This window comes from Idiomarina solivarensis, from assembly GCF_033052755.1.
Classification (GTDB): domain Bacteria; phylum Pseudomonadota; class Gammaproteobacteria; order Enterobacterales; family Alteromonadaceae; genus Idiomarina.
Genome location: NZ_JAVFHZ010000009.1, coordinates 1 through 55,390 on the forward strand (window position 1 = coordinate 1; position 55,390 = coordinate 55,390).

60 protein-coding genes and 1 pseudogene are annotated in these 55,390 nt (G+C 46.7%); 30 read left to right on the forward strand and 31 right to left on the reverse strand.

Annotated elements, in window-relative coordinates; translation table 11 throughout:
- Nucleotides 1-183 precede the first annotated feature (183 nt).
- Nucleotides 184-1,050, forward strand: coding sequence for a M23 family metallopeptidase (locus RBK99_RS12545; RefSeq protein ID WP_317504943.1), 867 nt, complete (start codon nt 184-186; stop codon nt 1,048-1,050).
- Nucleotides 1,051-1,061: 11 nt separating this feature from the next.
- Nucleotides 1,062-2,153 (forward strand): hypothetical protein, encoded by a 1,092-nt coding sequence (locus RBK99_RS12550; protein ID WP_317504944.1) that lies wholly within the window; start codon nt 1,062-1,064, stop codon nt 2,151-2,153.
- Between the two features lie 270 nt (nt 2,154-2,423).
- On the opposite strand, the gene RBK99_RS12555 is transcribed toward RBK99_RS12550, so the two are convergent.
- Both RBK99_RS12555 and RBK99_RS12560 read right to left on the reverse strand, forming a co-directional pair.
- Nucleotides 2,424-2,831, reverse strand: a complete 408-nt coding sequence (locus RBK99_RS12555) for a hypothetical protein (RefSeq protein ID WP_317504945.1) — start codon at nt 2,829-2,831, stop codon at nt 2,424-2,426.
- Nucleotides 2,831-3,748: a zinc dependent phospholipase C family protein gene (locus tag RBK99_RS12560; RefSeq protein WP_317504946.1), complete on the reverse strand. Its 918-nt coding sequence runs from the start codon at nt 3,746-3,748 to the stop codon at nt 2,831-2,833. Before RBK99_RS12560 ends, RBK99_RS12555 begins: the two co-directional genes overlap by 1 nt.
- 607 nt (nt 3,749-4,355) lie before the next feature.
- Between RBK99_RS12560 and RBK99_RS12565 the strand changes: the two genes are divergently transcribed.
- A complete protein-coding gene (locus RBK99_RS12565) occupies nt 4,356-4,619 on the forward strand; it encodes a hypothetical protein (protein WP_317504947.1) in 264 nt (87 codons plus the stop codon).
- Between the two features lie 377 nt (nt 4,620-4,996).
- Here RBK99_RS12565 and RBK99_RS12570 read toward each other — a convergent pair whose 3' ends face one another.
- Together RBK99_RS12570 and RBK99_RS12575 are read right to left on the reverse strand one after the other, a co-directional pair.
- Nucleotides 4,997-5,407 carry a hypothetical protein gene (locus RBK99_RS12570; RefSeq protein ID WP_317504948.1) on the reverse strand — a complete coding sequence of 137 codons (411 nt, stop codon included), beginning with the start codon at nt 5,405-5,407 and terminating at the stop codon, nt 4,997-4,999.
- A gap of 128 nt (nt 5,408-5,535) precedes the next feature.
- A complete protein-coding gene (locus RBK99_RS12575) occupies nt 5,536-5,871 on the reverse strand; it encodes a hypothetical protein (protein ID WP_317504949.1) in 336 nt (111 codons plus the stop codon).
- Nucleotides 5,872-6,110: 239 nt separating this feature from the next.
- Here RBK99_RS12575 and RBK99_RS12580 point away from each other — a divergent pair, with 239 nt between their 5' ends.
- The 5 genes and pseudogenes from RBK99_RS12580 (at nt 6,111) to rpmG (ending at nt 9,031) form a co-directional block, all read left to right on the forward strand.
- Nucleotides 6,111-6,749 carry a hypothetical protein gene (locus tag RBK99_RS12580; RefSeq protein ID WP_317504950.1) on the forward strand — a complete coding sequence of 213 codons (639 nt, stop codon included), beginning with the start codon at nt 6,111-6,113 and terminating at the stop codon, nt 6,747-6,749.
- Nucleotides 6,750-6,793: 44 nt separating this feature from the next.
- Entirely contained in the window at nt 6,794-7,723 is a 930-nt protein-coding gene (locus tag RBK99_RS12585; RefSeq protein ID WP_317504951.1) for a hypothetical protein, read from the forward strand.
- Nucleotides 7,724-8,055: 332 nt separating this feature from the next.
- Nucleotides 8,056-8,445, forward strand: a pseudogene (gene radC / locus RBK99_RS12590) (RadC family protein); the annotation flags it as partial.
- A gap of 182 nt (nt 8,446-8,627) precedes the next feature.
- A complete protein-coding gene (rpmB, locus tag RBK99_RS12595; protein WP_317504952.1) occupies nt 8,628-8,864 on the forward strand; it encodes a 50S ribosomal protein L28 in 237 nt (78 codons plus the stop codon).
- Between the two features lie 11 nt (nt 8,865-8,875).
- On the forward strand, nt 8,876-9,031 hold the full coding sequence (rpmG, locus tag RBK99_RS12600; protein WP_006953863.1) for a 50S ribosomal protein L33: 156 nt from the start codon (nt 8,876-8,878) through the stop codon (nt 9,029-9,031).
- Between the two features lie 64 nt (nt 9,032-9,095).
- On the opposite strand, the gene RBK99_RS12605 is transcribed toward rpmG, so the two are convergent.
- A complete protein-coding gene (locus tag RBK99_RS12605) occupies nt 9,096-9,713 on the reverse strand; it encodes a 2OG-Fe(II) oxygenase (RefSeq protein ID WP_317504953.1) in 618 nt (205 codons plus the stop codon).
- A gap of 106 nt (nt 9,714-9,819) precedes the next feature.
- On the opposite strand from RBK99_RS12605, the gene RBK99_RS12610 reads away from it, so the two are divergent.
- Both RBK99_RS12610 and mutM read left to right on the forward strand, forming a co-directional pair.
- Complete coding sequence (locus tag RBK99_RS12610; protein ID WP_317504954.1) at nt 9,820-10,326, forward strand: hypothetical protein; 507 nt, start codon at nt 9,820-9,822, stop codon at nt 10,324-10,326.
- A gap of 15 nt (nt 10,327-10,341) precedes the next feature.
- Nucleotides 10,342-11,154, forward strand: coding sequence for a bifunctional DNA-formamidopyrimidine glycosylase/DNA-(apurinic or apyrimidinic site) lyase (mutM, locus tag RBK99_RS12615; RefSeq protein WP_317504955.1), 813 nt, complete (start codon nt 10,342-10,344; stop codon nt 11,152-11,154).
- Nucleotide 11,155: 1 nt separating this feature from the next.
- On the opposite strand, the gene bioH is transcribed toward mutM, so the two are convergent.
- On the reverse strand, nt 11,156-11,923 hold the full coding sequence (gene bioH, locus RBK99_RS12620) for a pimeloyl-ACP methyl ester esterase BioH (RefSeq protein WP_317504956.1): 768 nt from the start codon (nt 11,921-11,923) through the stop codon (nt 11,156-11,158).
- A 37-nt stretch (nt 11,924-11,960) separates the two neighbouring features.
- Between bioH and RBK99_RS12625 the strand changes: the two genes are divergently transcribed.
- The 3 genes from RBK99_RS12625 to RBK99_RS12635 all read left to right on the forward strand — a co-directional run bounded on the left by RBK99_RS12625 (nt 11,961) and on the right by RBK99_RS12635 (nt 14,801).
- The gene (locus tag RBK99_RS12625; protein WP_317504957.1) at nt 11,961-12,650 is read left to right on the forward strand and encodes a ComF family protein; all 690 of its coding nucleotides are present in this window, start codon (nt 11,961-11,963) and stop codon (nt 12,648-12,650) included.
- A gap of 71 nt (nt 12,651-12,721) precedes the next feature.
- Nucleotides 12,722-13,300: a Fe-S biogenesis protein NfuA gene (nfuA, locus tag RBK99_RS12630; RefSeq protein ID WP_317504958.1), complete on the forward strand. Its 579-nt coding sequence runs from the start codon at nt 12,722-12,724 to the stop codon at nt 13,298-13,300.
- 115 nt (nt 13,301-13,415) lie between these two features.
- Nucleotides 13,416-14,801: a DUF4397 domain-containing protein gene (locus RBK99_RS12635; RefSeq protein ID WP_317504959.1), complete on the forward strand. Its 1,386-nt coding sequence runs from the start codon at nt 13,416-13,418 to the stop codon at nt 14,799-14,801.
- Here the strand turns inward: RBK99_RS12635 and RBK99_RS12640 are convergent.
- Complete coding sequence (locus RBK99_RS12640; RefSeq protein WP_317504960.1) at nt 14,773-16,095, reverse strand: MATE family efflux transporter; 1,323 nt, start codon at nt 16,093-16,095, stop codon at nt 14,773-14,775. The genes RBK99_RS12635 and RBK99_RS12640 overlap by 29 nt on opposite strands.
- Before the next feature lie 55 nt (nt 16,096-16,150).
- Between RBK99_RS12640 and RBK99_RS12645 the strand changes: the two genes are divergently transcribed.
- Nucleotides 16,151-17,236: a polysaccharide deacetylase family protein gene (locus tag RBK99_RS12645; RefSeq protein WP_317504961.1), complete on the forward strand. Its 1,086-nt coding sequence runs from the start codon at nt 16,151-16,153 to the stop codon at nt 17,234-17,236.
- Here RBK99_RS12645 and RBK99_RS12650 read toward each other — a convergent pair.
- Genes RBK99_RS12650 through RBK99_RS12670 form a run of 5 tightly spaced genes read right to left on the reverse strand, consistent with a single transcriptional unit; the run spans nt 17,233 to nt 21,066 of the window.
- Complete coding sequence (locus tag RBK99_RS12650) at nt 17,233-17,847, reverse strand: SCO family protein (RefSeq protein WP_317504962.1); 615 nt, start codon at nt 17,845-17,847, stop codon at nt 17,233-17,235. The genes RBK99_RS12645 and RBK99_RS12650 overlap by 4 nt on opposite strands.
- A gap of 12 nt (nt 17,848-17,859) precedes the next feature.
- Entirely contained in the window at nt 17,860-18,756 is an 897-nt protein-coding gene (gene cyoE, locus RBK99_RS12655; RefSeq protein WP_317504963.1) for a heme o synthase, read from the reverse strand.
- A 13-nt stretch (nt 18,757-18,769) separates the two neighbouring features.
- Nucleotides 18,770-19,759, reverse strand: a complete 990-nt coding sequence (locus RBK99_RS12660; RefSeq protein ID WP_317504964.1) for a COX15/CtaA family protein — start codon at nt 19,757-19,759, stop codon at nt 18,770-18,772.
- Between the two features lie 9 nt (nt 19,760-19,768).
- The gene (locus RBK99_RS12665) at nt 19,769-20,314 is read right to left on the reverse strand and encodes a redox-active disulfide-containing membrane protein (protein WP_317504965.1); all 546 of its coding nucleotides are present in this window, start codon (nt 20,312-20,314) and stop codon (nt 19,769-19,771) included.
- Entirely contained in the window at nt 20,311-21,066 is a 756-nt protein-coding gene (locus RBK99_RS12670) for an SURF1 family protein (RefSeq protein WP_317504966.1), read from the reverse strand. The genes RBK99_RS12665 and RBK99_RS12670 overlap by 4 nt, the downstream gene beginning before the upstream one ends.
- Between RBK99_RS12670 and RBK99_RS12675 the strand changes: the two genes are divergently transcribed.
- Nucleotides 21,044-21,259 carry a DUF2909 domain-containing protein gene (locus RBK99_RS12675; protein WP_317504967.1) on the forward strand — a complete coding sequence of 72 codons (216 nt, stop codon included), beginning with the start codon at nt 21,044-21,046 and terminating at the stop codon, nt 21,257-21,259. The genes RBK99_RS12670 and RBK99_RS12675 overlap by 23 nt on opposite strands.
- 15 nt (nt 21,260-21,274) lie before the next feature.
- Here RBK99_RS12675 and RBK99_RS12680 read toward each other — a convergent pair whose 3' ends face one another.
- From RBK99_RS12680 to lexA, 6 genes are all read right to left on the reverse strand, one after another.
- A complete protein-coding gene (locus RBK99_RS12680) occupies nt 21,275-22,150 on the reverse strand; it encodes a cytochrome c oxidase subunit 3 (RefSeq protein ID WP_317504968.1) in 876 nt (291 codons plus the stop codon).
- A gap of 12 nt (nt 22,151-22,162) precedes the next feature.
- Nucleotides 22,163-22,732, reverse strand: coding sequence for a cytochrome c oxidase assembly protein (locus RBK99_RS12685; RefSeq protein ID WP_317504969.1), 570 nt, complete (start codon nt 22,730-22,732; stop codon nt 22,163-22,165).
- 6 nt (nt 22,733-22,738) lie between these two features.
- On the reverse strand, nt 22,739-24,325 hold the full coding sequence (ctaD, locus tag RBK99_RS12690) for a cytochrome c oxidase subunit I (RefSeq protein WP_317504970.1): 1,587 nt from the start codon (nt 24,323-24,325) through the stop codon (nt 22,739-22,741).
- Nucleotides 24,326-24,335: 10 nt separating this feature from the next.
- A complete protein-coding gene (gene coxB, locus RBK99_RS12695; RefSeq protein WP_317505025.1) occupies nt 24,336-25,457 on the reverse strand; it encodes a cytochrome c oxidase subunit II in 1,122 nt (373 codons plus the stop codon).
- Nucleotides 25,458-25,760: 303 nt separating this feature from the next.
- Nucleotides 25,761-26,198, reverse strand: coding sequence for an SOS-response cell division inhibitor (locus tag RBK99_RS12700; protein ID WP_317504971.1), 438 nt, complete (start codon nt 26,196-26,198; stop codon nt 25,761-25,763).
- A complete protein-coding gene (gene lexA / locus RBK99_RS12705; RefSeq protein WP_317504972.1) occupies nt 26,195-26,812 on the reverse strand; it encodes a transcriptional repressor LexA in 618 nt (205 codons plus the stop codon). Before lexA ends, RBK99_RS12700 begins: the two co-directional genes overlap by 4 nt.
- A gap of 131 nt (nt 26,813-26,943) precedes the next feature.
- Here lexA and plsB point away from each other — a divergent pair, with 131 nt between their 5' ends.
- Nucleotides 26,944-29,418 (forward strand): glycerol-3-phosphate 1-O-acyltransferase PlsB, encoded by a 2,475-nt coding sequence (gene plsB / locus RBK99_RS12710; RefSeq protein ID WP_317504973.1) that lies wholly within the window; start codon nt 26,944-26,946, stop codon nt 29,416-29,418.
- On the opposite strand, the gene ubiA is transcribed toward plsB, so the two are convergent.
- Both ubiA and RBK99_RS12720 read right to left on the reverse strand, forming a co-directional pair.
- Nucleotides 29,415-30,266 (reverse strand): 4-hydroxybenzoate octaprenyltransferase, encoded by an 852-nt coding sequence (gene ubiA / locus RBK99_RS12715; RefSeq protein ID WP_317504974.1) that lies wholly within the window; start codon nt 30,264-30,266, stop codon nt 29,415-29,417. The two genes, plsB and ubiA, sit on opposite strands and share 4 nt — an antisense overlap.
- 11 nt (nt 30,267-30,277) lie before the next feature.
- Nucleotides 30,278-30,850: a chorismate--pyruvate lyase family protein gene (locus RBK99_RS12720; RefSeq protein WP_317504975.1), complete on the reverse strand. Its 573-nt coding sequence runs from the start codon at nt 30,848-30,850 to the stop codon at nt 30,278-30,280.
- Between the two features lie 78 nt (nt 30,851-30,928).
- On the opposite strand from RBK99_RS12720, the gene RBK99_RS12725 reads away from it, so the two are divergent.
- On the forward strand, nt 30,929-31,327 hold the full coding sequence (locus RBK99_RS12725) for a flagellar basal body-associated protein FliL (RefSeq protein ID WP_317504976.1): 399 nt from the start codon (nt 30,929-30,931) through the stop codon (nt 31,325-31,327).
- On the opposite strand, the gene RBK99_RS12730 is transcribed toward RBK99_RS12725, so the two are convergent.
- The 4 genes from RBK99_RS12730 to RBK99_RS12745 are packed head-to-tail and all read right to left on the reverse strand — an operon-like array spanning nt 31,321 to nt 34,709.
- Entirely contained in the window at nt 31,321-32,145 is an 825-nt protein-coding gene (locus RBK99_RS12730; protein ID WP_317504977.1) for a rhomboid family intramembrane serine protease, read from the reverse strand. The two genes, RBK99_RS12725 and RBK99_RS12730, sit on opposite strands and share 7 nt — an antisense overlap.
- A gap of 3 nt (nt 32,146-32,148) precedes the next feature.
- Nucleotides 32,149-32,472 carry a thiosulfate sulfurtransferase GlpE gene (gene glpE, locus RBK99_RS12735; protein WP_317504978.1) on the reverse strand — a complete coding sequence of 108 codons (324 nt, stop codon included), beginning with the start codon at nt 32,470-32,472 and terminating at the stop codon, nt 32,149-32,151.
- 6 nt (nt 32,473-32,478) lie between these two features.
- Nucleotides 32,479-33,504: an L-threonine 3-dehydrogenase gene (gene tdh, locus RBK99_RS12740; protein ID WP_317504979.1), complete on the reverse strand. Its 1,026-nt coding sequence runs from the start codon at nt 33,502-33,504 to the stop codon at nt 32,479-32,481.
- A gap of 11 nt (nt 33,505-33,515) precedes the next feature.
- A complete protein-coding gene (locus RBK99_RS12745) occupies nt 33,516-34,709 on the reverse strand; it encodes a glycine C-acetyltransferase (RefSeq protein ID WP_317505026.1) in 1,194 nt (397 codons plus the stop codon).
- Between the two features lie 170 nt (nt 34,710-34,879).
- Here RBK99_RS12745 and coaD point away from each other — a divergent pair, with 170 nt between their 5' ends.
- Nucleotides 34,880-35,380 carry a pantetheine-phosphate adenylyltransferase gene (coaD, locus tag RBK99_RS12750; RefSeq protein WP_317504980.1) on the forward strand — a complete coding sequence of 167 codons (501 nt, stop codon included), beginning with the start codon at nt 34,880-34,882 and terminating at the stop codon, nt 35,378-35,380.
- 10 nt (nt 35,381-35,390) lie between these two features.
- Here the strand turns inward: coaD and RBK99_RS12755 are convergent, their stop codons facing one another.
- Nucleotides 35,391-36,710, reverse strand: coding sequence for a sodium-dependent transporter (locus RBK99_RS12755; RefSeq protein WP_317504981.1), 1,320 nt, complete (start codon nt 36,708-36,710; stop codon nt 35,391-35,393).
- Between the two features lie 209 nt (nt 36,711-36,919).
- Here RBK99_RS12755 and pckA point away from each other — a divergent pair, with 209 nt between their 5' ends.
- The 3 genes from pckA (at nt 36,920) to RBK99_RS12770 (ending at nt 40,772) form a co-directional block, all read left to right on the forward strand.
- Entirely contained in the window at nt 36,920-38,521 is a 1,602-nt protein-coding gene (gene pckA, locus RBK99_RS12760; RefSeq protein ID WP_317504982.1) for a phosphoenolpyruvate carboxykinase (ATP), read from the forward strand.
- Between the two features lie 98 nt (nt 38,522-38,619).
- A complete protein-coding gene (locus RBK99_RS12765) occupies nt 38,620-39,570 on the forward strand; it encodes an ABC transporter ATP-binding protein (protein WP_317504983.1) in 951 nt (316 codons plus the stop codon).
- Complete coding sequence (locus RBK99_RS12770; RefSeq protein ID WP_317504984.1) at nt 39,567-40,772, forward strand: ABC transporter permease; 1,206 nt, start codon at nt 39,567-39,569, stop codon at nt 40,770-40,772. Before RBK99_RS12765 ends, RBK99_RS12770 begins: the two co-directional genes overlap by 4 nt.
- Before the next feature lie 80 nt (nt 40,773-40,852).
- Here the strand turns inward: RBK99_RS12770 and RBK99_RS12775 are convergent, their stop codons facing one another.
- Both RBK99_RS12775 and fabR read right to left on the reverse strand, forming a co-directional pair.
- A complete protein-coding gene (locus RBK99_RS12775) occupies nt 40,853-42,871 on the reverse strand; it encodes a S9 family peptidase (RefSeq protein WP_317504985.1) in 2,019 nt (672 codons plus the stop codon).
- Between the two features lie 52 nt (nt 42,872-42,923).
- Nucleotides 42,924-43,544 (reverse strand): HTH-type transcriptional repressor FabR, encoded by a 621-nt coding sequence (gene fabR, locus RBK99_RS12780; RefSeq protein WP_317504986.1) that lies wholly within the window; start codon nt 43,542-43,544, stop codon nt 42,924-42,926.
- A 154-nt stretch (nt 43,545-43,698) separates the two neighbouring features.
- Between fabR and RBK99_RS12785 the strand changes: the two genes are divergently transcribed.
- The 3 genes from RBK99_RS12785 (at nt 43,699) to RBK99_RS12795 (ending at nt 46,069) form a co-directional block, all read left to right on the forward strand.
- Nucleotides 43,699-44,838: a fatty acid desaturase gene (locus RBK99_RS12785; protein WP_317504987.1), complete on the forward strand. Its 1,140-nt coding sequence runs from the start codon at nt 43,699-43,701 to the stop codon at nt 44,836-44,838.
- Between the two features lie 118 nt (nt 44,839-44,956).
- The gene (locus RBK99_RS12790; protein WP_317504988.1) at nt 44,957-45,268 is read left to right on the forward strand and encodes a flagellar basal body rod C-terminal domain-containing protein; all 312 of its coding nucleotides are present in this window, start codon (nt 44,957-44,959) and stop codon (nt 45,266-45,268) included.
- 9 nt (nt 45,269-45,277) lie between these two features.
- A complete protein-coding gene (locus RBK99_RS12795; RefSeq protein ID WP_317504989.1) occupies nt 45,278-46,069 on the forward strand; it encodes a putative metalloprotease CJM1_0395 family protein in 792 nt (263 codons plus the stop codon).
- Here RBK99_RS12795 and RBK99_RS12800 read toward each other — a convergent pair.
- The 4 genes from RBK99_RS12800 to RBK99_RS12815 form a co-directional block, all read right to left on the reverse strand.
- Nucleotides 46,066-48,414: a Tex family protein gene (locus tag RBK99_RS12800; protein ID WP_317504990.1), complete on the reverse strand. Its 2,349-nt coding sequence runs from the start codon at nt 48,412-48,414 to the stop codon at nt 46,066-46,068. The genes RBK99_RS12795 and RBK99_RS12800 overlap by 4 nt on opposite strands.
- 72 nt (nt 48,415-48,486) lie before the next feature.
- Nucleotides 48,487-48,966 carry a transcription elongation factor GreB gene (gene greB / locus RBK99_RS12805; RefSeq protein ID WP_317504991.1) on the reverse strand — a complete coding sequence of 160 codons (480 nt, stop codon included), beginning with the start codon at nt 48,964-48,966 and terminating at the stop codon, nt 48,487-48,489.
- A gap of 132 nt (nt 48,967-49,098) precedes the next feature.
- Nucleotides 49,099-49,911 (reverse strand): cysteine hydrolase family protein, encoded by an 813-nt coding sequence (locus tag RBK99_RS12810; RefSeq protein ID WP_317504992.1) that lies wholly within the window; start codon nt 49,909-49,911, stop codon nt 49,099-49,101.
- A gap of 90 nt (nt 49,912-50,001) precedes the next feature.
- Nucleotides 50,002-50,877 (reverse strand): DNA ligase, encoded by an 876-nt coding sequence (locus tag RBK99_RS12815; protein WP_317504993.1) that lies wholly within the window; start codon nt 50,875-50,877, stop codon nt 50,002-50,004.
- A 271-nt stretch (nt 50,878-51,148) separates the two neighbouring features.
- Between RBK99_RS12815 and RBK99_RS12820 the strand changes: the two genes are divergently transcribed.
- The 6 genes from RBK99_RS12820 to RBK99_RS12845 all read left to right on the forward strand — a co-directional run bounded on the left by RBK99_RS12820 (nt 51,149) and on the right by RBK99_RS12845 (nt 55,281).
- Nucleotides 51,149-52,333, forward strand: coding sequence for a GGDEF domain-containing protein (locus RBK99_RS12820; protein WP_317504994.1), 1,185 nt, complete (start codon nt 51,149-51,151; stop codon nt 52,331-52,333).
- Between the two features lie 141 nt (nt 52,334-52,474).
- Nucleotides 52,475-52,930 (forward strand): hypothetical protein, encoded by a 456-nt coding sequence (locus RBK99_RS12825; RefSeq protein WP_317504995.1) that lies wholly within the window; start codon nt 52,475-52,477, stop codon nt 52,928-52,930.
- Nucleotides 52,931-53,094: 164 nt separating this feature from the next.
- Entirely contained in the window at nt 53,095-53,337 is a 243-nt protein-coding gene (locus RBK99_RS12830) for a hypothetical protein (protein ID WP_317504996.1), read from the forward strand.
- 251 nt (nt 53,338-53,588) lie between these two features.
- Complete coding sequence (locus tag RBK99_RS12835; protein WP_317504997.1) at nt 53,589-54,173, forward strand: DUF998 domain-containing protein; 585 nt, start codon at nt 53,589-53,591, stop codon at nt 54,171-54,173.
- Nucleotides 54,174-54,200: 27 nt separating this feature from the next.
- Complete coding sequence (locus tag RBK99_RS12840) at nt 54,201-54,503, forward strand: hypothetical protein (RefSeq protein WP_317504998.1); 303 nt, start codon at nt 54,201-54,203, stop codon at nt 54,501-54,503.
- 340 nt (nt 54,504-54,843) lie between these two features.
- On the forward strand, nt 54,844-55,281 hold the full coding sequence (locus RBK99_RS12845; protein WP_317504999.1) for an anthrone oxygenase family protein: 438 nt from the start codon (nt 54,844-54,846) through the stop codon (nt 55,279-55,281).
- Nucleotides 55,282-55,390 lie beyond the last annotated feature (109 nt).

Sequence of the window (55,390 nt, forward strand, 5' to 3'; positions counted from 1 at the left end):
GTTAACTTGTCCGGATGACACCGGAACGCTTGTCCGAATGATGCCGGAATCGCTGTCCGGATAGACCGAAATACGCAGCCTGCCATTACTTCTTACTGCTTATCTAAACCTAGTTCCTTTTATACTCATCTTAAAGTTGGTTTAGTTGTTCCGAACAAGAATGATTGTCAATATGGGGAGATATTGACAAATATCATAGTGACTTATATTTTATATTCGAATAAATATAAAAAAGGTATAATTCACATGAAATATTTTGGAGCATTCTTGGCATCTGGCTTTATCCTTATAATAGTTGCAGTATTGCCTAAAAATGCAAGCGCAGTGCAGTTTACCCACAAGTGCGTTACGACGGTTGTTACTGACGTGGGAAGTGGTACAGTTTGGACTGGTCAAACATGTTGGTGGGAAGCAGCGGGCGGCGGTGGAGGAGGAAGTAGCAGTCCTGACCCTTTGCCTGGTGGAACTGGTAGCGGTATATCAGATGGCTCCGATGCATACGTTAGGAACGAATTCGACACAGATGGAGATTACGAGTTTGATTGTTGGAAAGATGTTGTTGAAAACGGCGATTACTACTTAGATAGTGGTGATGACTTCGGCACTAGAATTCTGAATGGAGAGCCGGACGCCCATAATGGAATTGATATACAAGCCCCACATGGGACTATAATTAGGTCTCCTGCCTACGGTAAGGTCAAGGAGGTTTCGATGATCGACGATTCCCCAAATGGGGCCTTTGTGCGTATAAGATATATTAAAAATCAAGTGCTATATGAGGCTGTGATGATTCATATGATTGAAGGTTCTCCGAGTGTTAGTCCAGGGGACGTAGTTTACCCTGGTCAGCCTGTGGGCGCAGTCAATTCTACCGGCGCTTCAGATGGGCACCATGTGCATTTTGAAGTGAAAGTGATTACTACGCCAATATCGCCTGATGGTATTAATCCGATAACCCGGAAACCTTATAATTACATGACTTTAGGCCCAGTAGATCCAGTAGATCCTGTAGCTCGAATGGGTGGATCAACTTGTGAAAAAAACCAATAGGGAACAAGAGAATGAAACTTTTACTATTAATAACGCTGATAGCAACGTTGCTAGTTAGTACAGGAGTAAACTCACAAGAATTACACTTCGGTGAGAGAAACAGTTCCTACAGCTACATTTTAAACTCACAATATATAGCAGTTATTGATGAATCGAAAAAAAGTAAAGTAAACTTTTACACTAAGAACCAAGATTTGGTTCGGACTGTTTCCCTCGATTGGGAAGTTAACCATGCATGGACCCTTAGCCATGGGCGTTTTCTTGCGGCCTCTCTAAAGCGCGCTCCAAATCCTGACGCTTTTAATCAAGTGGTATTATTCAACAAAGATAAGGTGATTAAAAAATTTTATAATGTTGCGAATGTTGTAACTGTTCCTGGTGGAGATTACTTTGCTATTATTGGAGAGATAACTTCATCTAATCACACCCCCGTAAGAATTTACGATAAAAAAGGTAAACTAGTTAAAGACGGGATACTTCCACGCGGCACATCATATCGCATTATTTTTATTTCTCCTGATCTAAAACAGTTAGCAGTGTCGCCCTTTTCAACAGATTCAAGCTCCGTAAGTAGCATTGATGTGTATTACGGTAAGGAATTTTCCGAAAAAACAAATTACAGTTTTGGTGGCGCTGATATTTTCCAGACAATTCCGATTGCTGATGGAGTCGTTGTTGTAAATGTAGATCGTCGTTTGGTTGCGCTTTCTAAAAATGAGAGCAAGTGGGTTATACCAAATAGAGAGTTCATGTTTACTGTGGATCAAGTCAAGCCCGGTACTGATTCAGAATACATTATCCTTCAAGAAAATATCGGTAGAGTTGCTGTTGTTAATACAGAAGGGGAAGTCGTTTTTGACTCAAATTCTGATTTAGAAGCTGCGGTGAGTGATATCGTAGCGAGTGGTGCTCGTATTGATGTCGTAAATGATAAGCTGGTGATTAATGATAGTGAAAAGGGCGACTTACTGCTGATTCCCCTAAAAGGTCACAATAAAGAAAAACGAATTCAAGCGGAAAGCCAGATAATTTCGATTGATGTTGAAAGCGGTCTTTACGCGTTCAGAGTCAATGGGAAGTTAAAAATTAAGAAAATTAATTAGTAGCTACTAACTACGTATTTAAACTATTCAATAGAAATGCCCAGTTCAGTTTTTCACTGTTCTGGGCATTTCTTTTATAGAGTATGCTAGTAATCTCAAGCCGTAAAGGATTGTTCCCTGATTTTATGAGAATATCCCAAACAAGGCGCCATGTGCCCGTAAAATCTTGGTAGAACCCCTGACCGAAGAATATGTTTAAGAGTATTATTCTCGCAGAGAATCGCTAAGCCTGTATAGGCAAGAAAGTCTGACCAGAAATTTACTGTCAGCTCACTTACAAACTTTAGTTAAGTCAAGGGTGAACTCACATGCCATAACAGAATCATTTTTCCAATGATGTATGTCTGATTTAGCACTACATCCAGAATCTTCTATAATTGCTCTGTTTCCTTCGCATAGAAGCACCGAAGAGTTTTCTCCTTCTATTTTCAGTTGCAAATCGTAACCGGTAAAAATTTCAAGTCTACTCGAGTCATGATTAACGGCTTTTAATAAGAGTTCTGACTTAGTAAGGTTTTTTCCGTTATCGAATTTGACGAGGGCGTCGACACCAGCTGCTAAATCTTTTAGATCTGAGGCAATGTCATACATTTTTTCAGGATCAGATGAGTCGGCGTAGCTATTGCACCCTGCAACTAGAAGTAGCGACAATAACGTTAAAGTTAGTATTTTTTTCATTATAGATCCCACGCAGTTAACTTTCCTGATTCGTCTTGTCCATTATCTAAATTCCAATTTTTGATATCATCCAAGCTTTCGTCGCAGAAGACATATCGACCAACAATACCTATATAGCTTTGAATATTTTTTACGGCCATATCAAAGATATCATCGTAATCCATGACTCCGGCCGGAGTTTCTAAATCAAAAATATAAGTGTCATTGACTTCGTCAGGCCTTGGATATAGCAGGCCTGAATCAGCAGCGACATGTCGTGCCCACTTGAAAAATCGGTACCCCTCATCTGCATTATCTACTATTGTTTGAAAGCCCCCATGCCATTTATTGAAATCTGGTTTAATCTTTTTGAAGTAATCTTGATGAATGCTAACAAGAGCTTCTTCCCAGATTTTAGTTATGTCGGTGTCTAAGTGTCCGTTTCCATCTACACATTCACCTATATTACTTTTCACACGGTCTGCTAAGCCGATCTCTCCAAGGTTTAAGCGTTGCCAAATATGAGTATCTTGGTGCATTTCACATACTCTATGGTCTGTTTTGTTTTCTTTATACTCGCCAACTTTCAATTCCACTACGGGATGGATCGTGATATCAGCTATAACGTGCGAAGTGTATCCACATAGCCAGGAGAATACCTTTTCCTTTGCAGCCTGGTCATCGAGCATCTTACATGCTTTAGCTAGTACCTTGACTAATTCACCAGTATTGTCGTAATGCATCAAGTCAGCCCAGTGGTTCTGATCTGAATCCATTACTGCAAGGTATGGGTAATCAGGAGAGACACACCCGAGTTCCACAAAATGGGTATTTAGAGCTAGGATTCTTTTTGCTTCTGAAGGCATATCAATACTAGTTAAAGAATTTGAACTAATAGATAGATTTGCGGCGGTAAGGTGGGCAAAGGCTCCAGGCATAATATTTCTCTTAGAGGTTAATAGTTAATGTATTATTACCATGAATAAGTTACATTAATATATGCAATTTAGTATATTTATTAGTCGAGCTGTCAGTAGGGATTATCGATGTTGAAGTACAAAATAGCGTTGTATATTCCATTTTTACGTTGTAAATGACATCCTTTTTCACGTTCTAAGTAATACTCGTCGAAGAATTCCTTAGATATAAGCCGCTTGCCCCGTTTTTTGCCACAGAAGCTCTGGAGATTCTGATATCACATCTTCAATATCGAATTCGCCAACAACTTTACCTACAGGCGTTTTTGAGTAAACGACTACGATTGTAATGCCCTGTCTCTTAAAAGAGTTTTTTATGGACTCAAACTTTTTCGCACCTCGAGAATTCTATTTACAAACTCTGGATAAGAGCTGCCATACACCTCGAAATCATGATCGCAGTCCACCAATCAGTAGTAGCGATTATTGCGCGAATTTAGAATTTATTATGCGAATTGACATTTGGTATTGCGGTTGGTCTTAGCCTAGGAACACCTAGTATCTTTGAAAGCCAATACTTAAGTGATGGTTTATATTGGATTTGAACACTGTTATTGAGGAACCTGTTATGAAAAAAACAGCAAATCAGTCAGTAGAGGTGATTACTGATATTCTTTGTGATGCCTGCAGTGCTAGCGTTGTCCCTGACTTTCAAAAAGGGCGGCGCGGCAGCCTTAACGACTTTAGCGAGTATGGAATACTGCATGCGTCGTATGGTTATGGCTCAAACCAGGACGGTGACTCATTTCATTTTGACTTATGCGAAAGGTGCTTCAAAGAGTTGGTAAATAAGGTAAAGGGCATGCAGGCATCTAACGCTCTAGGCGCTTAAGGTACTGTTTATAAACCCATCCGCGCGGGGAATGTCCTAGGAACGACCTATAGCTCTCGGTACATTTCAAAAGATTGTACAGCCGATGCTCCAGAATGATTTTCGTTACTGAGATAATAGACTCGTGAATTTACGGCAGACACAAAAAATCCGACATTATGTCGGCTTTACGCGAAGCTGTTAGAGCATTATTTCAATGAGGCACGGTTTTTTGTGCGGACTCTGCCTTCTTGCTTAGCTTTAGCAATAGCGGCGTGAAGCATGCGCAAACCGGCAGCCTTCCTTTCAGAGACTTTACAAGTTTGGTTTGAATGCATAAACACCTCCAGAGTTACCTGCTAACCATCAAATCAATCTTACTTCAACACTCTTATAGCTTACAAGGAAGACCTTATAAAATTTCTAACTTTTTCGATATGTTTCGGGTTTCCGCTAGCTATCAGTTTACTTGGTTGGTCATCTTCAAGATGGTTATGTGGCGAATTCATCCACTCAAGGTGATGCGCATCCTGCAAGAACAACTTACGCAAGTCGGCATAGATACCAAGTATAAGCGATGCGACAAAAGCAAATTCATCGGAAAATTCATAATCGGAATTCAGCTCATATTTAGACAGCTTTTCTTTGAAATGAGAGTACACAGGACTGTGCTTCAGCTCCCAGAACTCAAGGATATTTATCACTACTTTTGCAGCTTTAGCTGTCTTTTCCTGAGTTAATTGAAAACACTCACGGTTCAATTCAAAAGCACTGTACAGTTCGCTTGCTTGATTTATGTCAGTATCCATAAAAAGTCCTCTCAATCTGAGGAAAATACTTTTCAACTAATTACTTGCCACCTAAAAGGTGTCTAGTAAAGTCTAGGAAATCCACCTACGTAAAAACTACTTTAAGAAAGTAACTAATAAAGTATGTTTTAGACTACCTCGGCAATAGACTTAAACTGGTGTTCAAGTGTATCTAAATCAGCACCGTAGAGCGGACCTAATGAATCTATGCCTGGTTGACTCCACTTTTCAGTACCATTAATAGCTTTCCTAACACCGTTTAATTGACCTCTTATCGAGTTCCTAAACTGTTCCATAGTTCGACCATTACCTAGCAATGGGTACAGAGCCGCAAATACGTGTTCAGCAACGTAACTGTCATGCCCCAGATGCCGTGAAACTCTCTGATGTATTGAGTCTTTCTCTTTCATCTCAATCATAGCAATGATATATGCTACCTGCTTTTCAAAATTTGTTCTGCTCAACGGTAAGTCCTCTCGTTTTAACTCAAAAACCTAGTAACACTAACAGCCCCCTTAATCTCATCAAGGTTTTTAGATGGGTAACTTACTGGGTAAATTAGCACAGATTTAGCCTGGTTTTTAACCTGTTTTGATTAATTCAAGTGATAAGCTGTTACAGTTAATAGAAATAACTGAACACCTAAACTTTTATGAAATATCCAAGTTATAACGCGTTCACATGGCTAATAGGAACCACCGCATTGTTATACGCTGGCATTATGCTGGGGCTAATACTATGCGGAGGAGCCGACTTTTTAGGCAGTATATCGGACATTGTTACTGCTGCAGGAACAATAGGTCTATTAATAACAGCTGTTGTTAGTTACCAAAGCTGGAAAAAGCCTATGGTCGAAGCGAGTAAGCTAGATGCAGTTAAATCGCTCATCCGATACTATGCTCGAGCTGAGGTGACCGTAGAGTTCATAACCCGACAGTACTACCAACTTAGTGAGCGCATTAAGCATTTCGAAGGCCATAATAGTGAAAAAGAAGACTTGCTAAGCAGAGTGGAAGATATTCAATCTCAGTTCAAAAAGTTAAAGAGTACTTTAATCGAAGTCTGTACGGAAGCTTATATTATAGACGACAAGGTAGCGGATGCGGCTAAGCATTTAATAACAGCACAAAGCGGCTCAGAGATCCATCTAACACTTCTAGTAGATGAGGTTAAACAAACTATTGAACACGGCTCCCCAGAAACTGATGATGACCCTGTAGGCCCTGTTCGTAAGTATTTAAATGGGTTGGTAGATAGCATTTTCCCTAGCAGTATGGACGAGATTAGAAAAAGCCTTCTGGAGTCAAAAACTGAACTGCAAAAGCATTTTAAAACCCAATAAGCTAATGTTTTACCAATTATAAAAACCGATGGTACTTATAAAGAATGGAAGAGTTTGTTGTTCAAGTCATAGCCGACAATGACGTAAAAACAAAAAGAGTTCAACTTGAAGCTGAAAAGCACAGTGACATTGCGCAGCAGAAAGCCAAGTTACTTAAGGTCATGGAACTCATCGACATCTACGATCAAGTTATCGACTCCCATGTAGAAGCCAAGACTGTGTTTTACAAACTTAGTGTCCAATCTGCAATTGAAAGAACTAAAGGCCAAGCATTTGTGCAACAGACAAGAAACCAGCTCAATCGCTGCATGTTTAATACACTGAATCTTGGCAAACTCTATTTAGACAAGAACTTTTTTAAAGAGAAGTCATTCATAAAGAAAATCACCGAAAGTGAAGAGGCACACCAAAAAGCTGAAAATTTGCGTAAAAAAGTGTTCACCGAAAACAGTGAATATATGCTGGGCTGTGAACTGCGTGCATACAGCCAACATGCTTCGATAATGACCAGGACTATACATAGGGGGATACAAAGAGACCTCGAAAAAAGCCAACTAACGGCTAATGTCAGCGCATCAATTTCAAAGCGTGAATTATGCTCCAAAAGACATATCAGCGAAGAAAAGTTGCTTCGTATTCCCGATAAAATAGATTTGCAAAAGTGTCTAGACGGATATGTTGATGGCATATCTGAAATGCACATCTTAAATTTAAACTTGTTGCGGGATTTCGTTGACGCCCTAATAAAGCAAATTGAAACTTTCGCGCAATCGTTAGCGCATAATGTAGGGGCAAATATTTCGGATGCTTACTTTATCAAAGTGACCTGCGACACGCATAGTGATGAAAACGAACAAAACACCAACGAAGCAAGCGTCTCAATCAGCTCTGAATGGCTAGATTTAATAAGGCAACTTCTGGATAAGCACAGATCCGCAACCAAATTTCTCCATACAAAACACGAACCTTCCTAGCAGTTTATTGTGATGATACCAGTCTTTTGGCAGCTTAATGCAAATTAAAGCTTATAAGTAAACTCAATAATTCCTTTTAAAACAATATATTACACGATAATTTCAAACCTTGGAATAATCGTCGTTCGTTAAATAAAAGTAGCATTTATTATGCGAATTGACACTTATCGGAAATAACTTTAGCTTCACCAGCCCTTAAAGAGGCGATTGGTTACCGTCGCCTAACTGAGTGTCTCCGAGCAAATAGGTATTAGGGTAGAGGCCATAAATTGTAATTTAAAAATGTACACTTTCATTTAAAGATGTTCACTTTCAATTAGCTCTAAAACTTACAGCTGGAGCGTTCGGACGGCTTTACTGACCCTACTATGGTTAAAGATTATTTAACTGCACAGTTGCGTCATCAGGGCCGCGAAGTCTTTGCTCTTTTGCTGCTGGATAGTCAGCATCGCCTATTACGCTATGAAGAATTGTTTCAGGGGACTATTAATGCTGCGCCGGTTTACCCTCGTGAGGTGATCAAGCTAGTTATGCAGTATAATGCCGCTGCAGTCATTTTGGCACACAACCACCCATCGGGCGTGGCAGAGCCCAGCCAGGCTGACCAGCGAGTAACTGAAAGAGTTAAAAAAGCGCTGACATTAATCGATGTTGCCTTGCTCGATCATTTCGTTATAGGCGCCGGTAATCCAGTTTCTTTTGCAGAGCGCGGATTGTTGTAGTTTTGTACTGGCGGTTTGGTGAAAAATCACGTAAAATCCGCACCGAACGATCGATGACGATCAAATTTCCGTCGTATTAGCTTGATTAGAAGGGCAGTTTGCTGTATAAAATGCGCCCTCGGATTTATAGGCAAGGTCACGTTGGGCGACAGGCGAGCTTGCAGCAATTTTGGAGTAGAGACATGTCACAAATATGCCAAATTACAGGTAAGCGTCCGGTAGTCGGTAACAACCGCTCGCACGCACGCAATGCGACTAAACGTCGCTTCCTGCCGAACATACAATCGCACCGCTTTTGGGTAGAAAGCGAAAAGCGTTGGGTTAAGTTACGCATTTCTACTAAAGGTATGCGTATCATTGATAAAAACGGTATCGATACGGTATTAGCGGATCTCCGCGGCCGTGGTGTTAAGGTTTAAGGAACTAAATTATGCGCGATAAGATTCGTTTAGTATCATCTGCTGGTACAGGTTATTTCTATACCACAGACAAAAACAAACGCACCATGCCAGAAAAGATGGAGATCAAAAAATTCGATCCAGTGGTTCGTAAGCACGTGATCTTCAAAGAAGCTAAAATCAAGTAATTGGTTTCAATGCTTACAAAAAACCCAGTCTCGGCTGGGTTTTTTATTGTCTGAAATTTGAATGCTAGCGCGGTGGGTCAATAATGCCGGAGACGCTGGCATTGATGCGGAACCAGCCAGTAATACTGAAACGATCACGTTCTGAGCGCAATACTTCATGCACAAAGCGGTCGCTTAAAAACACCACTAAACGTCCTTGTTTAGGTAGTATGGTTTCCAGCGCTTGGCCTTTGTCGCCATACATAACCAATTGCCCTCCGTCACTTTCCTGCCACTTTGGGTTTAAATAAAACACCGTGGTCAGTACGCGATTACTCCGGCCTTTAAAGGCGTCCAGATGCTTTTTATAGAAAGCGCCCTTAGGGTAATGTGCCAAATGGCATTCGTAATCGAATAAACCAAGAAACAGCTCGCGGTTAAATTCAGTGCGTAATTGCTCCATAATACTGAGGTAATCGTTATGGCGGGGCTCTTCCTGGCTTAGCCAGTAAATGCGGTCGTTGCGAACCATCGTATTGATGGTCTGGCTTTGTTGGCGGCCTATGCCGGCCAGATTCCAAAATTGTGCAGGTAACTGCTGAGCGTAGTGATACAGTGCTTGCGAACGTTCCGCCTGCAGAAAATCATCGATAATGCAGTAGCCGTGATCGGCAACGTTGTCGATAATATCAGATAGCACCATAATCTAATAAGGTTCCATATTTTTGTTGTCGCGCGAGAATATAGGGTATTCTCCGGTAAGCCAACAAGAAAATGATTCGATACGTTAGCACAAAGGGCGCATGCTGATGAAAGTGAATGAAAAGCGAAAGATATTTGGACTGACCATGACCCGACGGGCGTGGAATAACGTTCTAGTGTACGTCATACTCATTATTATGGTGGTATTTTGGTATGTTGCACCGCCAGTTAAGGAAAATCCTGACCAGAGTATAGCGCAAGGATCTGCGTCGGGTGACGTTATTGGTTTGCTGCCCGCGGACAGTAATTTAAATGAGATACAAATAGATCAGCTTAAATTGGCGCTGACTGAGCAAAAATGGCAGTGCCTGAAGCCTTGCCGTTTGTCTGAAAATGTTGCCCAAAGAGTTGCTGAGAATTGGCTGGCATTGACTATGGAGCCAACCAGCCAGCAGGCGGAGAACTTAATAACGAACGTTTACTTTCGTTTTGCCGGGGGCGAGGAGGCTCGTATTGAGCTTTATGCAGAGCCCGAGTTGATAATCCGTTTGCCGAATCAACAGCAGAACTATTTTGTGAAAGAATTTACTGCCAGTGAGTTGCTGGGTCATTAAGGACGTTTCAAGGTTATGCCAGAATTACCGGAAGTTGAAGTGAGCCGTTTAGGCATTTCTCCCCACATTGAAGGCCAAAAAATTAAGGCTGTTCAGGTTCATGATAAACGGCTGCGCTGGCCCGTGCCGGAAACGGTGCATCAGGTGGAAGGCCATGTTTTGCGTTCGGTCAGTCGTCGCTCAAAGTATTTACTGTTACAGACGGACAATGGCTGCCTGATTCTGCACTTGGGAATGTCGGGTAAGCTGCGGGTGGTGCCGGCAGAAACGACCCACTATAAGCACGATCACATTGATATTGAGTTTGATAATGGGCAAACCTTGCGCTTAAACGATCCGCGTCGTTTTGGCGCCTTATTATACAGCGAAAGAGACGTTGTAGAGCATGACTTGCTGAGGCAACTAGGCCCTGAACCGTTAACCGACGCGTTTAATATCGACTATTTATTTGAACGCTCGCGAGGACGCACGCAATCAGTGAAAACCTTTATTATGGACAATAAAGTGGTGGTGGGAGTTGGTAATATTTACGCCAATGAGGCCTTGTTCAAGGCAGGCATTAACCCTAAGAGAGCGGCAGGTAAAATCAGTAGAATGCGCTACCAGAAGTTAGTTCCACTGATAAAGGAAACCTTGGCCACTGCGATTGAAATGGGCGGGACAACGTTGAAAGACTTCACCCAGGTTGATGGTAACCCGGGTTATTTCGCCCAAAAACTTCAGGTCTACGGGCGCGGTGGAAAGCTTTGCATGGTGTGTAGTCAGCGGTTAAAAGAAATTAGGCTGGGTCAGCGTAGCACGGTTTACTGCACACAATGCCAGCGGTAATTTAATTTTTCACCGCCGCCAGCAGTTCATTAACAAAACTTTTCGGCTCGGAAAGAAACGGGGCGTGTGCGCTTTTGCTGAAAACGACCGCTTTTGATGCCGGTGCCAATGCGGAGATGTCGTCAATAGCCCTCTCCGGCACCAGACTGTCCAAGCGTCCGTAAAAACGACTAAAAGGTGTTTGAATTTTAGATAGCTGCTCTCGTAAGTCAGCGGTTTGTAAAATGGTTAACGCAGCTTTTAAAACGCGGGAGTCAGGCATCGGCTTGGTGAATATTAGTTGTTTTACCTGTTTAACCTGTTCCCTTGCGTCCGGACTTCCCATAGCCTGAATGGCTAAAAAGCGTTCGATAGTTTTTTTGAAATTGCCGTCCAGTTGCTGCTGAAACTGCTCCAGCACACCAGACTTAATACCTGCCCAGTCACGGTTTTCAACAAAATGGGGGGAAGATGCAACGGTGTTTAATGACAACACCTGTTCGGGGTAATTAAGCGCAATTTGTGTGGCAATAAGCCCACCTAAAGACCAGCCCAATAGATGAAAACGTTCTGGCAAGGCAGGCATCAGTTGTTCAACAAAGCTTTTCAGCGACACCTCGTTATCGGTTACCCAGTTGGAATCGCCAAAGCCTGGCAAATCAACGCAGTGTAACTGAAAGTGCTCGCTTAACTCGGGTACGATTGGTTGCCAGATATTGGCGTTCATTCCCCAGCCATGGAGTACAACAAAAGGTGTTCCTGTGCCACAGCACGTTACCGAAAGGCTCACTATACTATCTGTCCTGAGTTATCGATGAAGAGGTCATATGCTAGCGTTTTTAAGGCGTCTCGCCAATGCTTTTGAGCTGGGCGTATGCTGGAGTTGTGGCTACTCTCAGGTCGCTGCCGGAAGTCTTTGTCCCTATTGTGAGGAGGCTTTGCCGCGCTGGTACCCCCGTTGCTGCCAGCATTTATCGGATATAGAACCGTATTTGTCCGAAGGGCAGAAACGTTGTCGTTATTGGTATGGTGCATTGCGTTGGGAGCCGCAGGTACAGCAATTGATGGCGTTGTTTAAGTTTCGCAATAAGGCGGAGTTAGCCCCTTTGTTGGCTAATCAACTGGCGGCTCATTTACGCCTTTGTTATCAACACCAGGCGCTGCCTGATTGTGTCGTTGCGGTGCCTATGACACAGCAAGCATGGCGTAAAAGAGGGTTTCACCAGACCGCTTTATTGGCACAGCATTTGTCGGTAACGCTGGAGTTGCCTTATATTGTCGGGGGGTTACGTAAAATACGCTCAGTACCAATGCAACATATGGCTTCACAGTCGTCGCGCTGGGAGAACAGTCGGCGGAGTCAACTTGCGCTTCACGATTATAGCGGCTGTACCGTAGCGGTCGTTGACGACGTACTGAGTACGGGAGCAACTATGATGGCGGCGGCTGACGCGCTCTACAAAAAAGGCGCTAAAGCGGTGGATGCCTGGGCCGTTGTCTATAACCAGCACGACTAGAAACTGAAGGGCATCTCGGTTACACTATACCTTAGTAATTTACTCAGGTATAAGCCGTGAGGTCAGTATTTATGATTCGTATTTCAGAAGCAGCGCAGTCCCACTTTCAAAAGCTATTAGCCGATCAACCCGACGGCACGTGTATTCGCGTGTTTGTGGTAAATCCGGGGATGGCGAATGCTGAGTGTGGTGTTTCTTATTGCCCGCCGGATTCCGTCGAACCGGACGATGAACGTCTGCCATTTAACGGTTTTGATGCCGTGGTGGATTCTGGCAGCGCGCCTTTTTTAGAAGACGCTGCTATTGATTTTGAAGAGCAGGAGATGGGTTCGCAGTTAACCCTGAAAGCACCTAACGCCAAAGCGCGCAAAGTTGCAGACGATGCGCCGCTAATTGAACGCGTGGAGTACGTTATTCAAGCCGAAATTAACCCGCAACTGGCTAGCCATGGTGGTCAGGTGATGGTAGCTGAAATTACCGATGACGGTGTGGCCATTCTGCAATTTGGTGGTGGCTGTAATGGTTGTAGCATGATTGACGTCACTCTGAAAAACGGCATAGAAAAAGAGTTGCTTGAGCGCTTCCCAGATGAAGTGAACGGTGTTCGTGACATAACTGATCATGAGCACGGAGAGCACTCGTACTACTAGACCATTCGATTATACAACTTCGTATTTTTCGATTTTTTGATGTTAAAAATATGTGATCCCTTGCACAAATAATGCTCGTAACGATATAGGCCTAATCAATACGAGGATTTAAATCATGCAAGGGATCAAAAAACTGGGTGTCATAACGACATCACTTTTACTCATCAGTGGCTGCAATTTGTTTGACAGCGACGATGACGATACTACCACACCTGTACCAGAAGCTGAATCTAGCTTTGTTCGTGTACACCACACTTCTGCTGATTCGCCAAACGTAAACGTGTTAGCGGGTGATTCAGCGCTATTAGAAGATGTGCCTTACCATGCGTCTTCCGCGATTCTCGAAGTTGACGGAGGTGATTATGACATTACGGTTCAGGGTATTTTGCCTGACGGCAGTACCGTTGATGCCATTGGACCGACTAACCTAAGTTTTGCCGCAGACACGCGTTATGAAGTATTCGCTATTGGTCAATTGGCTGACGCTTCGTTAGAGCCGCTCATCCTCTCAAATTCGGTCTCAGAAGTGACTGCAGGTGAAAGTCGCATCCAAGTGGTCCATGCGGCCTACGGTGCGCCAACTGTCGATGTTTATCTGACCGCTCCGGACGCTGATTTAAGTACCGCATCAGCGACTTTAACTCTGGCTTATGCTGAAGACAGTGGGCAGGTCAGTGTTGAGGCGGGTGATTACCGAATCAGGTTAACCGGTGCGGGAGATGACGCTGTTGTCTATGACTCTGGAACGGTTAGTCTGGCGGATGGTGGTGACTACATCATTGCCGCGACGAACAATGTTTCGGCGAACTTAGACAACTCGCCGGTAACTTTGCAGGTCAGTGATGGCGAAGCGACAACGTTATTACCTGACGTCAATGCCGGTGCTGATGTTCGCGTAGTACATGCGGTGGCAGATGCGCCAAATGTCGATGTGACATTGAACGATGCGGCAGAGCCGCAGATTCCGAACCTGGCCTTCCCAAATGCCACCGGATATCTGAATCTTGCAGCCGCCGAATACAGTGTTGATGTCGCTGCGGCTGGTGGTGCTCCGGTCGTAATCGAAAATGCCGCTCTTGTGCTGGAAAATGCGACGAGTTACTCAGTGTATGCCGTGGGTGAATTAAGCACTATTGGTCTGCAGGTGTTGACTGAAGAGCGCCGCCGGGTGACCACCGCTGCTCAGGTACAGCTGGTTCATGCCGCGCCAAGTGCTGGTAATGTGGATATTTATATTACTGAAACCGATGATATCAGTGCGGCTGAACCCGACTTTGCGGATATTCCGTTTAACGCAGATGCTCTCGTTAGTACTGGTAATGTGGCTTTAACACCGGGTGACTATGTGGTTACGGTTACCGCAACAGGCACGACGGATGTTGCTATCCAGACGCCAGTGTTAACCCTGGATGGTGGCGGTATCTATACCGCAGTCGCGGTTGATGCGACTAGCGGCGGACTTCCTCCGCAGCTTATCCTGATGGATGATTTGGCGAACTAAGGTATTTGAGCCAAATTGCCTGGGTTATACCACGCATTAATAAAAAGCCGCTGAGAGCTAACCACAGACCGTGGTTCTCCAGCGGCAATCCAAGCCACCACAACGGCAAAAAGCCAATCACAGCGCTTAAAATCATCGTGTTACGCATACCCCGGCTGAAAGATAGGCCGATAAATACGCCATCGAACCAGTAACTCCAGTGCGCCAGTAGCGGCAGTAAAACTATCCAGGGTAAATAGGCTTCGGCCACCCGAATTATCTCAGGTATATCGGTAATGAGACGAATAATAACGTCGCCTGCCATGGCAAAAACAAGCGAGTAAACAACCGCAAATAATGACGACCAGAGCAAGGTTATTTTGCACCAGTATCTAATTTTATTGTAGTGCTTCTGACCTTTAGCCTGGCCGGCTAAAGCCTCCACCGAATAAGCAATGCCGTCCAATCCGAGTGATATTAGCATCAAAAACTGCATTAATACGGCATTCACCGCCACCATGGTGCTGCCGTAACGGGTTGCGTAGCCAGTCATGGTTGCCATACAAAGTTGCAGTATCAGGCTGCGAACAAATATATTGCCGTTCACGCCGAGAAACTCTCGTAGTTGCTGTACCTTTAATTGCCAGTGACGAAAGTGCCAACCAAGGGCGCGAGCCGTCCAATAGAAGCCGACAATAGCGGTAACCCATTCAGCACTTAATGACGCCCAGGCTGCACCTTTTACGTTAAGGCCAAAACCGAGAATCAATATGACGTCCATAACGACATTGACGGCGTTAGTGATAATGACCAGTAACATGGCTTTGCGGCTGTTTTGACGACCCAGCAACACGCCCAGAGCGACGAGCGTTATCAGTGACGCTGGTGCAGACCATAAGCGGATCTCAATGTAATCGCGGGCGTAGCTTTCAAGTTCGGTGGCGGGCGCGACCATCCACATAGCCAAGTCGTTAATCCAGGGACTTGCGGCGGCTATCAGGAGACCTAAAATTAACGCAATGACGATGCCGTTATTAAAGTGCTGGCGCTGAGCATTGATGTCATCGGCACCATACGACTGGGCAATGTAGCCTGTGGTCGCCATGCGTAAAAACACGGCCAACAGATAAATAAAGCTGACCACCATAGCGCCAACCGCTACCGCCGATAAGTAGATAGCATCGGGCAAATGACCTATGATGGCGGTATCGACTAAACCGAGAAGAGGCGCAGCAATATTGGAAACAATCATTGGCAAAGCAATCGCAAAGACGCGGCTGTGATCAGACAATGAAAATCCAAACAGCTTCTGCATAAGGGGCCTCAAGTAACTCGGTAAATAATGATTTTTTATTTTATCAGGAGTCAGTATGAATATGTTGAACAAAATGGCCTTGAGTGCCGTTTCAGGAGTGTTGCTAGGATGCTCACAACCGGCCCAGGCACAGAGCGATGATAGTGTTGTGGTGCTGCAGTATCATCATGTCAGCAGCTCGACTCCGGCGGTTACCTCGATTGATCCGGAAACGTTTCGTGAGCACCTGCAGTACCTGAAGGACAATAATTTTAATGTCATCGACATTACTACTGCCCGCGATGCGATTGAAAAAAATGGTGAGCTTCCGGAAAAAGCGGTTGTTATTACCTTTGACGATGGCTATCAAAATGTCTATGAAAACGCTGTAGACGCTCTGGAAGAGTTTGAAATGCCTTACACTGTGTTCGTTAACCCCGAGTTAATGCGTAAGCACAGCGGGCACTACATGGGCTGGGAAGAGCTGAAAGACATTCAGCAAAATGGGGCTACCATTGCTAATCATGGCCAGACCCACGCGCACTTAATTCGACAACAGCCGGGCGAAAGCGATGAAGAGTGGCGTCAACGTATGCATGACGATATTGTCACAGCGCAAAAAGCAATAGATGAAAACTTAGGACAACAGCAAAAATACTTTGCATACCCTTATGGAGAGTACAACAACGAGTTACGAGCTCTGTTAAAAGAGTGGGGCTTTCATGCTTTTGCTCAGCATTCCGGGCCCTGGTCGCGCTGGAGCGAAGACACGGTTATTACACGCTTCCCTGCATCGGGTATCTACGCAAATTTAAAAACCCTGAAAACGAAGCTTAACTCAAAGGCGATGCCGGTGGTCGATTACCAGCCAGAAGAACCTCTGGTTGCTCACAGCAATGCGCAGCCAACGATTAGTGTTACTTTGCAAGAAGGTGAAACCTTAAATGACATGCGAACCGATGCGCTGCGTTGCTTTGCCGGTGGTTCGGTACTGGAACCGAAATGGGAGAGTGAGACCCGTTTCAGTATCATGCTGAAGAACGACATCAATATTGGACGTTCACGGGTTAACTGTACAGCACCGAGCGCGTCCGGAACGGGTTATTATTGGTATTCAGTGGCGCTTATACGGCCTAATGAATCGGGCAGCTGGCCCGATTAATCGGCAATAATGGCAAAATCTTTTTTCAATTGCTTCATGTCGACTACCGGAATTTCACCGCGTTGGTGGTCGGCATTAAAAATTGCTTTCCGGTGACCATTAGGGTTCACCAAAATAATCGCTGCACTATGATTGACCAAGTAGTTTTCTTCACCTTCGTCCGGAATGGAATACATTAGCCCTAGGTCTCTGACGAAAGGAAAGAGATTTTTGTGTTCCGCTCGAACGCCGACAAACTCACTGCCAAAGTAATTAACGTATTGTGTGAGTCGCTCAATGTCATCACGTTTGGGGTCAACTGAGATCATCCATATTTTAACCGGTTCTGATACCTCTTCCTGTAACGCAGGAATAATGCTTTTGAGGTCTGACATTGTGGTCGGGCAAATATCCGGACAAAAAGTGTAACCGGTAAAGAGTAGGGTCCACTGACCTTTCAACGCCTTATTTTCTATGGCGCCATCAGCGGTGCTTTGTAAATTAAATGGTTTTAATGCTCGCGGCGGTTCGTAAATCAGGGCCTCGGGCTTTTCTTCCGGCCAGAAGTTATAAACTGCGTACCCGGCGGCTAAGGCAACCAGTGCCGCTAGTAACGTGACCATTCGACTCATGCTTTTACTCCATTACACGTAGTGATCGACCAGTAAAATGACAAACAGCAGCATGAGATGCCAGATAGAGAAAGCAAACATATTAAAGGCTGTTTTCTTGCTGGGGGCATACTTAAGCTTCCAGGCGTAAGCCAGGAAAACAGCGTTAAGCAAGCTAACACCCACAAGGTAAATCATACCGGTCATACCAATTAAGAAGGGCAGTAGGCAGACGACGGTAAGTAAAACGGTGTACAAGAAGATGCACGTTTTGGTGAAATCGATGCCATGGGTTACTGGCAGCATTGGAATTTCCGCACGAGCGTAATCTTTGGCTCTGTGTACCGCAAGCGCCCAGAAGTGAGGTGGTGTCCAGGTGAAAATGATCATCACCAATAAAACCGCTGGGGCATTAATTTCATTGGTTACCGCTGTCCAGCCGAGAAGAGGCGGTGCCGCACCGGCTAAACCACCAATAACAATGTTTTGTGGTGTTGCCCGTTTTAGGAACATGGTATACACCACCGCATACCCGACCATACTGGCAAAGGTTAGCCATGCCGTTAAAGGGTTAACCCAGGCGTACAAAGTGACGAAACCAATAGCTCCAATAGTGGCTGCAAAGACCGTGACTTTGGTTGGAGACAAGTGACCTGAGGGCAGAGGACGGCGCAGCGTGCGTGCCATCTTAGCGTCAATGTGACGATCGACCAGATGATTAATGGCAGCGGCAGCGGCCGACATCAAACCAATGCCGGTTAAAGCAGGCACCAACACCTTTAACGATACGAGCTCTTCGGTGGCGAGACACATGCCAACCACTGCGGTCAGCAGCAATAAAGCAACCACTCTGGGCTTAGTCAGCTCCAGGTAGTCCCGCCAGTGAGCGTTGCGCGTTTTTGTTATATTTTTTGTGGCAACGGACTGCATAGTGACAACTCCTTTACGCTTTTCTGGACAGGTTGTAATTCAACCCGACCAACGACAGTAACAATAAAGCACCAACAGCATTGTGTGCTACTGCGTTCCAAAGCGGTAATTGAAAGACTACGTTACTAATACCGAGCAGAATTTGCAAAGACAATAACATGCCGATAACAACTAATGACCGGCGGAAGAATTGCGATTTGGCTTTTCTCCAGCATTTGAAGAGTAAAGTACAAACCACTAAGACTGTAATAATTGCTCCAATCCGGTGCATTATGTGCATTGTCATTCGGTCATTGTAATCGTGCGCCCCAAACTGGTAGGTTTCCGCTTCGGGGACGCTAAACGCCCCGGTAAAATCCAGCTTAGAGGTCCAGTCGCCTTCACAGAAAGGGAGCTCTGTACAGGCTACGGCTGCATAATTAGCCGCCACCCAACCGCCTAAAGCAATTTGCCCGATAACAACCAGCAAGGTAAAAAACGCCAGGCCACGGTAGCGTCTTAACTCCGAGTCACCGCCCGCCAGTCGAAAAGATGACAGTCGTAATGACAGGAGGTAAAGCAGCGATATAATCGAGAACCCCCCTAGTAAATGGCCCATCACAATTAACGGCTGTAAGTTCATGGTAACCGTCCACATGCCCAGAGCCGCTTGAAATATCACGAGTCCGAGTAATAGGGTAGGAAGTTTAACCGGGGTAGGGTAGTGACTGTAACGGCGGCTTTTTATCCAGGATATAACGGCAATGGTGAATATCAATAAACCGAGTGTACCAGCGAAGTAGCGGTGCACCATTTCATTCCAGGCTTTGTCTTGCTCAACGGGGGCTTCTGGAAATCGTAGTTCGGCCTGTTGGATGTGCTCTACCTGAGACGGCACCTTTAGAAAACCGTAGCAACCAGGCCAGTCCGGACAGCCGAGGCCAGCCTCGGTTAAACGGGTGAAGGCCCCAAGGACAATGACCACAAAAGCAAAAATAACGCTGATTTTTACCAGTAGACGCATGGTGTTTCCTTACCCGATTCTGGACAATTTAAGCAGCTTACGAAGATCCGCGAGCACGTTTTTGCCTTCCACAATCATTTGTTTTTTATCATGATGGGTGGGGTAGTACAGCATGACGTTGTACATTGGATCGATGATAAATAGTGTATTTTCAGGCAGGTCACTTAGTTGCTTAATGAGCTGCGGTGCCACTAACTGCGTGATGTGCGGTGCACTATGATTAAACTCGGCTTGCGAGCTTTCGCTCGGGTGCAGGACAACAGGCGTCAGACGATCGGTGTCTTTGCCAATTGCGACGTCCACCTGGTTCATTACGTATAAGGTATTTTCACAGGTGATTTCACAGTTTTGTGGCGCTATGTAACCCAACTGCCAGCCCTCAGGCAGTTGGTCCGCCTGTTGGTTTAATGTGATGGGGGGTTGTAACAAACTGCCTTTGTTGGTTCCTGCTTCATACCAGTTTTGAGATAGGATCAGCCAGGCAGCCAGTAAGGGCACAAGAAAGGCCAGGAAAACAATAATAATAGCGCGTCGAGAGCGATTGGGGGAGCTCATCGGGTCTCCTCTTTTTTGGGTTGTTTATTCAGTTTTATAACAGCAAATAGAAAAATTACCAAGCACGCAACAGCCAGCGAGAACCACTGTAGCGCGTAACCTTGATGTTTTTCCGGTGGCATGACCTGGGGCTGCCAGTCGCGCTGCCAACCTATAGTCGCTGGTGATTTAAGTAAAAACGTATAATCGGATAAGGGTAGATCCAGCTGTTCAGCCACTTCTCTTGGCTGAAATTCTTGTATTCTAATTCGGTTTTCAGCGAGCTCGGTTTCGTAAAGGTTATTAACGAACTGATTATCTGACGGAAAATACAGAAAACCGGTTATGTCGTATTGCCCTCTGGGAAGCGTGATCTCAGGTAGTGACTGGCGAGTCGCAGGTGCCGGTAACCAACCCATATTGACAGGAACGTAATATTCAGGCGTTGTCTTTGGCTGAAACAGCGCAATGACTTGGTAACCCACTATGCCTTCTTCAATTTGGTTATCCAGGAAGAAGACTGGTTGGTGTACAAATTCGCCGGTCATCGCAACATAATGAAAACGGTGTGACTCGGGTGATATGCTGCTCAGAAGACTCAGTTGAGCGGCTTCATTAGTTAATTGCTGTTGCTCGTAATCGGCAAACAGCTGGCGCTTTTGCTCAGCCCGCTCCAGTTGCCAAAAACCTAACTTGACCAATGCCGCAATTGCCAGCAGAGTAACTAACGTAGCGACAAGAGGAAAACGTATGTTGGTCTTTTTTAAAATCATTATTGTACTACTGCTGCTTTATATGGTGGTGAATCTCTTCCGGGCGTTATTCAGTATGCTGCGGAATGATCCTAATAAACCACCCATGTCCCATTATTTGGGAAAACGAGTGGGAGTAGCCGCCGTTATTCTGATAATACTGATAGCGGCGACTGCCAGTGGTTTCCTACCTTTAAATCCACGCCCCTATTAAGCGGGGCGTTTTTTCTTATAGAACGTAAACCACCACAAACAGGCATAACCAAACGACATCAACAAAGTGCCAGTACCAGCTGGTTGCCTGAAAAGCAAAATGGTTGTCTGGTGTGAAATGGCCTTTTAACACGCGCAGGAACATAATAATCAGCATGATGGTTCCCAGTGTCACGTGCATACCGTGGAATCCGGTCAGCATATAAAAAGTGTTACCGTAAATGCCGGAATCTAGCGTTAAATTCAGATCCTGGTAGGCGTGTATATACTCTGCACCTTGCAGGTACAGAAAGATACAGCCCAGAATAATGGTAATGCCCAACATTGCAGTGAGTTGTTTACGCTTACCCTGCTCAAGGCCGGTATGTGCGAAGTGGCAGGTGACCGAGCTGACTAACAGAATAATTGTGTTAATCGCCGGTAATCCATACCAGCCCATAGCCTGAGTTTCTGTCCCGCCGGGTGTTTTCACTAACGGCCATTGAGCAACAAACTCGGGCCATAACACTTCGTGGGTCATAGCGTTGTTGCCTGCTCCTCCAAGCCATTGAACCGCTATAATGCGGGCGTAGAAAAGTGCCCCGAAGAAAGCGGCAAAGAACATCACCTCGGAAAAGATAAACCAGCTCATAGCCTGCTTATATGAATCTCCCAGTTGATCGCTGTATTTACCGCTCATCGACTCATGAATCTGGTCCCGGAACCAGCCAAACAGCATGACTGCTATCACAATCAAACCTATGGTTAACACTGTGCTGCCGTAACCATCCTGCTCTTTACTCATATCAATGACGGTGTGTCCCGCACCCCAGGCAATTAAGCCTAATCCAATTGCACCAACAATAGGCCAAGGGCTTGAAGCAGGAACATAATAACTCTGTTGTTCTGCCATAACGTCGTTTCCTTATTCTGTTTTTAACAGCTGAGCTATTTGCTCAGCCGACGTATTGGCTGTCATATCGTACAGCGTGTATGACAGGGTAAATGTCGTAATATGATCCGGAATGTCCGGATCCAGATAGAACTGCATGGGCATCTCTGTTTCAGCGCCGGCTGCTAACGGTTGTTGGTTAAAGCAAAAGCACTCTACTTTATTTAAGTAAAGTGAGGCTTCAGCCGGGGCGACCGATGGAATAGCCTGGGCGATCATGTTGGACGAGGTTGGATTACCCGCAAGAAAGTTAACGACTTTGACTTCACCCGGGTGAACTTTTACCTGTTTTACTGACGGCTCAAATTTCCAGGGGATGCCTTTGGCATTGCGTGTAATAAACTGCACAGTGACCGTCCGTGATTTATCCACCTCAACCTGTTGATAAACCGCAGCTTCATTGCTGGTGCGACCGTTAAAGCCGGTAACTTCACAAAATACGTCGTAAAGCGGCACCAGCGCAAAGCCGAACGCAAACATCCCGGCGACTGTTAATAACAGTCGCTTAACCAGGATGCTGTTGTCGGGGCGCTGTTCAGACATGAGCTATCACTCCACTTTTGGTGGTTTTTCGAAGGTGTGATAAGGCGCTGGTGACGGAACTGTCCATTCCAGGCCTTCTGCACCATCCCACGGTTTAGCGGCTGCTTTTTCACCGCCTTTCACACATTTGATAACAACCCAAAGGAAGATCAGTTGTGATAAACCAAACGCGAAGCCCCCAATGCTGGTTAACTGATTCAAATCAGCGAACTGTGTCGAGTAATCCGGTATCCGCCTTGGCATACCCGCCAAACCGGCAAAATGCATAGGGAAAAACAACAGATTGACGGAAATAAGCGATGTCCAAAAATGGGTTTTGGCTAATGTTGAATCGTACATGTGGCCTGTCCATTTAGGCAGCCAGTAATAAGCGGCTGCCATAATAGAGAAGACCGCGCCGGTAACCAGCACGTAATGGAAATGTGCCACCACAAAGTAAGTATCATGGTACTGGAAATCTGCCGGAGTAATGGCCAGCATTAACCCAGAGAAGCCGCCAATGGTAAACAGGATGACGAATGCCAGAGCAAACAACATGGGCGTTTCAAAAGTCATTGAGCCGCGCCACATGGTGGCAACCCAGTTAAAGATCTTAACCCCGGTCGGTACCGCTATGAGCATCGTGCAATACATAAAGAACAGTTCGGCAAATATCGGCATACCGGTGGTGAACATATGGTGAGCCCACACCAGGAATGACAATAAGGCGATAGCCGCAGTGGCGTAAACCATTGAAGCGTAGCCGAACAGAGGTTTTCGGGTAAAGGCCGGAATAATGGCGGAAATGATACCGAAGGACGGCAAAATCATAATGTACACTTCCGGATGCCCGAAGAACCAGAAAATATGCTGGTACATAACAGGGTCGCCCCCGCCGGCTGCACTGAAGAAGCTGGTACCGAAGTATTTATCGGTCAGCATCATGGTCACTGCCCCGGCTAATACTGGCATAACCGCAATTAACAAGAACGCGGTAATAAACCAAGTCCAGACGAACAGCGGCATCTTCATGTAATTCATGCCCGGCGCACGCATATTCATAATAGTAACGATAACGTTAATCGCGCCCATGATGGAGGAGATCCCCATGATATGAACCGAAAATACAAATAACGCCGTTGAATCTGAGCTGTAAGTTGTTGAAAGAGGTGCATAAGCTGTCCAGCCGAATGCGGGACCGCCACCTTCCATAAACAATGAACCGAGTAAAACAATGAAAGCAAAGGGTAAAATCCAGAAGCTCCAGTTATTCATTCTCGGCAGCGCCATATCCGGTGCCCCAATCATCATTGGGATCATCCAGTTTGCCAAACCGACAAAGGCAGGCATGACCGCACCAAAAATCATGACCAGACCATGAACGGTGGTCATTTGGTTAAAGAAATGTGGCTCCACCAGCTGTAAACCCGGCTGAAAGAGTTCTGCGCGTATAACCATAGCCATAGCGCCGCCGACCAAAAACATGGTGAAGCTTAACCACAAATACATCGATCCAATGTCTTTATGATTTGTTGTGAACAGCCAGCGACCAATACCAGACGGTTTATGATCGTGGTGTGTGTCTTGATGTGTTTCTTCCACTGCAGTGCTCATCACCGTCTCCTTATTGATTCATGGCTTTATTAATATCGGCGGCCTGAATTAGGTCTCCGGTATCGTTACCCCAGGCATTACGCTCGTAGGTGATAACCGCTGCTAATTCGCGCATCGACAGCTGGCTGCTAAAGGCCTGCATTGCTGTGCCATTAACGCCGTTTAAAACGATATCGATATGTTGTGCTTTAGCTTCGGGGTCTACGGCAACGCCCGTTCCGGCAAGTGCAGGGAAGACCCCGTTAACGCCTTGGCCGTTTGGTTGGTGACAAGCTGCGCAGGTGCTGTTGTAAACTTTTTCACCGAGATCCATGAGTTCGTCTTCTGACATTTCCATGGCCAGCAACTCCTGTTCACGTTTGCGTGCTGCTTTTTGCTCTTTTTCTTTCTCTGTAATCCACTTCTCGTATTCAGCAGGCTCTTTGGCGATAACCACAATTGGCATAAAGCCGTGATCTTTACCGCAAAGTTCGGCACATTGACCGCGATAGATGCCCGGTTCATTAACCTTCGTCCAGGTTTCATTAATAAAGCCTGGGTTAGCATCTTTCTTAATGGCAAAGGCCGGTACCCACCAGCTATGAATAACATCATCTGACGTAACCAGGAAGCGTACTTTCTTATTGGTTGGAATGACGAGGGGACGGTCTACTTCCAATAAGTAGTTCTCGCTCTTTTCAAATTTGTTGTCGATTTGTTCTTGCTGAGTGGCCAGGCGACTGAAATATTCAACGTCGTTTTCGAAGTACTTGTAATGCCACTTCCACTGCGAGCCAGTTACTTGAATGGTAACCTCAGCGTCTGAGGTGTCTTCCATGGCAATTAATGTGGTTGTTGCCGGAATAGCCATGCCCACCAATATAAGTAGAGGTATAATGGTCCAGGCGATTTCAACCTTAACGTTCTCGTGGAAATTTGCAGGACTTGGGTTTTTTGACTTCCTGTGTCGAATCATAGAAATAAACATGAGACCGAATACAACGACACCTATCACACAACAGATATAAAATATCGTCATGTGAAGATCGTAAACCTGGTTACTCACATCAGTGACACCTTGGGTCATATTGAGACGCGACTGAGCAGCAGCCGGCAGACTCGTTAGCGCCAATAGTGCCCACAAAGGCTTCATTTTCACGTGGCTTCTCCTCTTATTCTTCAATGAGACAGCAAAGGATTTTGCTAGCCTGAATTAGAAGAACAAAGAGGTAAGCAGAAAAAGGTACAGCTTCTCCCCAGAAATCGCTTTCTCTACTGACTCTTTGTTGTAATTATCGTTATTATATTATTTTTATAGTCGGGTACTGCATTTATTAACGAATTTACAACCAAAGATCCAGATCAAATCGAGCAAACGCACAAAAAATAGACGAATCTGTTAAAAAAAGGCTGCAAAAGCAGCCTTGGGGAATAAAACACACTGACAAAGGTGGGGTTAATGCAGGTGGGATGTCAGTGTGTTTTTATCAAATAGAAAATACTGTGTTTCACTTAATTTACTGGCCATTTTGGCGCGTTGCCAGGTTCGGTTTGAAACCGAATCGAGATATCCGATAACCATGCTGCTGGTACCAGCCAACAAAGCTTGCTCTAAGGCCCATTCGCAGCGCTCTGGTGAATGGCTGCGTAACCAACGGATTTGTGATTCTGCGACACCGCACGCAATGAGTTGTTGAATGAGGTCTTTATCGCCACCAATAACGGTAACCCATTGGCTTGGCTTAAGCTGAAGTGCTTGTTGTACCGCCGGTGATAGACTGTCCGTGCTCGGAGTTTCCGTTGCTTTCTGTGTCTCAAGCCGGAATGACGAAGCGCTGCCTTCTGCAGTCCATAGACCCGGATGACTTAATTTATGTTGATATTGAGTTTTCATAAGGTCGCTCCATTTCTGATAATGCCTACCGCAAGTCCTTCAATGACAAAAACCTGATCCGCCAAATCAACGGTAATGGTTGAGAAGTCTTCGTTTTCCGGATGCAGAAGAATGGTTTTGCCACGTTGCTCAAAACGTTTAACTGTCACATCGTCTTCCACTCGGGCAACGACAATTTGCCCATTACGCGCTTGTTCCGTTTTATGCACAGCGAGAAGATCGCCATCTAAAATACCGATGTTCTTCATACTCATGCCGTTTACCTTCAGTAAGAAGCTGGCGGCCGGATGAAAAAGCGATTCGTCAATTTTGTAATGCCCTTCAATATGCTGCTCTGCCAGCAAAGGTTCGCCCGCTGCAACCTGACCTATCAACGGCAAGCCATCCGCGATATCGTAGTCATCACCCACTAGGCGAATACCGCGGGACATACCCGGAAGTATTTCAATAACGCCTTTGCGTGCTAATGCTTTCAGGTGCTCTTCTGCTGAGTTCGCTGAACGAAACCCGAGCTTGTGAGCAATTTCGGCTCGCGTTGGAGGCATACCGGTGGCATGCAAATTGTCTTTAATAAGCTCTAGAATTTCGGATTGTCTTGGTGTTAACGGGCGCATAATGTACCTGTTTATTTGTACAGTGATACTGTGAGTATATACAGGTAAACTCATTTCGCAAGTAATTTCTTGAACGACATTTTTAAACGAAGTTGGTATCCTACTAGTCTGTTTAAAACAGAGGTCTCTATATGAAAGGAATAAGCCGCTTTTTCCCAATACTTAAGCACCCATTGCGCTGGTTGACGCGCTTTCAGGAAATTTGGGATGGTACTGAAGAAGAGCATTCAGCAACGGTCGCTAAGCCGGTTGTGTATGTTATGCGCTCAACCTCAAAAGCGGACCTGTCTATTTTACAACGGGCGGCGTTAAAGCGCGGGCTCCCGGATCCTATTGAGCCTCTTGTTGCTAACGGTAAAACTTATAACCGAATCATGTACCTTGAAGAGCTTGCTAATGATGCCTCAGAGCAAGCGGTTTCAGAGTTCCACCAGTTACTCAAATTGCATAACGACGACCCGGAACTGGATGTTCAACTGATACCGGCAGGGGTTTTTTGGGGCCGTCAGGCAGGGCAAGAAGCTCACGCCGGCAATACCATGACGGGTGACCTTGATAACCCGGGCCATTGGCGTAAATTCTGGCTGATATTATTGTCCGGGCGACAGGTGTTGGTACGTTTTTCTCGTGCGGTGAGTCTGGGCACAATGGCTCACGATCACGGCACTGATATGCGGATAGCACACAAGCTTGCGCGGGTTGCGCGCGTTCACTTTGTGCGAATGCGTCACGCTGTTGCAGGGCCAAAGCTCAGTCATAGAAAAGAGCTAATGTCGGCACTGATCAATACCCCCGCTTTAAAAAAGGCGATAGCGGACGAAGCCAAAGGGAAGAAGATAAACGAAGAAGCGGCTCGCAAGCGCGCTTTATCTTACATTGATGAAATAGCTGCAAACTATAATTCCACATTGATTCGGGTGCTGGACCGTTTTATGACCTGGATGTGGAACCGAATTTACAATGGTATTCATGTGAAGGGGGGTGACAGCATCCGGCGGCTGGCACAGCAAGGCCATGAAGTTATCTATGTGCCTTGTCACCGTAGTCATATGGATTACTTGCTGCTGAGCTATGTTATTTATAAAGAAGGTCTGGTTCCGCCGCACATTGCTGCCGGGGTTAATCTTAACTTCTTCCCGGTGGGCGGAATTTTTCGCCGAGGTGGTGCGTTCTTTATTCGCCGTAGCTTCCGGGGTAATAAATTGTATTCGGCGGTTTTCCGCGAGTATTTATGTTGGCTGTTTCAAAAGGGTTATCCGGTCGAATACTTCAGTGAGGGTGGGCGCTCCAGAACCGGGCGCCTGTTACCCCCTAAAACGGGTATGTTGGCAATGACTGTGCAGGGCATGTTGCGGGATCAGCAGCGTCCGGTATCGCTGGTCCCCGTGTATCTTGGTTATGAGCATATTATGGAAGTGTCGACTTACCTGAAGGAACTTAAAGGTAAGGACAAGGAAAAAGAGTCAGTCTTTCAGATTCTGAAGACAGTCGCTAAGCTCCGAAATTTTGGCCAGGGTTTTGTTACCTTTGGGCAGCCTATTAATTTAAAGCATTACTTAGATAATGCGGCGCCTAACTGGCACGAATCGGTCACCCGGGGCGCGCAAGAGCCTGAACGGCCGAACTGGCTTAACCCTGTTGTCAGTGGGTTAGCAGAACAAGTGATGCAGGGAATTAACGACTCTGCTGCTGCAAACAGTGTGAACTTGACCGCGCTGGCTTTACTGAGCTCGGAACATCACGCCTTAATGAAGGAAGAGTTATTGGCGCAGCTTGATGTCTACCTTGGCGTGTTGCGTGAGGTGCCATACAGTAATATGGTCAGTGTGCCGGATGAGACTCCTGAAGAGTTATGGCAGCAGGCGTTACGTACTGACAAGTTCATCGTCAGCAGTGACACTATGGGCGAGGTCGTGTCGTTGGAGCGTATGTCAGCGATAGCGATGACGTATTATCGTAATAATATTCTGCACATGATGGTGGTGCCGGGAATTGTTGCTTCCACTATTATGGCGAAGAAGACAATCAGCGTGGCCGACATTGCTGCGCGAACACAAGCCATTTACCCTTCCCTAAAAGCAGAGCTGTATTTAAGTCACGATATTGAGGACTTATCGCTCTGGACTGAAGCACTTGCAGAAGAGTTGGCACGTCAGCAACTGATTACCCTGGAAGACGGTGTTTGCACTATTGCCCAACGAGAGAGTGCTGAATGGTATCGTTTACGTTTGTTAGCTAACAGTGCCAGTGAAACGCTGCAACGCTATTGTATCGTACTGGAGTTACTACAACAGGCGCAGCCTATTATGCGCGCGGACCTGGAAAAACAGTCAATCACATTGGCTGAACGTTTAAGCTCCATTCACGGTATTGATGCGCCGGAGTTTTACGACAAGAAGGTGATGTCGACATTGATAGCCAGTTTGAAACAGCAGGGTCTAGTCGAGATTAACGACGATGGCCAGCAGATTGCAGCAGAGCCTGTCGGTGAGCTTAGTGATCAAGTCGATGAGCTCATTGACGGACCGGTGCTGCAAACTATTAGACAGTCAGTTGAACAATTTGTGCAGCAATTAAAAGAGCAAGCGGACAACAAGCCATCTTAAAACCAATAGTGTGCGGCTAAGCCGACGGCGAAAACCATACCAACATAATGATTATGGAGAAAGGCCTGGAAGCATTTTCTGGGCTCTCTTTCGCGTATAAGCCATTGCTGATAAGCAAATAGCGCCAATATCGCCACAAGCGTCAGCCATAGCCATAAATCCACCGTTAATAAGTGAAGCACCCACGCCAGCAAAGCAAGCGTTGCCACCTGCATAATGCCAATGGCCAGACGGTCAAAATGTCCGAAGAGAATAGCGGTGCTTTGCAGGCCAACTTTTAAATCATCTTCCCTGTCGGCCATGGCGTATTCAGTGTCGTAGGCTACCGTCCAGATAACATTTGTGATGAACAGCAATCCGGCAATAAACCATTGGTCAGAGTTGAGTGCAGTAAAGGCCATTAATATACCAAAGCTGAACGCAATGCCGAGCACTATTTGCGGGAGGTGCGTCCAGCGTTTGCAAAACGGGTAAAGCGCAGCGATACCGGCAGCTAAAAAGCTCAACATCACGGTCTGCGTATTCAACTGTATGACCAATGCAAAGGCAATAGCCAAAAGGCCAATAAAACCTATCATGGCTTCGGCTGCGGTTATCTTACCCGCCGGAATAGGGCGCTGACGGGTGCGGCGAACGTGGCCGTCAAAGTTGCGATCAGCAAAGTCGTTAATCACACAGCCGGCGGATCGCATTACAAAAGTACCGAGCAGGAATATCACCACAATACGTAATGGCGGTTCGCCCGCGCCTGCAATCATCAGCGCCCAGATAGTAGGCCAGGCAAGTAAATAAGTACCGATAGGTTTATCTGCGCGCATTAATTGCCAAAAAGCGGTTAACTTTTGCATGCCGACTCCTTTTATTGTGGTAAAGGGTAGAGTGATGACGGTTCCAGAAAAATTTCGCTGACCAGCAATTGCTCACCAGCGGTTGAAAACATTCTGCGCCTGCCAAGTAGTGACCGTTTTTGTTGAAACCACTGTTGATTTAATTGTGCAACCGGGTGCTCGGGACTGACCTCCGCTACTTCAATGGGGCCGTATTCTAAATCATCACGGGCAAACAATGACTCACCCAATGACTGGTTTCCGAGCTTTTGTAAATTCAGTGTACTTGTGCTTTCAGCGCTGGGCGAAAATAAGCTGCGCGCAAAAACCCATGGTTGATTATCACAGTATAGTAGAACTTCACGAACCACCACGGCGTCTTTACAGTCCAGGCGTTGCTTTTCTTCTGCATGAGGAGAAAGTAACTGCTGTCCCAGTAACGTTACGGAAAATTGTTGACCCACTTGCTTTAAGCGTTGTGTTAGAGAGCCTTCATAAAGCAGCCAACTGGCTTGATCAGATGTCAATTTTAGTTGTTGTGATGGTCTCCATTGCAACGCTTCGCTTATCGGGAAAGCTGGGGTCGGATAAAACTCTGTTGTCATTTGTGTTGGCGTTATTGAGCTCTGTCGCTATGATAGCAGAGAGAATTTAATTGAACAGCAATCGGGCCGGGTAGGGCTATGAAATTTCTGATAACAGTATTTGCAAGTATTTTTCTTTGGCTCAGCACTGTGCCGGGCGTATCAGCGCAAGATGTCGCGTACTATGGTTTTGAACCCGATATCACCACCAATTACATTAAAGAAGGCAATGACTACCGACTGGGCTTTATCCGCGTCGCGGTTGAGGTGATGGTACCGGACCCCAGTTACATTAGTGTGGTAGAGCATCATGCACCGTTGTTGCGCAATGCGTTTGTATCCATTTTAAGCACCGCAACGGAACATCAGGTCAGAACCATGACCGGGCGTGACCAACTGCGTTTAAAGTGCTTGGAAAGGGCCCGTGAGCTTATGCAGCAGGAAACCGGAAACCCGGTTATCCGGGAAGTGATTTTTACCAAATACCTGTATCAGTGAAGTGGCCGTATTTTTGGGTTTAGCGAGCGTACGACAAAGCCTGCAAAGCAACCAGAAATAAGGCCGGCTAAATGGGCTTCATTTGCAACATTTACCCACAGCATGTCGGTATAGCCAACCACTAACCACAACAGCATGAAAATAATCAGCCCCGGTGGAAGGTAAAGCGGACTGGGTCGATTCAGGCTGTATATCCAACAAAAGCCAAGCAGACCATAGACAACGCCGGAAAGTCCGCCAAAGTTTGGACCATTGAATAAGTATTGAATAACGTTCGCAGTGACACCACAAAACAGTAGCAATGCTAATAACCAGGATATACCCAGAGAACGCTCAATACGACCGCCCAGATACCACCACCAAAAAATATTAAAGATTAGATGCAGTAGAGTGAAGTGCATGAAAATAGGGGTGATAAAGCGCCAGGGCTGATCATACGGCAGTGCAGAAAAATAGCGGCTGATTTTAAGCGTATCGAGCACCGCCTCCGGACTTATCTGTAATGCCATAAACACAAGCAGCGTTAGCACAGCAACAATCCGAGTTACCCAACCGCTTTGACGTAGCAGATTAAAGGACAGAGAATTCCGGCCAAGGGTCGCCGCGCGGTTTTCTTTTATCGGCTCTGCGGCAAGTTCGGGGTTCTCTTTAAATTGCTGAATGAGCGTTTTAGCCGCTGCTTCATAACTGCTCTGATGTAACCAGAGTTCCAATTGCTCTCCGCGTTCGGTCACGCTGACCGGCATACCTTGCTGGCGTAAATATTGGTAGAGTTTACGCATCCAGTCAGAATCGCGGCTGCTGAGCAATCGGCGCATAGGTTACTCCCTTTCAGTCTTGTCAGGAAACGTCATGGACCACGCTGTATAGCCGCCGTCCATGCTGTGCACATCGGAAAATCCCTGGTTTGCAATGTAATCGGCAGCGCCCTGACTGCTAATGCCATGGTAGCAAACCACAACCACTTTCTGGCTTTTATCAACCGAGCTCAGGAACTGCGCTAGATTGCTGTTATCCAGGTGCTGAGAACCGGGTATGTGACCCCCAGCAAAAGACTGCGGATCACGAATATCAACAAATACGGCATCACCATTTTGCCAATGTTCCACGGCGATGGGTAAATCCATTAACTGGTAATTACTCATCTATTGCTAGTCCCAGTTCAATATGACTTTACCTGACTGACCTGAAATCATGGTTTCAAAGCCTTTTTCGTAATCATCAATAGGCATTTCATGCGTCAAAATAGGAGAAATATCCAGGCCTGACTGCAGTAAGCTGGCCATTTTGTACCAGGTTTCAAACATTTCCCGGCCATAAATGCCTTTAATAACCAAGCCTTTGAAGATGACCTGATTCCAGTCAATAGCGACGTTTTCAGGCGGAATACCCAGCATCGCCACTTTACCGCCGTGGTTCATGGCTTCCAGCATTTGTGAAAAGGCTGACGGTACGCCTGACATTTCCAGTCCCACATCAAAGCCTTCTTTCATGCCCAGCTCAGTCATTACGTCAGCGAGCTTTTCTTTGCTGACATCAACCGCGCGGGTCACGCCCATTTTACGGGCTAAATCCAGACGGTATTCGTTCACATCGGTAATCACCACATGACGAGCGCCCACATGGCGGGCAACGGCTGCAGCCATAATACCAATAGGCCCTGCGCCGGTAATGAGCACGTCTTCTCCGACTAAGTCGAATGCGAGAGCGGTATGAACAGCGTTACCGAAGGGGTCAAATACTGCTGCCATTTCATCGGTGACGTCGTCCGGCAGTTTGAAAGCATTTTCCGCGGGTAGCGCTAAATACTCCGCAAAAGCACCCGGACGGTTGACACCCACACCGTAAGTATTGCGGCACAAGTGACGGCGGCCAGCCCGACAGTTACGGCAATGGCCGCAAGTAATATGGCCTTCACCCGATACACGGTCGCCAATTTCAAAGCCCCGAACACCGTCGCCCATAGCGGCTACTTCGCCTACATACTCGTGACCCACTACCATAGGAACCGGAATGGTTTTTTGTGACCAGTCATCCCATTTATAAATGTGGACGTCGGTACCACAAATAGCGGTCTTCTTAATTTTTATCAGCAAGTCGTTGTAACCACATTCGGGCTTTTCAACGTCAGTCATCCAAATGCCGGGTTTTGCGTGCAGTTTCGACAAAGCTTTCATTCTTTAACTCCTTAAATCACACCCAGCTCTTTACCAATGCGGGTAAAGGCTTCAATGGTGCGATCCAATTGTTCGCGTGTGTGTGCCGCAGACATTTGCGTGCGGATACGGGCTTTGCCTTTAGGAACGACAGGGAAGGAAAAGCCGATCACATAAATATCTTCTTCTAACAGACGGTCAGACATTTCTGAAGCTAATTTAGCATCGCCAACCATGACGGGGATAATTGCGTGGTCAGCACCACTTAGGGTGAAACCAGCGTCTGTCATTTGTTTACGGAAGTAGCTGGCATTTTCCCACAACTGACTGCGTAACTCGTCACCCTCTGCCAGCATTTCCAGTACACGGATAGAGGCTTGTACAATGGCAGGTGCTACTGAGTTCGAGAATAAATAAGGGCGTGAACGCTGGCGTAACCAGTCAATCACTTCTTTCTTGCCGGAGGTGTAACCACCAGAGGCTCCACCTAATGCTTTACCTAAGGTGCCGGTAATAATGTCAACACGGTCAAGAACGTCACAGTACTCGTGCGTGCCTCGGCCTTTTTTACCAAGGAAGCCGGTGGCATGACAGTCGTCCATCATTACCAGAGCGCCATATTTGTCAGCCAGGTCGCAGATGCCTTTTAAATTAGCAATAACGCCGTCCATAGAAAACACACCGTCGGTTGCGATGAGTTTATGGCGCGCGCCGTCTGTGTCAGCTTGTTTCAACTGAGCTTCTAAGTCTTCTAAGTTGTTGTTCTTGTAGCGGTAGCGCTTAGCTTTGCTTAAACGGATACCATCGATGATACTGGCGTGGTTAAGCTCGTCACTGATAATGGCGTCTTCAGGGCCCATTATAGTTTCAAATAAACCGCCGTTGGCATCAAAACACGAGGAGTACAAAATGGTGTCTTCAGTACCCAAAAACTCACTCAGTTTTTGCTCCAGCGTTTTGTGAATATCCTGAGTACCACAAATAAAGCGTACCGAAGCCGTACCGAAACCGTGTTCATCGAGGCCTTTTTTCGCGGCTTTAATGAGATCCGGGTGGTTTGCCAGCCCCAGATAGTTGTTAGCACAGAAGTTCAGTACCTTGCGGTTGTTTACCGTAATTTCAGAGCTTTGGTCGGAACTGATAATACGTTCTTTTTTGTACAGGCCTTCGGCTTTGGTTTCGGCCAGTTGGTCGGCCAGTTGCTGATAAAAGGCTGAGCTCATGATTTACTCCACTATTTAAAAACTAAGTTACCCCTAGTTTACTGATGTTAGTCGCAACTCGCATCCTTAATTTGAATATTGGACTTTTGCTTGGTGTCCAATTGCGTGTACTCTTTACGGTATTGAAATGGCTTAAAACGAAAAGCTGTCTAAATTACGGTTTAGGAGACTCTATGCATCGCCGAGCAATTTATCCGGGAACTTTTGATCCCATTACAAATGGGCATGCTGATTTAATTGAACGGGCATCCACTTTGTTCAGTGAAATTGTCGTGGGTATCGCGGAAAGCCCCAGCAAAAAGCCCTTGTTTTCATTGGAGGAGCGGGTGCTGTTGGCACAGCAGGTCACAGAAGACCTCGATAATGTGACTGTGGTTGGTTTTTCAGGATTGCTGGTAGATTTCGCGCACGAGTACGACGCAACGGTGCTTATTCGTGGGTTACGGGCTGTTTCTGATTTTGAATACGAGTTTCAGCTGGCCAATATGAACCGGCGTCTGGATCCAAATATAGAAAGTGTCTTCCTGACACCGGCAGAAGAAAACTCGTTTATTTCCTCGTCACTGGTAAAAGAAGTGGCATTGCACGGGGGCGATGTGTCCGGATTCACTGACGCCAGAGTGGCGTCAGCATTAGAGCAGAAGTTTTCAGGTAAACGTCCGGGGAAAGGGTAACTACCGGCGATTAGCCAAAGGCCACGTGATAGAACACAATGCTCATAAGTACCGGGCACAAGTAACGGATATGCCAACGTAACAAGGTTAACCCGATACTGCCCGCAGCAATGGCTTTTAAGTGATTGCTGCGGTGCCACAACCAACCAACCACGAGCAAGTAAAATAGCCCTGATAATGGAAGCTGGAACTGAGTAACGGCTGTAACAACCCAGTCAAACAGCGGGTCAAAAAACAGAATCAGTAGCAGTGAAAACAGGGCAATAACGCTTAACGACAGCGCTGTTGCTAAAGGCCGCTTCAGTTTACGTTCTTCTATGCAGTAGGAAACCGGCACTTCTGCCTGAGCAATAGTGGAGGTTAGCGCCGCAATGCTCAGTAGCATGAAAAACGAAAAGGCAACATAAGGGCCGGCAATGCCCATGCTGTTAAACAGCTGAGGCAGTACGGCAAAAATAAGTTGTCCTTCGCCAACCAGCTTAGACCCTTCGCCAACATTAACACCCAGATGAATGCCTGCGTATAGGGCCGGAATGATCAGTAAGCCAGCTAAAAAGGCTATCAAGGTATCCAGTGCCGCCACCGACAGACTTAAACGGCCCAGGTTAGCCCCCGGCTTCAAATACGAGCCGTAAATCATCATGCCGCCCAAACCAATAGAGAGCGAGAAAAAGGCCTGTCCCATGGCCGCAACGAGAATGCTGGTATCGGTTAGTAAGCTAAAGTCGGGTATAAGATACTTTTCTAGCCCGGCGTCGGCACCGGGTAAGGTCAGCATATAAGCAATGAGTGCAACAAGCAGAATAACTAAGGTTGGCATTAGCCGTTTTGACCAGCGTTCAATGCCTTTTTCCACACCTTGAAAAACGACGTAAGCAGTTGCCAGCAAAAACACACCGGTAAAGATTAAATCGCGGCTTACCGAACTGTTCAGTAAAAACTCAGCGGCACCCTCCAGACCGAAACCTCTGGCGAGAAAACCCAGCGCATGCACCAGCATCCAACCGGCAACCACGTGATAAAAGCTGAGCATTAAACAGGAGCCTAATACGTTCAGGTAGCCCATTAAACGACCAATGGGGCGGGCGCGTCCTTCCGACAGTTGGGTTAAAGAGCGAACCGGGTTGGCCTGCGCACTGTGTCCAATCAGCATTTCGCTGTAAAGCGCGGGTATGGCCAGAACAAAAATAACGCACAAATAAACCAGCAGGAATGCACCGCCACCGTGGTTGGCGACCTGAGTCGGGAAGCCCCAAATGTTCCCCAGGCCAACGGCTGAGCCTGCCGCTGCTAATATAAAGCCAATTCGGCTATGAAAGGAATCGCGCATAAATGATTAGAAACCCACTGCTGCTTGCTTATAGTCAGGCGGGCATTCTAACGAACTGACAAAATTTTGCTCTATCTTTTTTACTTGAATCGGGTTAACATTCGCGGCCTGAAAATTGGCCAGTAACCAAGTTGTAAAACAGGATGCTTTACGCGGTGTTGCTGCTGTTAACGTTAACGAAAAGACCGTAATCTCAGGAGCCTTACGTCATGCCTAATCTGGATCTGAGCCGCTACGGCATCACAGATGTCGAAGAAATTGTCCACAATCCGTCCTACGACCTGCTGTTCGAAGAAGAAACTCGCGATGACCTGCAAGGTTATGAAAAAGGAACGGTAACGGACCTTGGTGCGGTTGCTGTTGATACCGGAATTTTCACCGGACGCTCCCCTAAAGACAAATATATTGTTCGCGATGACACCACCCGCGACACCGTCTGGTGGGCTGACCAGGGTAAAAATGACAACAAACCTCTATCGACTGAAACCTGGAACGAACTGAAAGGGCTAGTCACAGAGCAGCTTTCTAAAAAGCGCCTGTTTGTAGTCGATACCTATTGTGGGGCAAACGAAGACACGCGTCTTGCGGTTCGTTTTATTACGGAAGTTGCATGGCAGGCACACTTTGTGAAAAACATGTTTATTCGCCCAAGCGAAGAAGAGCTGGAAAGCTTTGAGCCTGACTTTGTGGTGATGAACGGTGCAAAATGCATTAATCCGAAGTGGCAGGAACAAGAACTGAATTCAGAAAACTTTGTGGCGTTTAACCTGACTGAAAAAATTCAGTTGATTGGCGGCACTTGGTACGGCGGCGAAATGAAGAAAGGTATGTTCTCAATGATGAACTACTTCTTGCCGCTTAAAGGCATTGCGTCAATGCATTGCTCTGCCAACGTGGGTGAAAAGGGCGATGTGGCGGTTTTCTTCGGTCTTTCAGGTACCGGTAAGACAACTTTGTCGACTGACCCTAAGCGGGCTCTCATTGGCGATGACGAACACGGTTGGGACGACGACGGTGTCTTTAACTTTGAAGGTGGTTGTTACGCGAAAACTATCCATCTGTCGAAGGAAGCTGAGCCGGACATCTACAATGCGATTCGCCGTGATGCACTGTTAGAAAATGTTGCTGTCGATGAAAACAATAAAGTTGATTTTGACGACAACTCAAAAACTGAAAATACACGCGTTTCGTACCCTATTTATCACATCGACAACATTGTGAAGCCGGTATCAAAGGCTGGTCATGCGAAAAAAGTGATTTTCTTAACCGCTGATGCTTTTGGCGTGTTACCTCCGGTCTCTAAATTGACTAAAGAGCAGGCGCAGTACCATTTCTTATCAGGTTTCACAGCTAAATTGGCGGGTACTGAGCGCGGTGTAACCGAGCCAACGCCAACCTTCTCAAGCTGTTTTGGCGCGGCCTTCTTAAGCCTGCACCCAACCCAGTATGCGGAAGTGTTAGTGAAGCGTATGGAAGCAGCCGGCGCAGAAGCTTACCTGGTTAACACTGGTTGGAACGGCACCGGTAAACGCATTTCTATTAAAGCAACCCGGGCTATTATCGACGCCATTTTAGATGGTTCGATTGAAGACGCAGAATTTGTGCAACTGCCACACTTTAATCTGGCTATGCCAACTGAGCTGGCGGGTGTTGAAGACAGCAGCATTTTAGATCCGCGTCAAACGTACGAAGATGCGGGGGAATGGGACGTTCGTGCGAAAGATTTAGCCGAGCGTTTTGTGGCCAACTTCGAGAAGTTTACTGATACTGATAACGGTAAAGCTCTGGTAGCCGCTGGTCCTCAGCTTTAAATTCATAGTTTGAAACAAATTAAAGGGCCCGTAACGCTTGTTACGGGCCCTTTGTGTTTCTAATATAGTCCTCTTTTAATTAATAACAGAAAAATAACATGCGCCTTTCAGTTAGTAATGTCACCAAACGTTATCGCACGGTTACTGCGGTTGATGCTATTTCGCTCGATATTCAACCCGGAAAAATACAAGCTCTGCTGGGCCCCAACGGTGCCGGGAAGTCCTCATTAGTTCGAATGCTGGTGGGGTTAACTGAACCCGATGACGGAGAGATTCGGGTTGAAGACAACGGCAGCAATATTGAGCTTAGCTATCACGATTTTGCCTACTTACCCGAAGATCGTGGGCTGTATCAGGATCGCTCGATTCTGGATAACCTCAATTACATTGCGAGTTTACGAGGCCTCAAATTGAGCGAAATACGCAGCGATATTGATAGCTGGCTGGAGCGGTTTGAATTGACCGATCGTAAAGATGAACCTCTACGGCAAATGTCCAAAGGTAACCAGCAAAAAGTACAGCTTATTGCCACGCTACTGCATGATCCGCAATTAGTTATTCTGGATGAGCCTTTTTCGGGGCTGGATCCGGTTAATCAGGAGCATGTGCTGACGGTATTGAGTGAACTGCGTGATCGCGGCAAAACCGTGGTTTTAAGCGCGCATCAAATGGCATTGGTGGAGCGTTTAGCCGATACTATGCTACTGATGAATAAAGGCAAGGCAGTCGCACAAGGCAGTTTGCAGGAAATTCGCAATACGCTGTTACCCCAGCCAGTTTATCGCGTTACGACAAACGCTCAAGTAGCCATGGAAAGCTGGGGGGAAGTTGAGAAAATCGAGTCTATTCGCAAAGTAAACGATGAGCAGGTTGAACTGACTTTCAGCAATGGTGCGGATATTGAAACGTTGTGGCCGCAGCTAGCGCAGCTGACTCCTATTAAAGCTTTCGCCCCCATCCAACCCGGACTGCACGACTTGTATCTGGATACCATTCGCAAACAAAAAACGGGTCAAGAGCAGCATAACGCAGGGAAGGCAGCATTATGAAAACTATGAATCCAGGTTATTTAAAACAACTAAAAGCCATTGCCTGGTGGGAATTTAAGCGGTTCTTTAAATGGAAGCAAGAGCTCTTATCTATCGCACTTTTGGTAGGGATTTTCGCCGTCAGCGCAGGCTGGGGGGCTATTACTCAAATCTTTTCAGATGAGTATCAGGGGGCGATTTTCTATGAACAAGGTCAGCCTCAAAACTGGGAGTTTGATGCGCCCAAGGATTTGAACCTGCGTAGCGCCGGCACCATGGAAGTGAGTCAGTGGAAAGCACAGTTGCCAGACGATTTAGATACACTCATTGTTATTACGCCGGAGTTAACTGCCAAGGTATGGGTGAAAAAGTCGCAGAAATGGCAACAGGAGTTGCGTAGTGAGCTAGAGGAGCAGCTGCAGAGCCTGCGCGTTCAGCAATTACCCTTAACGCCTGAACAAAGAACGGTAATAGATGAAAAGCCTGAGATTACTTTTGCGATAGAGGAAAGCGAAGACGCTTCTATAGATGATACCAATGATGCCGCAGCCAGTATGTTACTGATGGTCATAATGGTGGGCGTTTTTACCGGTTTCGGATTGATGATGATGTCCATTACCGCCGAGAAGCAGCAGCGTGTGACAGAGCAGTTGCTGACCATTGTCACTCCAACCCAATGGATGGATGGTAAAATTATCGGTATTACCTTGCATAGCTTTAAGTCCATGACTTTTATTGGCTTAATGATTCTGGGCGTGAGCATGGTGGTTGCCGCATTCTCAGATGATGGTGGATCTGGTCTTGAATGGGGTTTTGGAGCGGCCTTGCTGAGCATCATATTTATCTTATTGGGTACGGTGTTGATTAACGCCATGCTGGCAGGGTTTTCTGCGACCATCGATGACCCTAACCATTCGTCACGCAGTACGGTGATGTTGGTACCGCTGCTGCCGGTATTCTTAAGCTTTAGCGTGATTGGGGAGCCAGATTCGACGGTAGCCACGGTAATGAGCATCATTCCGGTCAGTTCGTTTGCTATGATGCCAGCGCGCTTAATGCAAACCGAAGTTGCTGTTTGGGAGTGGCTACTCAGTTTGGTGTTACTGGGAGCTTTTGTTTACTGGATGCGGAATGTGGCGGGCCGTTTATTTGCCATGGGTATTCAATATTATGGTAAAGAACCCGGCTGGAAAGAAATTTGGCAGGCTATTTCCGGTAAATAGCAAAACGTAGCGCCTAAGAAAAGAAAAAGCCGGGACTGAATAAATCAGGATCCCGGCTTTTTTATTATTTACTAGCTAATTTATTTAAGCTTCTCAGCGTGAGGAAGCTCGAAGGGTGGTTTCTTCTCGGCTTTTTCAACCAGGAAAGTATCCATCCACCGCATTAACCGCATGCTGTAATCCAATTGTGCGGCCACTTTACGGTTGCCGTGGCCTTCGCCCGGGTAAAGTACCAAACGAACCGGCACTTTGCCGTGTGTTTTCAGGTAGCGGTAAAGCTCCATAGACTGAGAAGGATGCACTCGGGTATCTTCTTTGCCGTGCATGATCAGAATCGGTGTACGAGCCTTTTCTGCGTGGTAAATTGGGCTGCGCTCAAGGTACCATTGCCACTTGTCCCAAGGATAACTGCGCGCATGAACAGCGTGCATTTCTTTAGGGATATCAGTCGTGCCAAACTTCGATAAGTTATCACTGATGCCGACAAACATAACGCTGGCAGCAAAATGCTCGGTTTGTGCAGTTGCTCCCCAAGCGGATGCATAGCCACCGTATGAACCACCGGTGATACCAACACGAGCGTCGTCAGCTAAGCCAATATCGACTAAGTGTTTTTTGGCATCAACAATATCGTCGAACTCTTTTCCTGCGTAGTCATTCTGACCCATTTTAGAGAATTCAACGCCACGACCTGTGCTGCCGCGATAGTTAGGGAAGAACAGTGCATAACCTTCCGCTGCCGAATGTTTAACCGGCGATGCGTAACGATCCAACCAGCCGTTGCTGTAGTGCGACTCAGGACCGCCATGAATGACCATCATTAAAGGGTAGCGTTTGCCTTCTTCATAGTCATTTGGATAAACGACAATACCTTGTAACTCAACACCATCGCGTGCTTTATAGGTCATGGTTTCCTGACGAGGCATTTCAATATTTTCCAACCAGGGGTTGGAATTAGTTAAACGCTCCAGACGCCCATTCGTGTATTCGAACGCTTCGTTCGGATGGCTGGGGCGGTGCCCGGTGAGCACAAAATCTGATTTACCGGCTTCACCGTCCAGGCCGGTAAAGATGGCTTCGCCCAACTCGACTAAGCTACGGCTTTCCAGAAACTTGAGGGTTAATGCCTGAACCTCTGACTCAGTACCACGATGGCCTAACCAGACCAATTCTTCGTCAGTACGCCAGGTAAAGTCTTTCACAGCCCCTTTATAGTCAGGTAAGACATTGCGGTGCTCTTGCTCACGGGTGTCGTAAACAAAGAGCCTGCCAGCCGATGGGTCATTATAATCTGCAGCTCGGATCATTGCTAAATAACGACCGTCGGGCGAAAACTCCGCGCGACCTAACTTACCTTCCGTTGCAAACGATTTAACCACAGTGCCATCCAGGCCAAACAGCTGATACTGGCTACTCATGTAGTAGTCATCAATGAGCGGCGTTGGTGAAGTCATTACCAATAGCTGTTGGTTGTTTGGATGGAATTTCACCGAAAGTGCATGCTGATCCGCTGGAGTGACCGCCTTGGCTTCTGCTTCGTCATTGTTCAGAGTAACGTGGTAAACCTGCGTATAGGTTAAGTCCTCTTCGTAAATCTCTGCTTTAAAGCCTTTTTCTGCGAGCGCTTCCTCGTCGTCATTTTTTGCCCCTGAAGATAAAAAGGCTAATTGTTGACCATCATCGCTGATTGCGTAACTGCCTATATTTCCATCGAATTCGAATACAGACTGAACCCCACCACCGTGTACAGGAATACGATACAATTCCTGATATTCATCGTTCTCGTCTTTGGCTGTGAAGTACAGGTACTCGCTTTGCGGACCAAAACTGACCCGGCTAAACTTCTTATCTTTGCTTAAGTAAGTCGTTTCTTCGCCTGCCGAGTTAACCAATACCAACTCACGGTAGTCCGAGCCATCCTCATCTTGGTAGGGCGTGCGCGGAATTGTACGAATAACCGCAGTGAACTGGCCGTCAGGTGATAAATCAGCTGAACGAATGGCTTGGGTGGTTACAGTGTCCATTAGCGTCATTTCGCGGGCGTCTAAATCGGCAGCCCAGACTGCTAATGCCATACCGCCTACAGCACGTAAAAGCATAATAATCTCCAGTCTTGTTATGTAGGTTTAAGTTCTGTTTAAGATTGTTTTTTTATGATTGTCGTTTTAGTAATCGGCGAGTCGCTTCGGCGCCTCTGGCAACCAAGCGAACTTGCAGAATCGTTTTCTCTGTAATTATCTCCCGTTCCTCTTCATCGACGTCAAAGCAGTCTGCGCCGGCACTGAATACTATTTTAGCAATGGTATCGGATTGCAGTTCTGCCAGCTCGCGAGTAAAGGACTGCTCGTTCACAAGATAGTCCTCCAGTTCTGCTTTAAAATGATCGATTTCTCGCACAACGGCTAAACGAAAGCTGCGCGAACGGCCGGAACGTTCCTGCAATAACAATCGGAAGGTTGCGGTATTGTCTGCTACAAATTGCATAAAGGTTTCAATGGATACCCGAATGATGGAACCGCCGGTTTCAATTCGCTGTCGGGCCTGGCGTAATAACTGCCGCAAGGCCAGGCCGCACTCATCCACCAAAGTAAGCCCCAACTCATCCATGTCGCGGAAATGCCGATAAAAGGAGGTGGGCGCAATGCCGGCTTCTCGAGCCACTTCGCGCAGGCTTAAGCTGGAAAACCCACTTTCCGCGCTTAACTGATTCATTGCCGCGTTGATTAACGCCTGTCGGGTCTTCTCTTTTTGCTTTGCGCGAATTCCGGCCATAGTTGTTGAGTCATATTTGCGTGTGTATTAAGAATCATAACACAGCTTTTTATCGTTTTACTGCTTGTAATTTGAGCGCAAAACACGTACATTCAGCGAACAGGTGTACGCTGTTTTGTCACCTGCCTCTATTTGATTGTTTTAGGTTATATGCATGCAAAAGAATTCTGAAAAGCCCCCCATTATTTGGTTAAACACCTTAGTTTTTTCCATTACCTTTATTATCGCCATTGTTGGTGTGCCTTTATACGCCTACAGCGTTGGTATTGGTGCGGGATTCTGGTGGGTGATGTTCGGCACGGCGTGTTTTGCCGGGCTGTCTATTACAGCCGGGTATCACCGGTTGTGGGCGCATCGTACGTATGATGCCAACCCCGTTATCCGTTTTATTTTTGCTATCGGTGGTGCCGTTGCACTGCAAAACAGCGCATTGCATTGGTCCTCGGATCATCGCGTGCACCATACTCATGTCGATGACAATGACAAAGACCCTTATTCCGCTAAACGTGGATTTTGGTACTCGCACATTGGCTGGATGATCCGTGAATATCAGGCTAGTCGATATACTGACTACGATAATGTTAAGGACTTGCAGAAAGATCCTATCGTTATGTGGCAGCACAAATACTATTTACCGCTGACATTGTTTGTGAACTTTGGCTGGCCCATTTTAGCGGGCTTTATGCTCGGCGACGTTTGGGCAGGCTTGTTGGTTATAGGCGTGTTACGTCTGGTATTGAACCATCATACAACGTTCTTTATTAACTCGTTGGCGCACATTTGGGGCAAACAGCCTTACACCGATAAAAATACGGCGCGCGACAATGGCGTTCTGGCGTTTCTGACCTTTGGTGAGGGGTACCATAATTACCACCATATTTTTGCTGCCGATTATCGTAACGGCATTCGATGGTGGCAGTTTGACCCAACCAAATGGCTGATTGTTGCCAGTAAATGGCTGGGCCTGGCAAAGAACTTAAAGCGTAGCTCTCCTTACCAGGTAGAGCGAGCGAAACTGCAAATGCAGTTGAAACGCGCGCAGCAAAAAGCGCAGGCCGCACCAGAGTCGCTGTTTGAGCGTGCTCATGAGCATTACGAACAACTGGGGCAGCAGTTGAAAGCCTATTATCAGGCGCGTAAAAAGCTACTGGATACCAAGACTCAGGTATTAAAAGAGCACGTAAATCACGATATTGATGTGCTGAAACACCAGGTAGATGAAATGAAATATGCCCTGGAAGTACAAAAACGGTCGTGGAAAGCGCTGTTGAATCAAATTCAGCAGCACGCGTAGCTTAAAAAGCATTGCGACGAGTGACATCTGCCAGTACTTGAAAATGTTTAAAATATGACCGATACTGGCAGGTACATTTGCAGTGACACGCTTTAATTGATGCGTGGGAGGAACGACGATGGAAATTGGTGCAGCAATGAATTCAGGCTTGCAGGGTATGCAACGTGCAAACCAGCAAGTATCACAAGCGAGCCAGGAAATTGCCTCTGCAGCAGGTCGTAACGACGTGCAGCAACAAGATAATGCTAATGTTAACGGTGGTGAAGTTGCGACAGAAGCCGCCACAGAAACCAGCCAAAACGTTACTGCTGCAAGTACTACTGATTCGTTGGTGTCCCTTAATGAGGGCCAGACGAACTTTGAGTCTAACACCCGGACGGTAGAAACTGCTGACGAGATGTTAGGCACAATGATAGATACCAGCGCTTAATGTTCTAACATGAATATCTCAACAGCGTTACCGCCTATCCCTGTAACGTCGACACCACCTGCGGAGTCGATGATCAGGGATAATGCAGAGCGGCCGCTGGTGAAAGAACCTTCCAAATCTGATCAATCCAGTAATAAAGCCGATACTCAGGCCGACAAGAAAGGTGACGAAAAAAAAGCTACCGACAAAGTCAGCAAAGACGTTACTGAGCGCGCAGAGAAAAATCAGCAAAAACTCAGTGAAGAAGAAATCGAGAAACTTGATGAACTGAAACGTCGGAATCAGGAAGTGCGTGTACACGAACAGGCTCATGCCGCGGTGGGTGGCAAGTATGCAGGGTCACCTTCTTATGAATATGAACGCGGTCCTGACGGCGGCTCTTACGCAGTAGCTGGCGCCGTTCAAATTGATGTCAGCCCGGTCAATGGCGACCCACAAGCAACCATTCAGAAGATGCAGGTAGTACGCCGTGCGGCATTGGCTCCCGCACAACCGTCTGCAGCGGACCGTGCCATAGCCGCTGATGCTGCCAATAAAGCTACTCAGGCACGGGCTGAACTAGCCAAACAACAAATGCAAGGTGAAGGTGATAGCGAGGCAAAAAGCCCCGATATCAGCATAAACGCACCGTTTAATAAAAGCCTTGAAGAGGGCGGTGAGAGCAAGTCAGCCGTATCAGATTCAGCGCCTGCAGAGCAAGGTAAAAAAACGTTATCTTCACCCGATCGAGGCGAAATGATTGCCTCTTTTTACGATAAGCGCGTTCGTCCGTCCGTGGACTCTTTTAGCGCTACGGCTTAATCTTTCTTCGCTTTAGCGAAAGCATCTGCCAACGCACTACCCATAGCTGAATTTTGTGGTTGCGATGCCCGACCACCACTGCGACTATTTCCCGCAGGCTTTTTCTTAGGACTGCCGTTGGATTTTGCTTTTGGCTTGTCGTTAGAGGCATTGCTGGCGCCGTTGGCCGGTGCTTCGTCACTTAACCGCATGGTTAAACCAATACGCTTGCGCTCAATATCCACTTCCAGCACTTTTACCTTCACAATGTCGCCGGCTTTGACCACTTCGCGCGGGTCGCTGACAAACTTATCGGCCAGTGCCGAAATGTGAACCAACCCGTCCTGATGCACACCAACGTCTATGAAGGCACCAAAGTTGGCGACATTCGTCACCACCCCCTCTAACAACATGCCTGGTTTAAGGTCACTGACTTTTTCTACACCTTCTTTAAATTCTGCGGTTTTAAATTCCGGGCGCGGGTCGCGGCCTGGCTTTTCCAACTCAGCTAAAATATCGGTGACAGTGGGTAAACCAAAACGCTCGTCGGTGTAGTCTTTGGCGTTCAGGCTTTTGATCAATTGCTGGTTGCCTATCAATTCCTGTACCGGCAGGGAGTTTTCTTTAGCGATGCGCTCCACCACGGTATAAGCCTCGGGGTGAACTGAGGAAGCGTCTAGCGGCTGCTCGCCATTGTTAATGCGCAAAAAGCCTGCAGCCTGTTCAAACGCTTTTGGCCCCATGCGTGGTACATCGAGTAGCTGTTTACGGTTTGCAAAAGCCCCGTTGGTATCGCGGTACTCAACCAGGTTTTTAGCTAAGGTCCTGGATAGGCCCGACACGCGCTGCAGCAGTGCAGAAGACGCCATGTTGGCGTCCACTCCTACCGCGTTTACGCAGTCTTCCACTACGGCGTCCAGGCTTTGCGCCAGTTGCGACTGGCTGACGTCGTGCTGATACTGTCCAACACCAATAGATTTAGGTTCAATCTTCACCAGCTCCGCCAGTGGGTCCTGCAAACGACGGGCAATAGACACTGCGCCACGCAGCGATACGTCCATATTAGGGAATTCTTGAGCTGCAAGCTCAGACGCAGAGTAAACAGAGGCGCCCGCTTCATTCACGATGACCTTGGTGGCTTTAATTTCACTGTGTTGCTTTAGCATGTCGCCGACCATTTTATCAGTCTCGCGCGAGTGGGTTCCGTTACCAATGCTGATGAGTTCCACTTTGTACTGCTTGCACAGTGTTGCCAGCGTGCGCATGGCTTTGTCCATCTGGTTTTGCGGCTGGAACGGGAATACCGTATTAGTGGCAACTGCTTTACCCGTTTCATCCACCACTGCGACTTTCACGCCGGTACGAACGCCCGGGTCCAAGCCCATAGTAGTTTTGGCACCAGCAGGTGCTGCCATTAGCAAGTCTTTTAAGTTGCTGGCAAACACCTGAATAGCAGCCTCTTCGGCGCGTTCACGTACTCGCGCCATTAACTCGGTTTCCATATGCAACGACAGCTTCACACGCCAGGTCCATTGGATCACCTGTCGCAGCCAGTCATCGGCAGCGCGGCCCTTGTGCTCAAAATTCAGAAAATCCGCAACAATTACCTCGCAGTGCGAGCCGGTGGTTTTGTCTTCACTGCCGGGGTCAGCGTCCATCGACAACTGCAAAAAGCCCTCATTCCGGCCACGCAGCAGCGCCAGTGTGCGGTGCGATGGTATGGTTTTAAATAGTTCAGAGAACTCAAAGTAGTCGCGGAACTTCGCGCCTTCCTTCTCTTTACCGGCAGCCACTGTACTGGTTAAGTGCGCGTTCTGCCACAAGTGCGAACGCAATCGTTTTAACAGCTCAGCCTGTTCGGCAAAGCGCTCCATTAGAATGGCGCGGGCACCGTCTAAAACGGCTTTGGTATCGGCAAAGCCTTTGTCGGCGTCAATGTATTCGGCTGCAGCCTGCTCGGGGTTTTGCGCCGGGTCGTTCCACAATAAATCTGCCAACGGCTCAATGCCCGCCTCAATGGCAATCTGTCCCTTGGTACGGCGCTTTGGCTTATAGGGCAGGTATAAATCTTCCAGCTCGGTTTTCGAGTCTGCGCTTTTAATGCTCTGAGCCAGTTCGCCGGTTAGCTTGCCCTGTTCTTCAATGGATTTCAGTATTACCTGGCGGCGGTCATCTAGTTCGCGTAAATAGTTCAGGCGCTGGTGCAATTGACGTAACTGAGTGTCGTCTAAACCTCCGGTCACTTCTTTACGGTAGCGCGCAATAAAAGGCACTGTTGAGCCTTCATCCAGCAACTGGATAACAGACGAAATCTGGCGTTCATCAACTTTCAGCTCATTAGCAAGTAACTGCGGTATCTGGCTCATAGTACATCTCTTAGTTTTGAAAACTTACCGGTAACGTTTAAATTAATGGGGACGAATGCTATCACGAATTGACTACGCGGGCTGCTGGTAACTTATCTTATTAATGAACCAGGTCTTAGTGCCCTGCGGGGTAGTAACCTCAGCCTCCTCGTCCACCTGCTTTTTAAGTAACGCGCGCGCCATGGGCGAATCGATAGACACTGCGTCTTTACGGTCGTAAATTTCATCGGGGCCGACAATTTGAAAAGCGCGAATGTTTTCGTCCTCGTCTTCAATTTCGACCCAGGCACCAAAAAACACTTTGCCGTTCTGTTGTGGCGAATAATACACGACCTTTACCTGCTCCAGTCGCTTGGTTAAGTAGCGAATGCGGCCATCAATTTTGCGTAACTTCTGCTTGTTGTATTTGTAATCCGCGTTCTCAGAACGGTCGCCCAGGCTTGCCGCCCACGACACTTTCTCAACTGTTTCGCGCCGCTCGACACGCCAAAGGTGCTCAAGCTCCTGCTGCAACTTTTCATAACCGCCAAGAGTAATTAAATTGGTTTTCATATGCTGACTCGTTATTGGCTACGTTCATGGGTAACCCATGATTTTACTGGGTTATTGCTATTAGGGGAATGGTAGATTGGTAAGGGGGGCGTTTGATAAATGAAGAAAAGAGGTGATATTTATCAAAGAAAGTTAAACCTTGCGCTGAGTCGACTTAGCTTCCTGTAGTCGCTTGGTGTCCGTTGTAAAACCCCAGCACTGACGCGTATTGAGCAGTACCGCCTCTTTGCAGAAATCTGGGTTTGAGGTGCCGGTAGCATCCTCGATGAGCACGACGTTGTAATCACGAAAGTTTGCTTCTTCCATGGTTGTCGCTACACACTGATCTGTGTTGATTCCCGCAAAGAGAAGTGTGCTGAGACCTTGCGCCCGCAAAATCTGATCGAGATGCGTACCGTAAAAGCCGTTGTTACGAACTTTTTCCAGGATCACATCGTTATCCTCCTGCAAACACTTAAGCGGCTTTACCACTTCGGTTCCCCAGGTACCGGCCAATAGGGCTTGATAGTCACCTAATGATTCGCCTATGCCTTTCATCTTAATGGTCTTTTTGTACTGATAAAGAGTTGGTGCGCCCAGGTTATGCAAATCATGCCGGCTTGCCCAGACTACCCAGATAACCCAAAGGTTGTGTTCTCGCGCCCACGCAAGGGCGCGCTTGATACCAGGGACAACCTTTCGGCCCTGCGCCGTATCAAACCCAGCTTGGTCAGCCCAGCCGCCCTTGCTACAAAAATCATTCTGCATATCCACAATGACAAGGGCCATACGGTGGGTATCTTCGATAATTGGTATATCATCGCTATCTATACGAAGAAGTTTGCCCTTGGGACGCTGTTTGGGGGACAAGTCAACGTGATCTTCTTCGACATGCCAGCCTTCGATGCTCGCACCGAGCTGAAAGCCGCCTTGCTCCGTTTTTTGGTAGATCTTACGTTTTGACATAAAAACTCCTGCGATGAAGTAACTACACTTTATTGTAGGAAACGATCTTACACCTGTCAGGGCTATGTTGCGGTCAACAATGTTTATCCACTATTTATCACGTTTTTCCCGAACCCGTAAAAAGCTGGCAAAGCGTGGCAGACCATTACTGGTATAGCCATGATATTTATAGGTAATAACACTGCCGACAGGTGGAGGGCTAGCTCGTTCTTTGTCAGTGAAGCCAGAGCCTACGGAAAACTCAGCCCCTTGTTGATTCCTCACTCGCAGAGAACCCAGCATGCCTGTGTATTTGCCGTTGCCGGGTAAATGCTCAATCACCACAGCTTCGTCATCAAAATATGGTTTTAACTTCAATAAAGCGTTGCTCCTGCCGGAAGAATGATGCGCGCTCGCTAAGTGCAGCATCAAGCCCTCTGCGCCCGTTTCAACCATGGTTTGCAAGTGTTTGCTTAGCGCATGGTTTGAATAAAAGCGCTGTTGTTTCACAGCCTTGATATGTTTGGCATTTATCTGTTTGATTAACTTTGAATAGTTTTTGTAACGCTGTTCAAAGGGAAGCTGTGCATTCGGCATATCAAAAACCATATAGCGCACCTGACGCCAGCGGTCATCGTCTGGTATTTTGGTTCGCACAATTGAGCTTAGAGCCGAAAAATCCTGATGCTGTGTCCATAATTCACCATCAAGCCAAACGGCAGGTAGTGGCGCAGTAAACCAATTGGGAGCGTGTATCGGATTGCCATTTCTGGTCAGAAGTTGTTCGCCCGTCCAGATAGCCCTTACCCCGTCATATTTTTCACTGACTAAATAATCGTTAATGCTGCTGGCACTATCTTGGTCATACACCTCTGCCAGCTGCACTTGTATCGACTCTTGCTCATAGAGTGCGGCACATGCGAAAAAAGCAGTGAAATAAAGGCCAATAAAACAGGTGAAAGGGCATTTAAGAAGAGGTCTTAGCATTGCTGCATCCTTGCAGTTCAGGTTTAAACTGAAGCAAGTGTAGTTACTATGTATGGCAGAGCAATACTCAATCTGTCCGTTTTAGCGAGGATATTTCGGCTACTGGTGTAATACTATGGCGTATGCGTGGCTATTGTTCCTTAACGTTGATTCGTTGACCAATAAAAATATGCTAATTTCATGTTAATATTTGGGTGTATACTTGCAAAGTATAGAAAGTTGGTACTGATTAAAAGCCACAAAATGGCTGCCGTCTTAACAGGGAAAAATTTTGTCACAACAACAAAAACAAGATGACATACATTGGCTGACGGGGCAGTTTTTCGACCAACGCAAAGAGTTGAGATATCGCCAATCCATTGAACCGAATGTCCGATCTGACTCCCGCCTTGCGCTACTTTTAGTGTCGGTCATTTTCGCTATGTTTGGTATTACCGACTACAACCTGCTGGGGCTTACCCACGAGTATTATCTATTGTTGACCATGCGCATTGCGGTAGTGAGCGCATGCTTTGTGTTGGCGTTGGTTATTGGTCGCGGGGGCGGTTATGCTGAAAAAGCCTGGCTGCATGCATTGCCGCTCTGGATACTGGCTGTTGGTATTATTCTCATTGTGCCGCTGCGTCCGGAGAGCTTATCGACCCAAATAACCGCCGTTGTGGTGGCGATAATGGCTTTCTACCTGCTTATCCCTAACTTGCTGACAGTAGCGACACTAGCCAGTCTATTTTTAAGCATTACCTTTTTGGCCGCGACTGCGCTGTATGCAGGCGTAACCCCTACGGGCGCACTGCGCATCGCACTTTTACTCATCATGACAAATATCGTTGGCTACACGGCTTTATTGCGTATCGAGCGACTGCAACGCCGACAGTATTCACTACTCAATGAAGAGCGCGATCAAAATCGTGACCTGCTTAAGGAAATAAAGCATCGCAAATCACTGGAAGCGCAATTGCGCATGGTAGCGGAGCGGGACGCTCTAACCGGGCTTGATAGTCGCAGCCACTTTATGAAACGGGCTGAAGCGTTGCTGCAGCGGGCAGGCTTGGAAGAAACTCCGTTTTGTTTGTTCATGATAGACGTGGACCACTTCAAACGCATTAATGACACTTGGGGGCACACGCGCGGCGATTCAATTCTGACCAAAATAGCAGAGGTTTGTCAGCAATCACTACGTCCCACCGACATTATCGGCCGTTTTGGTGGCGAAGAATTTGTTGTAGGGTTACCGCATACCAGCCCGAGTGATGCTAAAGCTGTGGCTGAGCGTCTTAAGCAAAACGTAGAAGCGCTGTCGTTAACCGACGAACTAAACGACTTACAGCTTAGCGTGACCATCGGCGTTGCTGCAGCGAACGCAGAAGATGATCTTGATAACCTAATTACCCGAGCTGATAACATGCTTTACGAGGGCAAGCGTGATGGGCGCAACCGAGTCGTGACAGCTGGTTAGGTAAGGAAGCGTTGAACCATCGTCGTTGAATCGGACGTTATTTGCGGCCCCTGCCTATAATAGACTGCATATATCCTTGTTGTTTTTTTCTTTCTCATCCTTTAGTGTTAAGTAAATGTTAAGCATGGAAGAAGGACTGAAATGAAATATCTTCTTGCGATCGCTGCTTTACTTCCCATGACCCTGCACGCAGCCGAGTCTGACGACACTCAATTTGGTGTTGCTCTAGGTACTCCTGGCGGTGTTAACTTTGTTATGAAAAAAGAAGTTTCCGGGCACCCGGTGCAACTCGCCGTGGGTTACGCTGGCAAAGTCTACGGAATTGAGGCTGGCTATAGCTTCTACTATAACCGTGACAGCGCAATGCGCTCATGGCAGGTAATAGCCGGAACTTTCAAAGTAGAAGATAATTCCACTATTTTGGACTCAACACCGGATGGTTATCGTGTGCGATATGAGGATGAAGACTGGAGGTATGTGGGGGTCAGTGGCACCTTTCAATATGGCAGTTTCTTTGTCGAGCCCGGAGTAACGGTGGGTAACGGTGATTTCTCCGAATCTAAGTTAATCACTATACAGGTAGGCTGGCTTTGGTAGTTCTGGCATTATCTACGGCCAGTTCGGAATGGCAGACGCATCGCCTTGTGTTTAGTTCTTTGTTGTTTTTTGGCTACGTTGCTCTGACGGGTTAATGACGTATCCCTGTCGTTACCGACAGCACTGTATTTTCGGTAAGTTAGTTTCTTACCGAGGAGATTGACGTGATTGATAAAGATGCAGAATCCTGGAAAGAAGTCCCTCTGTGGATCCGCATGGGTGTTTGGGGCATCCGAAAAAGAAGTACCGTTTTAAGATGGGAGCTTGCTTGTTTTCTCATTGGCTGCTTAGGGTTGATTGGCGTCTATTTTCATCCTTTCATGCCAATAGTTATGGTTTTCTGGGGTTCGGCTTACTGGTACGCCGTGTCGATACGGTGGATTGATAGTAAGAAGCTGTGGCTGTAAGACCTCACTTTCTTACTCGAGGGGGCAAGGTGCACGGTGTAGATAATTGCGATTTATGCGCCGCCCTCTCTTTCCGTTTGCACCGCATATTGTCGCGAAGCTGTGCAGCAGATGTACGGTATTAATATGTAAAATCCGAAACAATATTTAACATCATTTTTATGGCCCTAGGTTCGTCTTTCATGGTTTTATAAAAGTTAGACTTCTGAGAGTTTTCTCAAGTCGTGAATTTCTTTTATAAGGATAAGAACTTGAAAGACATTTTAGTAAAACAGGCCATTGTGGTTCCGTTTGCAGCGGCCCTCTTACCAATGTTAATTGCGTTTACGGTACCTGAGTACTCTTCAGTGTCCCAGCATCTGAGTGAACTGGCGTTGCTTGACCATCCCATTGCCCTCATTATACGTATTGCTGATATTATTATGGGCGTCTCTCTTCTTTTACTGGCACTAGGGTTATTACTTTCCGCCCCTAAACGGTTCTTTTTTACTATAGTGACGTCCTGCATTCTCGGTGCAAGTATGATGTCAAATGGCCTGTTTGTGATGGGCAGTCCTCTTCACGGGCTTTATGGCGCAGCCCTAATCTTGCCGTTAGCGCCAGCGTGTTTTGCTGCTGAGTTTTGTGAAAACCGGAAAATTGTAACGTTATCTTTAGCGGTCGCATTATTCACTATGGTCTACCTCTGGCTCATGCTTTTCGGATTCGATCCTGAGGGATTCCGCGGCCTTACACAGCGCGCAGCAACGCTGGTCATGTGGGGGTGGTACTCCTTGGCAAGCTATGCGTTAATTAAGAGCGGTACTGTGCCTTCAAAAGTACGTGTATTCGCTTAGCCATTAGTCAATAAGAGTGAATTCAATATGAAAAATAAAGCCAATAATTTAATAATGCGTAATGCCGTTTTCGCCTGGATAGCTGCAGGGGTAGGCTGCCTGTTGCTTCTGCCTCTTATTGCCATGCAGTTCACAACGGAGGTTAACTGGGAGACTGCTGATTTTATTGTAATGGGAATTCTAATATTCTCAATAAGTAGCTTATTTGTGTTGGTCGCGAGAAAAGTACCGAGTAAGTACTGGTTGGTTTGGGCGGTATTATGCGCTGTTACGTTGTTTTATGTCTGGGCTGAGCTTGCGGTGGGTATTTTTACCAATCTGGGGAGTTGAGTCAGTGGTATCGGGCAATTGGACCGCATTGCGGTGGTTGGATCCGTTGCTGAGATAGAGCCTTAGGCGCAGGCTCGTTTCATCAGTTCTGGCGTTAGTGGTGCACTGCACGATTTAGCGGTCAGTGCCGTAAAGTGGCAGTTTATTTTCTTTTTTACGCCTTGGTTTCTGCTTATGGGCTTAATGGTGGTGGCGACCAAATACTTGAAGGTTTCTTATGCTGGCCTCCCATGGGTGGCCCGAGCCGTTTTTAATAGCGCCATTATTAGTATTTGTTTGGCAGCAACCTACCTGTTAGAAAGCTTCTATATTTGATAGGCCAAAAAAAGAGGGTCAATAGATGTTGATTGTTGAATTAATTGCGTTGCTGTCATGTTCTTTATTTGCTGGCGCAGCCATTTATATCAATGTTGCCGAACATCCTGCACGGTTAGAATGCGGCACTGAGCTTGCGGCAAACGTGTTTGGGCCCAGTTACCGACGTGCTTCGGTAATGCAGGCATCATTGGCGTTGGTTGCGACAGTTACCGGACTTACGACTGGCCTCAATACAGGCGCGGATTTGTGGTATCTAGGTTCGGCGTTGATATTTGCCGTTATTCCGTTCACCTTTATAGTCATTATGCCAACAAACAAATTACTGCTGGATCCGGAACGAAGAAGAACCCTTGTTGAAACGCATAAATTATTGCGCAAATGGGGCCATCTGCATTGGGTTCGGAGTGGCTTCAGTCTTTTGGCGACGGTCTTGTTTTTGTATTCCGCAGTTTCGGTCTAACAGTGACTTTGAAGCTTATGTTCAAAAGAAAACAGCAACAAACTCATCAATTGGCAAGCCAGCAAATCACGGTTTCTTATTACATCTGCGAATGAAGTGATCTACAGCA

What these genes read in the sequence shown, in the direction of transcription:
- RBK99_RS12550 (WP_317504944.1), top strand. Translation starts at nt 1,062, where the DNA reads ATGAAACTTTTACTATTAATAACGCTGATAGCAACGTTGCTAGTTAGT.
- RBK99_RS12555 (WP_317504945.1), bottom strand. Translation starts at nt 2,831, where the DNA reads ATGAAAAAAATACTAACTTTAACGTTATTGTCGCTACTTCTAGTTGCA.
- RBK99_RS12560 (WP_317504946.1), bottom strand. Translation starts at nt 3,748, where the DNA reads ATGCCTGGAGCCTTTGCCCACCTTACCGCCGCAAATCTATCTATTAGT.
- RBK99_RS12565 (WP_317504947.1), top strand. Translation starts at nt 4,356, where the DNA reads ATGAAAAAAACAGCAAATCAGTCAGTAGAGGTGATTACTGATATTCTT.
- RBK99_RS12570 (WP_317504948.1), bottom strand. Translation starts at nt 5,407, where the DNA reads ATGGATACTGACATAAATCAAGCAAGCGAACTGTACAGTGCTTTTGAA.
- RBK99_RS12585 (WP_317504951.1), top strand. Translation starts at nt 6,794, where the DNA reads ATGGAAGAGTTTGTTGTTCAAGTCATAGCCGACAATGACGTAAAAACA.
- rpmB (WP_317504952.1), top strand. Translation starts at nt 8,628, where the DNA reads ATGTCACAAATATGCCAAATTACAGGTAAGCGTCCGGTAGTCGGTAAC.
- rpmG (WP_006953863.1), top strand. Translation starts at nt 8,876, where the DNA reads ATGCGCGATAAGATTCGTTTAGTATCATCTGCTGGTACAGGTTATTTC.
- RBK99_RS12605 (WP_317504953.1), bottom strand. Translation starts at nt 9,713, where the DNA reads ATGGTGCTATCTGATATTATCGACAACGTTGCCGATCACGGCTACTGC.
- RBK99_RS12610 (WP_317504954.1), top strand. Translation starts at nt 9,820, where the DNA reads ATGAAAGTGAATGAAAAGCGAAAGATATTTGGACTGACCATGACCCGA.
- mutM (WP_317504955.1), top strand. Translation starts at nt 10,342, where the DNA reads ATGCCAGAATTACCGGAAGTTGAAGTGAGCCGTTTAGGCATTTCTCCC.
- RBK99_RS12625 (WP_317504957.1), top strand. Translation starts at nt 11,961, where the DNA reads ATGCTAGCGTTTTTAAGGCGTCTCGCCAATGCTTTTGAGCTGGGCGTA.
- nfuA (WP_317504958.1), top strand. Translation starts at nt 12,722, where the DNA reads ATGATTCGTATTTCAGAAGCAGCGCAGTCCCACTTTCAAAAGCTATTA.
- RBK99_RS12635 (WP_317504959.1), top strand. Translation starts at nt 13,416, where the DNA reads ATGCAAGGGATCAAAAAACTGGGTGTCATAACGACATCACTTTTACTC.
- RBK99_RS12640 (WP_317504960.1), bottom strand. Translation starts at nt 16,095, where the DNA reads ATGCAGAAGCTGTTTGGATTTTCATTGTCTGATCACAGCCGCGTCTTT.
- RBK99_RS12645 (WP_317504961.1), top strand. Translation starts at nt 16,151, where the DNA reads ATGAATATGTTGAACAAAATGGCCTTGAGTGCCGTTTCAGGAGTGTTG.
- RBK99_RS12650 (WP_317504962.1), bottom strand. Translation starts at nt 17,847, where the DNA reads ATGAGTCGAATGGTCACGTTACTAGCGGCACTGGTTGCCTTAGCCGCC.
- cyoE (WP_317504963.1), bottom strand. Translation starts at nt 18,756, where the DNA reads ATGCAGTCCGTTGCCACAAAAAATATAACAAAAACGCGCAACGCTCAC.
- RBK99_RS12660 (WP_317504964.1), bottom strand. Translation starts at nt 19,759, where the DNA reads ATGCGTCTACTGGTAAAAATCAGCGTTATTTTTGCTTTTGTGGTCATT.
- RBK99_RS12665 (WP_317504965.1), bottom strand. Translation starts at nt 20,314, where the DNA reads ATGAGCTCCCCCAATCGCTCTCGACGCGCTATTATTATTGTTTTCCTG.
- RBK99_RS12675 (WP_317504967.1), top strand. Translation starts at nt 21,044, where the DNA reads ATGTTGGTCTTTTTTAAAATCATTATTGTACTACTGCTGCTTTATATG.
- RBK99_RS12670 (WP_317504966.1), bottom strand. Translation starts at nt 21,066, where the DNA reads ATGATTTTAAAAAAGACCAACATACGTTTTCCTCTTGTCGCTACGTTA.
- RBK99_RS12680 (WP_317504968.1), bottom strand. Translation starts at nt 22,150, where the DNA reads ATGGCAGAACAACAGAGTTATTATGTTCCTGCTTCAAGCCCTTGGCCT.
- RBK99_RS12685 (WP_317504969.1), bottom strand. Translation starts at nt 22,732, where the DNA reads ATGTCTGAACAGCGCCCCGACAACAGCATCCTGGTTAAGCGACTGTTA.
- ctaD (WP_317504970.1), bottom strand. Translation starts at nt 24,325, where the DNA reads ATGAGCACTGCAGTGGAAGAAACACATCAAGACACACACCACGATCAT.
- coxB (WP_317505025.1), bottom strand. Translation starts at nt 25,457, where the DNA reads ATGAAGCCTTTGTGGGCACTATTGGCGCTAACGAGTCTGCCGGCTGCT.
- RBK99_RS12700 (WP_317504971.1), bottom strand. Translation starts at nt 26,198, where the DNA reads ATGAAAACTCAATATCAACATAAATTAAGTCATCCGGGTCTATGGACT.
- lexA (WP_317504972.1), bottom strand. Translation starts at nt 26,812, where the DNA reads ATGCGCCCGTTAACACCAAGACAATCCGAAATTCTAGAGCTTATTAAA.
- plsB (WP_317504973.1), top strand. Translation starts at nt 26,944, where the DNA reads ATGAAAGGAATAAGCCGCTTTTTCCCAATACTTAAGCACCCATTGCGC.
- ubiA (WP_317504974.1), bottom strand. Translation starts at nt 30,266, where the DNA reads ATGCAAAAGTTAACCGCTTTTTGGCAATTAATGCGCGCAGATAAACCT.
- RBK99_RS12720 (WP_317504975.1), bottom strand. Translation starts at nt 30,850, where the DNA reads ATGACAACAGAGTTTTATCCGACCCCAGCTTTCCCGATAAGCGAAGCG.
- RBK99_RS12725 (WP_317504976.1), top strand. Translation starts at nt 30,929, where the DNA reads ATGAAATTTCTGATAACAGTATTTGCAAGTATTTTTCTTTGGCTCAGC.
- RBK99_RS12730 (WP_317504977.1), bottom strand. Translation starts at nt 32,145, where the DNA reads ATGCGCCGATTGCTCAGCAGCCGCGATTCTGACTGGATGCGTAAACTC.
- glpE (WP_317504978.1), bottom strand. Translation starts at nt 32,472, where the DNA reads ATGAGTAATTACCAGTTAATGGATTTACCCATCGCCGTGGAACATTGG.
- tdh (WP_317504979.1), bottom strand. Translation starts at nt 33,504, where the DNA reads ATGAAAGCTTTGTCGAAACTGCACGCAAAACCCGGCATTTGGATGACT.
- coaD (WP_317504980.1), top strand. Translation starts at nt 34,880, where the DNA reads ATGCATCGCCGAGCAATTTATCCGGGAACTTTTGATCCCATTACAAAT.
- RBK99_RS12755 (WP_317504981.1), bottom strand. Translation starts at nt 36,710, where the DNA reads ATGCGCGATTCCTTTCATAGCCGAATTGGCTTTATATTAGCAGCGGCA.
- pckA (WP_317504982.1), top strand. Translation starts at nt 36,920, where the DNA reads ATGCCTAATCTGGATCTGAGCCGCTACGGCATCACAGATGTCGAAGAA.
- RBK99_RS12765 (WP_317504983.1), top strand. Translation starts at nt 38,620, where the DNA reads ATGCGCCTTTCAGTTAGTAATGTCACCAAACGTTATCGCACGGTTACT.
- RBK99_RS12770 (WP_317504984.1), top strand. Translation starts at nt 39,567, where the DNA reads ATGAAAACTATGAATCCAGGTTATTTAAAACAACTAAAAGCCATTGCC.
- RBK99_RS12775 (WP_317504985.1), bottom strand. Translation starts at nt 42,871, where the DNA reads ATGCTTTTACGTGCTGTAGGCGGTATGGCATTAGCAGTCTGGGCTGCC.
- fabR (WP_317504986.1), bottom strand. Translation starts at nt 43,544, where the DNA reads ATGGCCGGAATTCGCGCAAAGCAAAAAGAGAAGACCCGACAGGCGTTA.
- RBK99_RS12785 (WP_317504987.1), top strand. Translation starts at nt 43,699, where the DNA reads ATGCAAAAGAATTCTGAAAAGCCCCCCATTATTTGGTTAAACACCTTA.
- RBK99_RS12790 (WP_317504988.1), top strand. Translation starts at nt 44,957, where the DNA reads ATGGAAATTGGTGCAGCAATGAATTCAGGCTTGCAGGGTATGCAACGT.
- RBK99_RS12795 (WP_317504989.1), top strand. Translation starts at nt 45,278, where the DNA reads ATGAATATCTCAACAGCGTTACCGCCTATCCCTGTAACGTCGACACCA.
- RBK99_RS12800 (WP_317504990.1), bottom strand. Translation starts at nt 48,414, where the DNA reads ATGAGCCAGATACCGCAGTTACTTGCTAATGAGCTGAAAGTTGATGAA.
- greB (WP_317504991.1), bottom strand. Translation starts at nt 48,966, where the DNA reads ATGAAAACCAATTTAATTACTCTTGGCGGTTATGAAAAGTTGCAGCAG.
- RBK99_RS12810 (WP_317504992.1), bottom strand. Translation starts at nt 49,911, where the DNA reads ATGTCAAAACGTAAGATCTACCAAAAAACGGAGCAAGGCGGCTTTCAG.
- RBK99_RS12815 (WP_317504993.1), bottom strand. Translation starts at nt 50,877, where the DNA reads ATGCTAAGACCTCTTCTTAAATGCCCTTTCACCTGTTTTATTGGCCTT.
- RBK99_RS12825 (WP_317504995.1), top strand. Translation starts at nt 52,475, where the DNA reads ATGAAATATCTTCTTGCGATCGCTGCTTTACTTCCCATGACCCTGCAC.
- RBK99_RS12840 (WP_317504998.1), top strand. Translation starts at nt 54,201, where the DNA reads ATGAAAAATAAAGCCAATAATTTAATAATGCGTAATGCCGTTTTCGCC.
- RBK99_RS12845 (WP_317504999.1), top strand. Translation starts at nt 54,844, where the DNA reads ATGTTGATTGTTGAATTAATTGCGTTGCTGTCATGTTCTTTATTTGCT.